This is a genomic window from Enterobacter sp. UNJFSC 003 (assembly GCF_036903355.1).
Lineage (GTDB): Bacteria > Pseudomonadota > Gammaproteobacteria > Enterobacterales > Enterobacteriaceae > Enterobacter.
In genome coordinates, this window is the sequence record NZ_JBAKHK010000014.1 from 57,672 (window position 1) to 102,440 (window position 44,769).

48 protein-coding genes, 1 other RNA gene and 1 other annotated feature (1 of these 50 cut by a window edge) are annotated in these 44,769 nt (G+C 45.6%); of the genes, 24 read left to right on the forward strand and 25 right to left on the reverse strand.

Annotated elements, in window-relative coordinates; translation table 11 throughout:
* From V5P19_RS20790 to V5P19_RS20820, 7 genes are all read left to right on the forward strand, one after another.
* Nucleotides 1-572: the 3' portion of a DUF6387 family protein gene (locus V5P19_RS20790; RefSeq protein WP_029884399.1), read on the forward strand. 280 nt of this gene lie to the left of the window's left edge; 572 of the gene's 852 nt are visible here — the last part of the coding sequence; its start codon lies off the left edge, out of view; it ends in the stop codon at nucleotides 570-572.
* Nucleotides 573-672: 100 nt separating this feature from the next.
* Nucleotides 673-879, forward strand: a complete 207-nt coding sequence (locus tag V5P19_RS20795) for an AlpA family transcriptional regulator (protein WP_063268343.1) — start codon at nucleotides 673-675, stop codon at nucleotides 877-879.
* Nucleotides 880-1,207: 328 nt separating this feature from the next.
* Nucleotides 1,208-2,413, forward strand: a complete 1,206-nt coding sequence (locus V5P19_RS20800; RefSeq protein ID WP_080213940.1) for a site-specific integrase — start codon at nucleotides 1,208-1,210, stop codon at nucleotides 2,411-2,413.
* Nucleotide 2,414: 1 nt separating this feature from the next.
* Nucleotides 2,415-3,728, forward strand: coding sequence for a site-specific integrase (locus V5P19_RS20805; RefSeq protein ID WP_334407087.1), 1,314 nt, complete (start codon nucleotides 2,415-2,417; stop codon nucleotides 3,726-3,728).
* On the forward strand, nucleotides 3,725-5,356 hold the full coding sequence (locus tag V5P19_RS20810) for a DNA-binding protein (RefSeq protein ID WP_188133595.1): 1,632 nt from the start codon (nucleotides 3,725-3,727) through the stop codon (nucleotides 5,354-5,356). Before V5P19_RS20805 ends, V5P19_RS20810 begins: the two co-directional genes overlap by 4 nt.
* The gene (locus tag V5P19_RS20815) at nucleotides 5,357-5,761 is read left to right on the forward strand and encodes a hypothetical protein (protein WP_080213943.1); all 405 of its coding nucleotides are present in this window, start codon (nucleotides 5,357-5,359) and stop codon (nucleotides 5,759-5,761) included.
* A gap of 96 nt (nucleotides 5,762-5,857) precedes the next feature.
* Entirely contained in the window at nucleotides 5,858-6,271 is a 414-nt protein-coding gene (locus tag V5P19_RS20820) for a hypothetical protein (protein ID WP_099784655.1), read from the forward strand.
* 57 nt (nucleotides 6,272-6,328) lie between these two features.
* Here the strand turns inward: V5P19_RS20820 and V5P19_RS20825 are convergent, their stop codons facing one another.
* The 6 genes from V5P19_RS20825 to V5P19_RS20850 all read right to left on the reverse strand — a co-directional run bounded on the left by V5P19_RS20825 (nucleotide 6,329) and on the right by V5P19_RS20850 (nucleotide 11,700).
* Complete coding sequence (locus tag V5P19_RS20825) at nucleotides 6,329-6,982, reverse strand: hypothetical protein (RefSeq protein ID WP_080213945.1); 654 nt, start codon at nucleotides 6,980-6,982, stop codon at nucleotides 6,329-6,331.
* Between the two features lie 312 nt (nucleotides 6,983-7,294).
* Nucleotides 7,295-8,629, reverse strand: coding sequence for a relaxase/mobilization nuclease domain-containing protein (locus V5P19_RS20830; RefSeq protein WP_099784659.1), 1,335 nt, complete (start codon nucleotides 8,627-8,629; stop codon nucleotides 7,295-7,297).
* Entirely contained in the window at nucleotides 8,629-9,042 is a 414-nt protein-coding gene (locus V5P19_RS20835) for a hypothetical protein (protein ID WP_063268351.1), read from the reverse strand. Before V5P19_RS20835 ends, V5P19_RS20830 begins: the two co-directional genes overlap by 1 nt.
* A gap of 185 nt (nucleotides 9,043-9,227) precedes the next feature.
* Nucleotides 9,228-9,770, reverse strand: a complete 543-nt coding sequence (locus tag V5P19_RS20840) for a hypothetical protein (RefSeq protein WP_143557095.1) — start codon at nucleotides 9,768-9,770, stop codon at nucleotides 9,228-9,230.
* A 112-nt stretch (nucleotides 9,771-9,882) separates the two neighbouring features.
* Nucleotides 9,883-10,173 carry a hypothetical protein gene (locus V5P19_RS20845; protein ID WP_141128349.1) on the reverse strand — a complete coding sequence of 97 codons (291 nt, stop codon included), beginning with the start codon at nucleotides 10,171-10,173 and terminating at the stop codon, nucleotides 9,883-9,885.
* Between the two features lie 27 nt (nucleotides 10,174-10,200).
* Complete coding sequence (locus V5P19_RS20850) at nucleotides 10,201-11,700, reverse strand: SIR2 family protein (RefSeq protein WP_099803157.1); 1,500 nt, start codon at nucleotides 11,698-11,700, stop codon at nucleotides 10,201-10,203.
* A 192-nt stretch (nucleotides 11,701-11,892) separates the two neighbouring features.
* Here V5P19_RS20850 and V5P19_RS20855 point away from each other — a divergent pair, with 192 nt between their 5' ends.
* Entirely contained in the window at nucleotides 11,893-12,369 is a 477-nt protein-coding gene (locus V5P19_RS20855; protein WP_048990929.1) for a hypothetical protein, read from the forward strand.
* 54 nt (nucleotides 12,370-12,423) lie between these two features.
* On the opposite strand, the gene V5P19_RS20860 is transcribed toward V5P19_RS20855, so the two are convergent.
* The 6 genes from V5P19_RS20860 to smpB all read right to left on the reverse strand — a co-directional run bounded on the left by V5P19_RS20860 (nucleotide 12,424) and on the right by smpB (nucleotide 18,430).
* Nucleotides 12,424-14,244, reverse strand: a complete 1,821-nt coding sequence (locus V5P19_RS20860) for a DUF3732 domain-containing protein (RefSeq protein WP_080213949.1) — start codon at nucleotides 14,242-14,244, stop codon at nucleotides 12,424-12,426.
* Entirely contained in the window at nucleotides 14,244-14,690 is a 447-nt protein-coding gene (locus V5P19_RS20865) for a three component ABC system middle component (RefSeq protein ID WP_063268354.1), read from the reverse strand. Before V5P19_RS20865 ends, V5P19_RS20860 begins: the two co-directional genes overlap by 1 nt.
* Nucleotides 14,687-15,850, reverse strand: coding sequence for a hypothetical protein (locus V5P19_RS20870; RefSeq protein WP_334407112.1), 1,164 nt, complete (start codon nucleotides 15,848-15,850; stop codon nucleotides 14,687-14,689). The genes V5P19_RS20865 and V5P19_RS20870 overlap by 4 nt, the downstream gene beginning before the upstream one ends.
* Before the next feature lie 249 nt (nucleotides 15,851-16,099).
* Nucleotides 16,100-17,329 (reverse strand): integrase domain-containing protein, encoded by a 1,230-nt coding sequence (locus V5P19_RS20875; protein ID WP_063268356.1) that lies wholly within the window; start codon nucleotides 17,327-17,329, stop codon nucleotides 16,100-16,102.
* A gap of 166 nt (nucleotides 17,330-17,495) precedes the next feature.
* Nucleotides 17,496-17,858, reverse strand: a transfer-messenger RNA (tmRNA) gene (gene ssrA / locus V5P19_RS20880).
* 89 nt (nucleotides 17,859-17,947) lie between these two features.
* A complete protein-coding gene (smpB, locus tag V5P19_RS20885; RefSeq protein WP_334407115.1) occupies nucleotides 17,948-18,430 on the reverse strand; it encodes an SsrA-binding protein SmpB in 483 nt (160 codons plus the stop codon).
* Between the two features lie 156 nt (nucleotides 18,431-18,586).
* On the opposite strand from smpB, the gene V5P19_RS20890 reads away from it, so the two are divergent.
* The gene (locus V5P19_RS20890) at nucleotides 18,587-19,024 is read left to right on the forward strand and encodes a type II toxin-antitoxin system RatA family toxin (RefSeq protein WP_334407117.1); all 438 of its coding nucleotides are present in this window, start codon (nucleotides 18,587-18,589) and stop codon (nucleotides 19,022-19,024) included.
* Nucleotides 19,014-19,301 (forward strand): RnfH family protein, encoded by a 288-nt coding sequence (locus V5P19_RS20895; RefSeq protein WP_334407119.1) that lies wholly within the window; start codon nucleotides 19,014-19,016, stop codon nucleotides 19,299-19,301. Before V5P19_RS20890 ends, V5P19_RS20895 begins: the two co-directional genes overlap by 11 nt.
* An 87-nt stretch (nucleotides 19,302-19,388) precedes the next feature.
* On the opposite strand, the gene bamE is transcribed toward V5P19_RS20895, so the two are convergent.
* The 3 genes from bamE to nadK all read right to left on the reverse strand — a co-directional run bounded on the left by bamE (nucleotide 19,389) and on the right by nadK (nucleotide 22,491).
* Nucleotides 19,389-19,727 (reverse strand): outer membrane protein assembly factor BamE, encoded by a 339-nt coding sequence (gene bamE / locus V5P19_RS20900; RefSeq protein ID WP_014884883.1) that lies wholly within the window; start codon nucleotides 19,725-19,727, stop codon nucleotides 19,389-19,391.
* A 138-nt stretch (nucleotides 19,728-19,865) separates the two neighbouring features.
* On the reverse strand, nucleotides 19,866-21,527 hold the full coding sequence (gene recN, locus V5P19_RS20905; protein ID WP_334407122.1) for a DNA repair protein RecN: 1,662 nt from the start codon (nucleotides 21,525-21,527) through the stop codon (nucleotides 19,866-19,868).
* An 85-nt stretch (nucleotides 21,528-21,612) separates the two neighbouring features.
* Complete coding sequence (gene nadK / locus V5P19_RS20910; RefSeq protein ID WP_334407124.1) at nucleotides 21,613-22,491, reverse strand: NAD(+) kinase; 879 nt, start codon at nucleotides 22,489-22,491, stop codon at nucleotides 21,613-21,615.
* 122 nt (nucleotides 22,492-22,613) lie between these two features.
* Here nadK and grpE point away from each other — a divergent pair, with 122 nt between their 5' ends.
* Nucleotides 22,614-23,207 carry a nucleotide exchange factor GrpE gene (gene grpE, locus V5P19_RS20915; RefSeq protein ID WP_334407126.1) on the forward strand — a complete coding sequence of 198 codons (594 nt, stop codon included), beginning with the start codon at nucleotides 22,614-22,616 and terminating at the stop codon, nucleotides 23,205-23,207.
* A 50-nt stretch (nucleotides 23,208-23,257) separates the two neighbouring features.
* On the opposite strand, the gene V5P19_RS20920 is transcribed toward grpE, so the two are convergent.
* Both V5P19_RS20920 and V5P19_RS20925 read right to left on the reverse strand, forming a co-directional pair.
* Nucleotides 23,258-24,544: an HlyC/CorC family transporter gene (locus tag V5P19_RS20920; protein WP_334407171.1), complete on the reverse strand. Its 1,287-nt coding sequence runs from the start codon at nucleotides 24,542-24,544 to the stop codon at nucleotides 23,258-23,260.
* An 18-nt stretch (nucleotides 24,545-24,562) separates the two neighbouring features.
* Complete coding sequence (locus V5P19_RS20925) at nucleotides 24,563-25,354, reverse strand: inner membrane protein YpjD (RefSeq protein ID WP_045906908.1); 792 nt, start codon at nucleotides 25,352-25,354, stop codon at nucleotides 24,563-24,565.
* A 166-nt stretch (nucleotides 25,355-25,520) separates the two neighbouring features.
* Here V5P19_RS20925 and ffh point away from each other — a divergent pair, with 166 nt between their 5' ends.
* The 7 genes from ffh (at nucleotide 25,521) to V5P19_RS20960 (ending at nucleotide 30,958) form a co-directional block, all read left to right on the forward strand.
* Entirely contained in the window at nucleotides 25,521-26,882 is a 1,362-nt protein-coding gene (ffh, locus tag V5P19_RS20930; RefSeq protein ID WP_131635737.1) for a signal recognition particle protein, read from the forward strand.
* 137 nt (nucleotides 26,883-27,019) lie between these two features.
* Entirely contained in the window at nucleotides 27,020-27,268 is a 249-nt protein-coding gene (gene rpsP / locus V5P19_RS20935; protein ID WP_022649067.1) for a 30S ribosomal protein S16, read from the forward strand.
* Between the two features lie 15 nt (nucleotides 27,269-27,283).
* On the forward strand, nucleotides 27,284-27,823 hold the full coding sequence (rimM, locus tag V5P19_RS20940) for a ribosome maturation factor RimM (RefSeq protein ID WP_119938480.1): 540 nt from the start codon (nucleotides 27,284-27,286) through the stop codon (nucleotides 27,821-27,823).
* 31 nt (nucleotides 27,824-27,854) lie between these two features.
* A complete protein-coding gene (trmD, locus tag V5P19_RS20945; protein WP_315686517.1) occupies nucleotides 27,855-28,622 on the forward strand; it encodes a tRNA (guanosine(37)-N1)-methyltransferase TrmD in 768 nt (255 codons plus the stop codon).
* Nucleotides 28,623-28,665: 43 nt separating this feature from the next.
* Entirely contained in the window at nucleotides 28,666-29,013 is a 348-nt protein-coding gene (gene rplS, locus V5P19_RS20950) for a 50S ribosomal protein L19 (RefSeq protein ID WP_006178051.1), read from the forward strand.
* 130 nt (nucleotides 29,014-29,143) lie between these two features.
* A complete protein-coding gene (locus tag V5P19_RS20955) occupies nucleotides 29,144-29,548 on the forward strand; it encodes a DUF2946 domain-containing protein (protein WP_334407137.1) in 405 nt (134 codons plus the stop codon).
* A 39-nt stretch (nucleotides 29,549-29,587) separates the two neighbouring features.
* Entirely contained in the window at nucleotides 29,588-30,958 is a 1,371-nt protein-coding gene (locus V5P19_RS20960) for a PepSY-associated TM helix domain-containing protein (protein ID WP_334407139.1), read from the forward strand.
* Between the two features lie 3 nt (nucleotides 30,959-30,961).
* On the opposite strand, the gene V5P19_RS20965 is transcribed toward V5P19_RS20960, so the two are convergent.
* The 4 genes from V5P19_RS20965 to V5P19_RS20980 all read right to left on the reverse strand — a co-directional run bounded on the left by V5P19_RS20965 (nucleotide 30,962) and on the right by V5P19_RS20980 (nucleotide 33,734).
* Complete coding sequence (locus V5P19_RS20965) at nucleotides 30,962-31,447, reverse strand: OmpA family protein (protein WP_334407141.1); 486 nt, start codon at nucleotides 31,445-31,447, stop codon at nucleotides 30,962-30,964.
* 13 nt (nucleotides 31,448-31,460) lie between these two features.
* On the reverse strand, nucleotides 31,461-32,681 hold the full coding sequence (dgcN, locus tag V5P19_RS20970; RefSeq protein WP_334407143.1) for a diguanylate cyclase DgcN: 1,221 nt from the start codon (nucleotides 32,679-32,681) through the stop codon (nucleotides 31,461-31,463).
* The gene (locus V5P19_RS20975; protein WP_334407145.1) at nucleotides 32,674-33,204 is read right to left on the reverse strand and encodes a YfiR family protein; all 531 of its coding nucleotides are present in this window, start codon (nucleotides 33,202-33,204) and stop codon (nucleotides 32,674-32,676) included. The genes dgcN and V5P19_RS20975 overlap by 8 nt, the downstream gene beginning before the upstream one ends.
* A 155-nt stretch (nucleotides 33,205-33,359) precedes the next feature.
* Nucleotides 33,360-33,734 carry a DUF2799 domain-containing protein gene (locus tag V5P19_RS20980; RefSeq protein ID WP_334407147.1) on the reverse strand — a complete coding sequence of 125 codons (375 nt, stop codon included), beginning with the start codon at nucleotides 33,732-33,734 and terminating at the stop codon, nucleotides 33,360-33,362.
* Between the two features lie 213 nt (nucleotides 33,735-33,947).
* On the opposite strand from V5P19_RS20980, the gene aroF reads away from it, so the two are divergent.
* The 3 genes from aroF to V5P19_RS20995 are packed head-to-tail and all read left to right on the forward strand — an operon-like array spanning nucleotide 33,948 to nucleotide 37,083.
* Complete coding sequence (gene aroF / locus V5P19_RS20985) at nucleotides 33,948-35,018, forward strand: 3-deoxy-7-phosphoheptulonate synthase AroF (protein WP_334407149.1); 1,071 nt, start codon at nucleotides 33,948-33,950, stop codon at nucleotides 35,016-35,018.
* Between the two features lie 10 nt (nucleotides 35,019-35,028).
* Nucleotides 35,029-36,150, forward strand: a complete 1,122-nt coding sequence (tyrA, locus tag V5P19_RS20990; RefSeq protein ID WP_334407151.1) for a bifunctional chorismate mutase/prephenate dehydrogenase — start codon at nucleotides 35,029-35,031, stop codon at nucleotides 36,148-36,150.
* A gap of 60 nt (nucleotides 36,151-36,210) precedes the next feature.
* Complete coding sequence (locus V5P19_RS20995) at nucleotides 36,211-37,083, forward strand: SMP-30/gluconolactonase/LRE family protein (RefSeq protein WP_334407153.1); 873 nt, start codon at nucleotides 36,211-36,213, stop codon at nucleotides 37,081-37,083.
* Here V5P19_RS20995 and pheA read toward each other — a convergent pair.
* From pheA to bamD, 4 genes are all read right to left on the reverse strand, one after another.
* On the reverse strand, nucleotides 37,080-38,240 hold the full coding sequence (gene pheA / locus V5P19_RS21000) for a bifunctional chorismate mutase/prephenate dehydratase (protein WP_334407155.1): 1,161 nt from the start codon (nucleotides 38,238-38,240) through the stop codon (nucleotides 37,080-37,082). The two genes, V5P19_RS20995 and pheA, sit on opposite strands and share 4 nt — an antisense overlap.
* Before the next feature lie 29 nt (nucleotides 38,241-38,269).
* Nucleotides 38,270-38,395, reverse strand: a sequence feature (Phe leader region).
* On the reverse strand, nucleotides 38,347-38,394 hold the full coding sequence (gene pheL, locus V5P19_RS21005) for a pheA operon leader peptide PheL (RefSeq protein WP_102000890.1): 48 nt from the start codon (nucleotides 38,392-38,394) through the stop codon (nucleotides 38,347-38,349). Its footprint overlaps the feature before it by 48 nt.
* A 103-nt stretch (nucleotides 38,396-38,498) precedes the next feature.
* Entirely contained in the window at nucleotides 38,499-38,840 is a 342-nt protein-coding gene (gene raiA, locus V5P19_RS21010; protein WP_334407157.1) for a ribosome-associated translation inhibitor RaiA, read from the reverse strand.
* A gap of 268 nt (nucleotides 38,841-39,108) precedes the next feature.
* Nucleotides 39,109-39,846 (reverse strand): outer membrane protein assembly factor BamD, encoded by a 738-nt coding sequence (gene bamD, locus V5P19_RS21015; protein ID WP_334407159.1) that lies wholly within the window; start codon nucleotides 39,844-39,846, stop codon nucleotides 39,109-39,111.
* A 131-nt stretch (nucleotides 39,847-39,977) separates the two neighbouring features.
* Between bamD and rluD the strand changes: the two genes are divergently transcribed.
* The 3 genes from rluD to clpB all read left to right on the forward strand — a co-directional run bounded on the left by rluD (nucleotide 39,978) and on the right by clpB (nucleotide 44,389).
* The gene (rluD, locus tag V5P19_RS21020) at nucleotides 39,978-40,958 is read left to right on the forward strand and encodes a 23S rRNA pseudouridine(1911/1915/1917) synthase RluD (protein WP_334407161.1); all 981 of its coding nucleotides are present in this window, start codon (nucleotides 39,978-39,980) and stop codon (nucleotides 40,956-40,958) included.
* Complete coding sequence (gene yfiH, locus V5P19_RS21025; RefSeq protein WP_334407163.1) at nucleotides 40,955-41,686, forward strand: purine nucleoside phosphorylase YfiH; 732 nt, start codon at nucleotides 40,955-40,957, stop codon at nucleotides 41,684-41,686. The genes rluD and yfiH overlap by 4 nt, the downstream gene beginning before the upstream one ends.
* Before the next feature lie 129 nt (nucleotides 41,687-41,815).
* Nucleotides 41,816-44,389, forward strand: a complete 2,574-nt coding sequence (gene clpB, locus V5P19_RS21030; RefSeq protein WP_334407165.1) for an ATP-dependent chaperone ClpB — start codon at nucleotides 41,816-41,818, stop codon at nucleotides 44,387-44,389.
* Nucleotides 44,390-44,769 lie beyond the last annotated feature (380 nt).

The window sequence follows — 44,769 nt, forward strand, 5'->3', positions numbered from 1 at the left end:
CAACTGAAAGACTGGCGCAACTCAGTATTGTGGGACTACGAAATTCACTTTTCTTCTGGGAGGGAGGGGATGAGTACTCGGTTAACCGTGAATTCCTCGAAAGCCCTGTATCAGAGTCCCTACCTCGCCTGTTCAGAGATACTGTCATGGTCGAAATCGACTTGGCGAATGGAACTGACGAGGAAATAGCTGAATCCCTGAAAGCCGCACTACCTCAGTGGCGTAAGGTCAGAGGCATTGAGGCTGACACTACTGACTCGATCCGCTTTGGTTATGGAACGATTAAGAAAATCATCAACTACAGACTCATTCCCATGATCGACATCCTTGTATGGTCAACGCTGCACAATGTTCGGATATCAGAAGACCGTCTTTCACGCCTCCTTTACACAGACGATGATGATGAAGAACAGACCCGCCTTAATCACCAAATTCGGGACACAGACAGACCCCTTGCTCTGAAGGCCGCGAGTATACCTTTCATCCGACAGTTTCATCTGTTCATCAACAAAAACAGCCATCTCAAAAACATCAGAGTTTCAGACGTGATGAAAATCGCTGATTCTGACTAAGGCCAACCTCCATTAGCTCTGGAATTCCCAGCTTCGGTCTCTTTCCCGCTGATTCATTCGTATAGTCGTTTCCATCAAAATGAAAGAAGAGGAAACGACTATGAATCAGCACAACACCCGTCTTATTCGCCTCCCTGAAGTTCTCAATCGAACCGGTTATGGTAAAGCCTGGATCTATCATCTAATCAGCAAAGGATGTTTCCCATCACCAGTAAAAATTGGATCTCGTGCAGTTGCTTTCGTTGAAAGTGAAGTGGAAGAGTGGATTCAATTAACTATCGAAAATTCAAGAAAGCATGTCTCCTGAAATAAAATTACAGCCTTCTTATTTTTTGAAGATTAATGCTCAAATTAGTAAAGTTTATATCTTAACAAAACCTATATTTAACGTAATTCTTTACGTTTTTTCAGGCAGAGCTTACGCCATAGGTATTCAAAGGTGGTTTCTTAATATCGGGTATGGATACTATCTACTAGCCGTACCTGTTTCTTTCACGTGAAAGAAATTTTTTTAAATATTTAAATTCATTATAAATAAAGCCATATATAACAAAAAAATTTGCAAAATTTAAATTGATAAAATAAAGATAAGCCGTAGTGATTACTAAATGTAAAGTTTTCGGAGGGTTATTATAATGTCATATCAAATAAAAAAATTTGTGATGAGCAATGGCGAACGAGGATGTTTGGTTCTCGATAAAGAAACACAGTTGCCTGTTTATTATCAAAATCTCTATCTTACAACCAATGTCAGGAATAGAAGTGCGACCGCATCAACGATGGAGATAGTTGCAACAAACTTACTAATACTAAGCAATTTCCTCAAAAGCAGGAAAATAAATATAATTGATAGGATTGAAATTAAGGAGTTCCTAAGTGTAGCAGAAGTGGATGACCTGATCCGTTATGCAAGGCAGAGATTTGATAAGCAAAAGATTACAAATGTAAGATTAATAAAAGGGTATCAGATTGCAAGAAGAACTTTCGGTTATAGAATTCATGTTTTTTCGAGCTATCTTAATTGGCTGTGCGGTTTACTTCATTCTATTAAGGGAATTCATGCTAGATATGAAGTCGAGAGTTTCATAGAAAGTATTAGAGCACATCTCCCGCTAAATAAATCTCTTAGCATGAATGACAGAAAAGATAAATCACTGAGCAAAGAAGAGATAAAAAAACTGTTTGAGTTATTAGAAATTGAAGGAAGCCAAAATCCTTTTCAGAAGGATGTTCAAGTGAGAAACAGACTCATTTTTACCTTACTATTGAATTGTGGTTTAAGAGCAGGAGAGCTATTAAATCTAAAAGTTAATGATTTAAATCCTAGGGATTACACACTAAGTATTTTCAGAAGACATGATTGCATTGAAGATCGAAGGCTGAATCAACCTTTAGTCAAAACTGGTGAAAGGGAAATTCCCTTGTCGGACGAGTTAGCATTGGAGATTTTGGATTACATAAATAACTATAGAAATAAATACACCAAAAAGAAGAAGCATGACTTCCTGTTTGTTACACACAGTTCATGTAAAACAGTTGGAGAACCTTTATCTGTTTCAGCATATGAAAAGATAATTTCGACTATTAAAAAATCAAGCCCGGAATTAAAGAATTTATCAGGTCATAAATTGAGACACTCCTGGAACTATTTCTATTCAAGTGAAATTGATGATTCGAATTTAGATATCAGCCGAAAATCAGGTTTGAGGTGCTATCTCATGGGGTGGTCAAAAGATTCAAAGATGTCAGAAAATTATAACTTCAAACACATATCAATGAAAGAAAAGGAAGTTATTGGAAGAGTTTATGACTCTTTGAGGAAAATAACTAAAGGGGAATGAAATGAAAACAAGCACTTTAAAAAAAGAGAATGTAGTTTTTGCAATGATGAAGGGGTATAGGTTCAGGATTTCAGATAATAAATGGCAATTAGATATAAATAATTGTGTTTGCCCACATAAGGTTGCCGATAAAATGCCAGGGTCGATGCGTGTTGGTTATCTTAATACCTTGGCATATTTTTCGTCTGAATATAGTGCAGGCTACATAAAGAATATAAATCACATCTTTAGCCAATGGCTAAGATTGATGGATCTTGAAATGATTAATTCCAAAGCGGTTTATCAATTTAATGTTAGCTTAGACCCTGAGAAAAACTATAAGCTAAATTCAATAAAGAACTTTCTTAGTAAATGGAAAAAACTCGGTTATGAAGGAGTAGATAACTCAGCTCTAAGAATGCTGGAAAAAATAACCATTAAACCTAATTTAACAGGGGAAGCCGTTAAACGAAGAGATCCGAATAGTGGACCACTAACGGAAGAAGAGCTGAAAATCATACTTGAAAGTATCAGGAAATTGTTGAAAGAAGATAAAATCCCTCTGTTTATGTATTGCTACGTTATTCTATTAGCAACAACGGGAAGGAGGCCATCACAGCTAACTTCGTTGAAAGCGAAAGATCTCATCAGAACGGAAGAGGGTTGTTTTCTAAATATACCGAAAGTAAAACAAAGGAAGAACTTCAGAAGTGAGTTCAGCATGATGAGAATCGACGATAGCCTGTATGAGGAACTTATAACCTTGATTGATCTGAACAAGAAACATATCGAAGATAGGGTCAAGAGGAAAATTAGTCATTTAAAAAATGAATTACCTATACTCATGGACATTAAACAATATGTATTAATTGATACTGGACAAAGTTTAGATACCATCATGACAACTGATTTTTTACATATGAAGAATTCTTTTATCTCAAACAGACTAAATAATTTGACTACTAAATTCAACATTGGGTCATCAAGTAATAACGGCCCTATACGGATTAATGCAAGACGATTTAGGTATACCCTGGGAACTCGTTTAGCAAAGGAAGGTGCATCAGTTGAAGTAATAGCTAAAGCATTAGACCATAAATCTATAAACTCATCAGGGATATACGTAAAAAATTGTCCAGACAATGTTCATGATATAGACAAGATGCTCAATCCTTTTTTTGAACCGCTATCAAAGATATTTCTTGGAGAAGAACAGTCAAAAAACAAGAAGCTCTTTACTGAATATATTTTAAATTCGTTCGGATTTTTTAATGATAAAAATGATCAAATTGAATGTTTCACTTGTAAAAACTTTAGAGCCTGGAGTTCCCAATGACCAATATCATACTATTCGAGCCAGCCAATGCTAATAATCCGAGTTTAAATGTTGATGAATTTATTGAATTTTGTAAGAGTAATATTTTCAACTCGAAGTTAGCGATTTCATGGAAAAGCAATGTATGGAAGAGATATTATAGATTCAATAAATTTGACATGAACAACAATCGAAATAGCAAAGATAGATTAGATGGTAGTTTCATTGATTTCGCTAAAGCTTATATGTTTCATATTCACTCGTTTAACAGGTCAAAGTCAAACCAAAATACTTTGTCAATGTTGAAAATCATTGAGTTTGTTTTATTGAAATTATACGGAGAAGCTAATATTATTAAGTGCAATAATATCATATTTGATGAATGTGCAAGGTTAGCATCTGCCAAATATTCAAAAGTACAAGCAGTTGGAATTGGTAAAGAACTTGAGAAACTATGTTTATTCTTAACAGGAAACAGAATGACGACTTCATCATACTTTTTCTGGGTAAATCCGTTAAGACATAAAATAACTCAGAGCTGGAAAGGTTATGAACCTTCACTCGAAGGACACTCAAAACTACCAGACATAAAATCTGTAATAGCTATTGCTGAGATTTTCTCTAAAGATGAAAGCCAATTGTCTACGAGGGACATTTTCACTACTTCTGTTCTTACACTACTCATGTGTGCTCCAGGAAGAATTTCAGAAATTTTAAGTCTTCCAGCAGATTGTGAGATTACTGAAAAAGATGACAAAGGCATTGAACGATATGGTTTAAGATTTTTTTCCGCAAAGGGTTATGCTGGGGATATTAAATGGATTCCTACAGTAATGGTCCCTATAGCTCAAAAGGCGATAGCTCGATTAAAAAAACTGTCCAACCATGCAAGGTTTGCCTCAAGAACAATGGAAGGCCAAGGCACTGAGTCATCCAAGTATGCACTCATTACCACAAAGCCTCAGAATTTTCCTTGGTATGATGAAGAAAAAAGAATTAAATATTCAAATGCTTTATGTCTTTTATTTGATAGGCAACTGTGTCAGAAGACAAGAAAAGATTTTACATCTTTTTTCAGACCCACGGCTGAGTTTTTTAGAATGGATATTAATGCTGTTGCAAGTATTAAAGGCACAACAAACCTGTTCAAAAGACACGGCTATATCAATGAGGATGGTATTCCCTATTCTATTAGAACTCATCAATTAAGGCATCTATTGAATACTTTTTCTCAAATTAATGGCATGGATGAGTTTAGTATCGCTCGATGGTCTGGAAGAAAGTTGGTCTCACAAAATGTTTCCTATGATCACCGATCACACTTACAAATGACTAAGCTCATAAGAGAAAAAACGACAATCGAGGCAAGTAATAGCCATAGGAAAAAAGAAATAGCTATCATGGACATAACTGATTTCGATTCATTGAATGATGGAGCTGTGCTCGTTACTAAGTATGGTTACTGCAAGCACTCATATGCTTTTGACGTATGCGGTTATTATCCAATACAAGACTCTGGAAAGGATGATGATCGACTATTGGTAATTCATAATAAAATTATTGAAAAAACGTATCATGATAAAAATGATGGGAATCTCAATGCTGAAAAATGGTATGAGTTTCAAACTAAAATTATAAAAGGAGAATAAATGGCTAAACATATTACTGGTTATGATGAAAAACGCATAACAAATGTTATAAATAACTGGAATAAAGATGAGAAGCTAACCTGGGATGCTTTATGCGACAAGTTAGTAAAGATTATTGGTAAGAGACCTTCAAGACAATCTCTAAGTAGCCATGTCAAGGTTTCGGATTGTTTTAATTCTAAAAAGAAGATTCTCAAGTTTGGTATTAAAGAAACATGTTCTATTAAGCCTGCTAATTTAGAAATCGCTTGTCAGAGAATAAAGAGGCTCGAAACTGAAAACGAAGCTTTGATAGCATTAAATAACAGATATTTAGAGCAGTTCAAGATATGGCTTTATAATTCTCATTTGAAGCAAATAACAGTTGAAGAGCTTAATAGACCCTTACCTGTAAAAGATATTTAAATATAATTTGATAGATTTTAACTATTGACATGATTAATAATTCTGATATTTCTTTAATTGTCTGGATGACAAAAATAAATTGCAAGGATGCATATTATGGAAAAAATAAAGATCAATATCATGGAAAGATATCTTCTTCTACTTGATCGATTCGTTGATAAACTAACGCAATCAGGCTTCGCAGAAAGAGAAACAATCGAGCAGTCCTATCTTTTTTGTGCTGGTTTTTACATTAAATACCAGTCCGAAATTGAAAGGTTAACGTTCTCAAACAGGGAAGTTGTATTAAACTTTTTGCTTCTTTCTTATTATTGCTATATCAATAAAATTGAAAATGACATGATCGATAAAGAACGAATGAAAAGTATATGTTCTTCATTGATTGATTTCATCATTAATAATGGCAGCAGAACTGAAAAAATCTATATGCATGAGAAAAAGAAATATAGTGCTAATATTCTAAAAAAAGAGTTATCCATCAAAGAGAAGAAAAGAAAATATGGACTGTGATTATTTAATAAGCCCGCAGTAGGAATCTACGGGCTAACTCTTTGTTGCTGATAATTTTTATCTTTTTACTAAATCGATAAGATTTCTGAGTTTATGATCAAATCTCTCGCTTCTTCTTTTAATCCATTTGATACAAACGAAGCTTCCGATCCTTGAGAAGAAATATGTGAGCCACATATACTTGTGCTCATCCCACACATATCCATCTTTGAATCCCACAAGCAATGAGCAAAATGCAATGAAAGAAGCCAAACAAAGCAAAGTGAAGAGAATATAAAACCACTTCGGAACTGGCATTACTCTGAAGAAAGATGCTGTCGAAGCATTATGAAATAGCATTGTCAGAAAAGCTGGAATAATGACGGTTTTCCTGTTTAAGTTTACTTTATATTCGCCTGTGTTTGAATTAATAATGAGCGCATCGGCATATACGACACAGGAGTTATCGTTGCTATACTTTCGAAGCTCGTATAGACGAATCCTGTGTGAGTTCCTTACCGCGATACCATAGGCTGAAATCTGCTTTTCATCACCATCATTTGTTTTTACCAAGATTTGAGCATTTGTTGGGTTGGAACTGATGACAGTCGCAGAGAAAATTTCCGCAAACTCGAAAGTTTCACCAAACAGTTCGAATTCATTAGTAATGATTTCTTGTTGCTGGCGCTCAGACAGACTAATGTTGTGGTGTTTCGTAGTGGAGATACTCATACAAGTTCCTATGTGTTCTGAATGAAGTCATATTCGTTTTATGGAGAAATCAAGGAATACACACGAGATGGTATCTGCCATTTCAAAACCTTCTTCTCATTGAAATAAAAAATAGACTAGTTAAATCAGTCTATTAGATGAATATTTGTAAATTGACATTTTGACTGAGTTTGCAGCAAAGGCAAATCACTTGTACCGATCGATTTAAAAACTTTGATAGTTTATGGCTATCGTGTTTGTTTTATCGATCGGTGCTATCGATCAATTTATTGGGCTGCACTTATCAAGAAGGCTTGCCACCGTGAGCCATGCTCACATTGAGTGTGTTGCTTTACGACGAAATGAAGGCGTCTCAATATAGTTTTTTGGTCTTGAGGGAAACGTCTCAACTACCTTAACGCAGGTGATAGTCTTGTGCTTTACTGGGGGTTTCAAAAATGGGATTTTTAGCTTTTTCAATATTCTCATAAAGATATCGAGATAGGGGATGGTTTCCAACCATCTGAAACCAGTCTGCACCATAGGCAGGGACTGATTGTTGCGAGCTTCTTTTACCGCTTCGGTTGCATACACTTCTTTAGTACCTCCACAAGCTTCTGAGAGAAGTGCTGCGGCAGCCTCTTCTGTTGCAATAGAACCAGATATTATTTCCACTCTCAGTAAACCTTGAGGGCTTTCGTCAGCTTCGTGTAAACACTCTTCGCCCAGACCAGTACTGTTAACGGGGATAATCACTTCGATGGCTTTATTCACGTCTTCTGTTATGGTTTCTGTAGGGATGACTATTTCAGAATCTTCATTGACAGATGCTTTCAGTTCGAACAGAAAAGCATTATCGCGTTCAGCTTGGTAATCGATCTTGTTTTGTAATTCAGCCCAAGAATACCCTTTTCCTAATTGAGATGCTTTGAACACAATCCCCTGGTATTCGAATGAGAAGCCGTTCATGCGGCCAGTAGAAGCGATGTTCGGGATTGCTCTGATGTTTTGTGCCACAAGCTGATGCACAAACTCAGTGGTTGATGGTTTATTGGCAAGGAATACTTCAAGAGCGTTCTGGATGATGGTTTTAGGGCATAACTCACCAATCCTTTCCTCCATCATCGCTTCATTACGTGATTTTTTGTGTTTTGGTTCAGGGGAGGGCGATGCCGGAGGTGCCTTAGCTTCCGGCCCTTTGGTTCTTGTCAGTGAATAGTCGAGTTCAAGCTGCTGGATGATGCGGGTGCTGATGAGATTTTCATTTTTTCCAAGGTAGAGCTTCCCCGAACTGAGTTCGATGCGACTGGCGATGATATGGATGTGCTGACCAGCCTTATCGTCATGAAGGACATAGCATCTTAGATGCGTCTCAGAGAAGCCCATTCGGGACATATAATCATCTGCTATTTCAGCCCACTGAGCATCAGTCAATGCCTCGTTTTTAGGCAAACGAAGCGAGTTGTGCCAAACAGCCTTTTGCACGTCAGGACGAAGCTGTTTGGTGCTATCAAATTCAGCGATCAGATCTTTAGCGGCATTGCCAACTATCGTTACATTTCCACCGATCACGATAGGGTCATTTTTATGATGAGAACCGGGCTTTAACGTATAGAGGACTACACCAGCAAAACTCTTTCCTCTGCGGATTTTTTGCATCCCTTTCATTATTTATCACTGACAGATCGATTTGCTGACAGAAGGGCATCTCTTAGTGCTTTTATTCTTTTTTGCACCGTATAAATTTCAGTGATAGTAAAAGGACTATCGTGTGATTTAGTGTTGAGATGCTGAACAAGGTAGTTCAGATCCTGAGATGCTTTGGCAAGGTCTTTCCAGACAGTTAGATTTATTTCTGGAATTTTGGGAGGGAGACGATTCAATGCTGACATACGTATCCAAACAGCACGGTTGAGATCCTCTCGTAGGCTATCAACGTAAGACAACTCGGCATCATTTAATCTGATACTAATACAATGAGAACGTGTCTGCTGAGAGGGTAATTCAGCAGAAGCGAAATTTTCATAGCTACAGATTCTGAATGGCTTGATATTATTAAAAGTATGATTTCTATCATTCATATGAACTCCTTTCATATTGTAAAGTAAAATAAGCATGTCCGTTATGCTTATTTTACTTATATGATAGATGCTGAAAATGTCAATGTATGCAGTTGATTTTGCTTTTAATTTTTTCAACCAAAGGGCGAAAAAACAAGGAGCAACTCAAAGTATCACCGAAGGAGATGCTGAGAGTTAGCCCTTGCTTATAGCTTGGTTCTTGTGGCTTGTTCAATTAACATGTTTTTCAATAATTGAAATTGTTTTTCTTCTAATTTTTTTGATTTAAATATTCGGTCGATCTCCGGTTTTGATTCACCATTTAAAATCATGCTTGATAATTTTATATTGAAGTCTAAAAATTGAGACCTTGAAAACAAACATTGATTAATCAAACCGTTATGTGGACATGGCTTGTTTGTTTCTCTAATTTTATTTAATAAAGAAATTGTCTTTTTGAATTCTTCTGGATGATTCTTTATCATAAGTGAGTAATATTTGTAATTCGTGTTAAATTGACGAGTGTATAATCTTTTGAATTCTTCTTGCGTATATTTTTCATTTATATTTTTCTCATCAATAAAAATATTCTTATCTTTATGTAAAGTAAGATATTCATAAGCAATCTGTGAATATTGAGAACCAAGCATTTCTTGCACGTCATCACTTGCATTATTTGATTCATTAGCAAAACTATTTGTTGAGAAAGCTATGCTTGTCAGAAGAAAAAGTAATTGAGTTATTTTCATGGTGTGAACCTCTGTAATTATTATTAATGTGATAAATAACTACAATGTTTTAACCATGTTGTCAATTTTAGTAAAAGGCCTGCTTATGAACAAGAAGGCCTTTTACTTCTCTTTATTTATGGATGTTATTATATTCTGTGTCAACATTCGAACAGTCAAAACCTGGTTGCGCAGCAGCAGGTATTGTATCTAATAGAGATACTACCCTTTCTGCTGTCTTTCTATTTATATGATATATAGCAACTAATTTATCAATTAATTGGTTGCTTGAAATATTTAAGTTTTCTTGCTTTTCGGAGCAGGCATGGAACAACGGCGCATGATCAATTGGAGAAACAATCTTTGGTGGTTCTGCGTAGACAGCTAAAGGTAATAATAAAAATATTGAAAAGAGTTTATTCATTTTTTCCTCGAATGTTTTAATTGAAATTTAAATGTCATAATGTTTATAATCGTACAAGCATAATAATCGTCTATATACTGTGCTATTTTTATCTTCGAAAGATAATAAATAACTCTTAATATCCTCAGATTGTATTCTATCTTGATAATAACTATGAAAGATGCAGTCATCTTTTTTTGAGATAGGTAATGCCCTATCATCAATAATTTCTGAAATAGTATTGTGAATATTGCTGCAATTGTTTGCAGTTGTCCGCTCAAAATGATCAGCAAGTTTCCTTCTTTGTTGTTCCTTATAAATTTCTACATTATCAAGTTCAGGGCAGATTTCACTGAATGCAAAGATTGGAAAGAACTGGGAACTTTGTATTTTCTGTTTATTTAACAATATAATTAATTGCTTATTTGCTTCCTCAACAATCTTGAAATAATCTTGCATCATCTCAGGCTTGGTTTGGAACTCATACTTGACTCGTTTATGAGATCCTACGGCTAAAACCATTTGTCCATTTTTTAACTGGTCTAAATCTTCTGTGATTTTTACTTCTATATCCCCACCACTTCTTATTTCATTCCAGACTTTTTGAACTTTTCTAATATCCATTGCTGAAACTGGTAAGATTAAATCTGACAAGCTTTCATATATAGAAGCGTAATCATCAGTCTTTATTTTATTTATTCTTATTGTGGTAGCATTTCCTATATATATATCGTGTTCAGATATGGTATTAGATCGTGAATCTTTTTCATATTCGACAAGTAAAAAATTACTTCTTATTTTATTAGCTATATCTGAGTTAGTAGGCACATAGGAAAAAATAGTCTTTAAAATTTGCTGTATATTTCTATCGCTTATGCTATAACCAATAAAGATAACCGGATTATGAATGAATAATGAGAGTAATTGTGCTCTAATTAGTTCATATTTGTTATCGAAATAGTCATAATCTTCTTCTGTAATCGTTAGTTCGGAAGGGGCAGAGACACAACCATGTATTTTATATACAGAACCATAAGGATTACTTAAAAGTATGCTATTACCTATTAGGGGTTCGAATTCAAAAAATTGTTCAATCAAAGTGTCATAATTAGTAGTAATAATTGAACCAATATTTTTTCTCATTTTTATCAGTTCAGCTATTTCGTCATTTTTTTCTTCTTTAACTAAAGTGGTTGATAATATTTTAGTTATATATATTTTAAATCTACTTAAATTAACACCTTTATCCATTTCAGTATAGAAAATATCATTTATTTCTTTGAATTTACCATTTCTGTCATTAGATAAAGTTTCGTTAAATAATCTTTCTATATTGCTTGCAATTTTTTCATATTTATACTCACCATTTATTTGACATTTTGATTTAATGTCAAGATAAGATTCTTTATCACCGGTAAGCTCAAAGCAGATATGAGATAGGAGACCATTCCAATCAAAGGAATTTGACAGATATCTCAAACTGAATCCAGTTCCAATGAACAGTACTGGATGATTTCGATAGTTCCCGATAAACTCTCTTATATCCATAATTTAAGTTAACTCTTTGTTTATAAAGGGAAAGTAGATGTTTTAGCAATCATAATAATATTATCGTTTGATTATCTAGCACTGTCCAGCTTTCTTGGGCAAAAAGTGCTTTTTTCTCATTGATTTTGCTTAGTAATACGATAAGGAATATACTTCGAGAGAAATTAATTTTGAGTATGATAGGAGTTATCTATGTCGATCATAATGGATATTATCTCTGTTATTGGTTCTGGTGTTTCGATATCTGGTATTACCCTGAAGGATTTAATCAAGAAAAACCCTAATAAAGTTGAAATTGAACGTTATATAAAATTTCTTGAACCAAAGAAAGTCTTAACGGCTCCTCTTGATGAGGAAATTATTTATGCAGTTATAAAAAGCCTGGAAGAAATAAAGAAAGAGACGGAAAATGTTAGGCTGAAATGCAATGATGAGTCGGTTTCATTAGTTTTATTAAATTTGGTTTTGACTATGAGTGAAGAACTTATGAGTCTTCATAAGATTTCTAATTCCGCTGATGCTAATGTGAAGATGTATAAAAATCTGCAAAAGATAAGAATAAAATTTGCTCAAGCACTTGCTATGTTATGCAGCGCATATGATATTGATATAACACGTTCAGAACTTTCAAAATTTATCCTGGATGTTGGTTATAAACCTCGTAGCTGATAAGCTGTGGCACTATGTATGCAATCATAGTGCCCTCATAATCTCTGTACGATTTTATTTGAAATGAATTAAACCATAATTGCCTCTTAATTCATTATCAACAAGAGTAAAGTTCGTCATTTCTCTGTCAAGCCAATAAGACTCTTCAATATGCTCTAACAGTATTATTTGGAAACCACCATGAGACCGCATTTTCTCAACAAAAGAATTAATTTCATTTAGGGCTGCATCAAGGCTTGCAAAGTCATCAGTTTTTTTACCAGCAGTACTAAAATATGGAGTGCTGGGCTGGTCAATTACTAAGAATCGTGGAACCCACGGTACGTTTCTATCTCTTACCAATTCGTGAAGTGCAAGGAAATAAGCTACATGTACATACATATAGTTAGAAGCACTTCCAATATCTATCATTTTTTCAACTTGATTTTTATTTATCAGATCAAGTGTTTTTTTTGCCTTGTTAAATATAGGAGTTGCATCCTCAAATCCTTTTAAAGGCATCCGTGTGAATATTTCCTTTATTTTTCCGTTCAGTAAACTCAATGTATATTCTTTAAAGGCATTATTATCTGTTATCTTGCTTTCTAACTCATCAATTTTCGTAGTTATCTTTTCTATAGTATCAGTGTAATCATATTTAGGGAGAACAACTATCCGTTTAATTTCAGAACTGAGTTCGCCCATGAACCGATAAAGTTCGATTGGTGTAATCTTTTCATCACTAACAGTTGTAAGTTTTTTACTCAAGGATGATATTTTAAGTTCTAACTCTTTTCTCTTAGCATTTGTTTTTGATATGAGTGAGTTTTGTCCTTTTTCGGCTATAGCCTTTTTTATCTCTGAGCTTTGGTTCAATAAGGATTTAATGATTGAATAGATGTTTTTTGTATATAATATTTCGCTATAATTATCATCTAAATATTTGGCTATTAAAAGAGAGTCTTGGTTGTCTTTTAAAAACTTCTTATATTCAGTGTTTGTTTCTATATATTCATTAATATCTGTCAGTTCTTTTTTTAAGAGAAAAAGTTCTTTTTCAATTTTTGTTCTTTCATTAATTGCTGGGATTTCGTTTATATCCTTGTAATTAACTATCGCTTTCAAATTTTCAAGTTTATCACTTACAGTTGGTTCATTCTTACGGTTTTCACTTATTAAACCAAAATAACACGCCCTGTCGTATAGTGATTCTATTTCACTTTCGAAATTGAAATAAGAGTCTTTGCTAGCCGACTGTTTATATTCGATACGAGCAAGATTCCTTTGTAATTCTTCTAACCGCGTTCTCATTATCATAGTTTCGGCGTTTTCACTGCCAAGAGCCATGTCAAAGGTTCGGTCAATACGCTCTCTTGTCTTTAAATCAGAGATTTTTGAATAAAGATGTTCTGAAGAGGTTAGTGTTGTTTGATCTATAAAGCAATGCGGGATAAAATATCTATAGGATACTTTTGACCCTTGTTGTATGAATCTACCACCATAAGGGATTTTTAGAGAACTATTAATACCAAACTCATAATTCAGATGTTCCTTTAAAACATCTTTTTTGATATTGTTAATAGGGATTTGTGGAATGTCTCCATTTTTGTCAAAGTAAACTAGATCATCTTCTTCAAAGTGTGTCGCTTTTCTACAAATAGTGAAATATTTACCGTTTATACTTAATCTAATCCCATACCAATTTACAAAATTATCGACATTTGTTTTTGATATGCCATCAGATGATGAGGATAAAAGGCAATAATCAATGATAGCCAGTATTGAGGATTTCCCTTTGCCAGAATCACCTGTTATTACATTTACCTTATTTTCCTTAAGTTCTAAATTCCTCAAGGTTGAATCAATTTGCCATATTAAAATATTAGTAATCTGCATTATAATCTAACTCCACAAATGTCATATATATTGTGTGGTTCTTCTAATAATAAACGTGCAACATTTATCGATGCTGCCTGTATTTTTACGGCTCTTTTGCCAATAAACGGGATCGCATTATCTAATATTAACTTTTTTTTAAATGCTAATTTACCGTGTTGTAATTCAGCTATTCCATTTTCAAGGCACAATGAAACACAATTAACTGAGGATGGAAGGAAATTATAGAATCTTTTATTTATGGATACTATTATTTCGGGCTTGGTTAATAGTAGATCTTGAAAAGATAGTGTATTGGTTCTCTTGTGGGCAAGGTAATCTAAGCTTTTTTTATGAAATATAATTGGTAAAATTAGCATTGCATTGCTTATTTCAATATTTGATGCTATTGATAACACCTCTTGCAAAGAGAATATACCCAAAAGCTCATTGTTATATATTTTCATTTATAGACTGACTCCCAGTTTTGAAGCCATCCTATTTTGGGCTTATCTGAAAGGAGCAAGAACGTTCCTGTAGTCATAGATTTAGGTAATTGATTTTTATCCAACACAATATTACAGTTTCCTGTCAATTCAGTATAGACAGAGAAGGCTTTATTGAGATGATCTTCATTTATTTCTGTAAAACGGCTTCGTATATACGTTGCTGAATGACGTGATTGCCATTCATCAAACGCTTTTTGATATATTAGTCTTTCTTCTTGAGTTGTTAAATCTCCAGAGCTTTGCAATTTTTGAATGAAAGCTTCTGTTTTGGCCATTTCATTTATATATTTTACGATTGAATCGCTATTTAAATCCAAATCTTTGAGTTGTTTGTAAGAGATCTTTGACTCAACGTTAGTTGGGTATGCAGATTCAAAATCGTAGTATTGGTCGAAATTATTTATACAATTTCTTGAAATTTGAATAATCCTATCTATTCCCAAATTATTTCGAAAATCATCATAACTTATATTTATTTTGGTATGGTTTTTAACCAAATCATATTTATGTTTAAAAAAAGCACCTGAAATATAATTAAAAGCATCATCTATTTTATCATCAGGGATTGCTAATGTTTTTAGTAATGTTTTTATTTGGCGGATGATCCCATCTTCGCTATGTTGAAAACTTATACTATTAAATAAACGTTTAGAAGAATTGCTTTCGAGTGAGTTTATGATAGAAATATACTTATAGAGGTCATCTGACTTATTTTTATGATCTTGTTCTATCTTTTCTATTTCATCTTTTATTTTTTCAATGTCCTTAGTGTCGTTAGTCAAAAGTTGCACGATACCAGGCTCTAAGGTAAGACCTTTGTTAGTGTAAAAAATAAGGCTAATGCTTTTGTCGCCTATGGTCTTAATCGCCTCTGACCAATTATATAATGTTTTCCATAAGTCTATGTCTTTATTAGTTATATTAGACTTGTTAATTGAATGTTTAACTTGGATAAAGGTTTTATGACCCTCGATGCTCTCAAGATGGAGATCGTCATAAACTTCAATCCCAATGTGTTCTTCTGGTTTAAGCTCTAAGGCATGTTTTAAAGCAACGTAATCTTGATAGGTAAAACCTATTGAATTTTTGTCAGCATTAGTTTTTTCAAAGAAATCCATATGGTAGTCCACTAAGGAAACAAGCAATGAAAGCATAAAAAAACATCAGTATCATTTTTTCACCATAGCAAACACTAAAAACATATGGAAGCACACGTATCAAAGTTTAGTTATATAACCTTATGTTTTTATACTGGTTTTATGTACATATGCGCTTTTAATTCGAGAGAATGTTTTAGCTACGGGGCATTCGTCAGCATATGGGCATTTCAGGCTATCCCTATCCTTCTTGCTAATCCCCTGTATCAGTCAAGCAGCGATAGCTTTAGCTCTTTGAGTTTGAACGTAATCACTCCACCATTGCATCAAACTCTGTCGCTCTATCAGATATTCTGCACGATTGTATGCTGCGATAATTTCATCTTTTTTTGAGTGGGCAAGCGCTGCCTCAAGAACTTCGGCTCTGAACTTACCAGACTCCTCTGCCGCTGTTCTTGCAATAGAACGCATACCGTGAGCTACAAGCTCGCCTCCGAACCCCATTCGGATGATAGCTGCGTTGGCTGTTTGTTCATGCATATGATTAAGAGGCGCTTTAATGCTGGGGAAAACCCATTCTCTATGCCCACTTATTGATTTCATTAATTCAAGGATGCGCAAAGCTTCTTTACTCAAAGGAACTTTGTGTGGCTTTTTCATTTTCATAAAATCAGCAGGAATGTTCCAAATGCTGTTAGTTGTATCAATATCAGACCACCTTGCGCGAACAGCTTCACCCGGACGAACCCATGTCAACAATTGCCATTCAATTAGCATACGTGTTTCCAACCGGATTGACGCATTCGTCAAAGATTCCATAAACCTTGGCAATTCGCTTGGTGGAAGGGCAGGCATATTTTGCTTTTTTGGTTTACTGAATCTTTGACCAAGGTTGTCAGCCGGGTTGAACTCAATAAGTTCTTCAGTGGCTGCCCACCGGAAGATTTCATTCAGACGAGAAATGATACGGCGTAGAGTTTCCAATACGCCTCGTTGCTCAATCGGATCAAGGTGTTGTTTTAAGAGCTTAGGTCGGATCTCATTGATAGGGACATTACCCAGACCAGGAAAGACATTTCTCTCTAAGCTGCGCCAGATGTCTGCTGCATGGTCTTGTGAGATACCTGATGTCTTTACCTTCTCATCTAACCATTTCCGCGCTACAGCTTGGAGAGTGTGCTCAGTAGCACTCTTTAATGCCTTCGCCTTATCGTTGTTATGGATTTGGGGATCAACACCATTTGCCAGAAAGGAGAGATATTCATCACGTAAGGCTCTGGCTCTTGCAAGGGTAAGGTGAGGATATGTCCCAAGGCTCATTTTGGTTCTTTTCTTGCTCACTGGTACTGCATACCTGAAATACCAATTTTTCTTGCCTCCTTTCGCCAAAGGAGCGATTCGTAGAATCAAACCATCACCGTCAAACAAGTTGATTTCTTTATCGGCTGGCTTGGTGCTTTTGATTTCAGTGTCAGTGAGCTTCTTAGCAATTTTTGCCATTTTGGGACCCTCGGTTTTTGGACCCTTCTTAGTGGGTCCCATTCAGGGTGCCATAACTCGTAGTTCTCAGCAATTCTCACTGGACGACAATAGACGTAAAAAAGCCCGCAGAGCTTGTGCTGTGCGGGCTTAGTAGACTTCATTGTACTTCGAACAACTAATAAAGTGGTGGAGCTGGCGGGAGTTGAACCCGCGTCCGAAATTTCTACATCCTCGGTACTACATGCTTAGTTTGTCTTTACATTCGCACGCCAGCTGCGGACAGACACGCCACTAACGAACTAGCCTGATTAGTTTTAGCACTTCAACCCCAGGCAGGGCATCCGCGCGATCTCTTTTGGGTTTGACCTCTCTTGATCCCCGTCTTAAGAGCGGAAGCTAGGGAGAGAGGGCTCTTAGCAGGTTATTAAGCTGCTAAAGCGTAGTTTTCGTCGTTTGCGACTATTTTTTTGCGGCTTTTTACGAGGCAAACCGCCCCTCGGCATGCACCTTGGGTTTCGCAAATCCCGTCGAATCCAGAATCAGCCCCAATAGTGTTGAACTGAGTATACCAGATTTCACTTCCTGGATACCAGCCCGAAACGCTAACTTATTGAATAGTACAATAAGCGCGCAGAATCAACGTCCTGCGTTTTTCATGATACGTGCTTTGTCGAGCTGCCACTCGCGCTCTTTAAGATCGGTACGCTTGTCGTGCTGTTTCTTACCTTTCGCGACGCCGATTTTCACTTTGCACCAGGCATTTTTCCAGTACATAGAGAGCGCAACGACGGTAAAACCTTCGCGGTTGATGCGTCCGTAAAGCGATTCCAGCTCACGCTTATTCAGCAGCAGCTTACGGGTGCGCGTTGGGTCGCAAACGTAATGCGAAGAGGCAAAGGTCAGCGGCGTAAAGTTAGCGCCGAACAGGAAAGCTTCGCCATCTTTCAGGATCACATAGCTATCGCCGATGTTTGCTTTCCCAGCGCGCAGCGATTTTACTTCCCAGCCCTGCAAGGCAAGGCCAGCTTCGAATTCTTCTTCAATGAAATACTCGTGGCGAGCACGCTTGTTTTGCGCAATGGTCGCCGAGCCTGGTTTATGTGCTTTTTTCTTCGTCATAAGTGTCGTAAAGCCGTCGGTAATCTGATTTCAAAAAGTCACCTCATTGCGTCCCGTGAGGTCTAACGCGCTATATTAGCACGAGATGAGGCTTAGCGTTTTTTTAACAGGTGATAAATGTTATTATTTGTCGGTTGTGTGACCATGGAAAATGCTATGCCTCAGATTAGCCGTACCGCGCTCGTCCCCTACAGCGTGGAACAAATGTATCAGTTAGTGAACGACGTTAAGTCTTATCCGCAATTTATTCCGGGATGCACCGGGAGTAGGGTGCTGGAGTCTGGCCCGACGCAGATGACGGCGGCGGTGGATGTCTCCAAGGCGGGGATCAGCAAGACGTTCACCACCCGCAATACGCTGACCGATAATCAGAGTATTTTGATGCATCTGGTGGATGGTCCGTTTAAAACCCTGATGGGCGGCTGGAAGTTTACGCCGCTGAGTGCTGACGCCTGCCGCATTGAATTCCATCTGGACTTTGAGTTTACCAATAAGCTGATTGAGCTGGCGTTTGGCCGCATCTTTAAAGAGCTGGCCTCAAATATGGTTCAGGCCTTCACGACCCGCGCCAAAGAGGTTTACAGTGTCGCATAAGATTGCCGTGGAGGTGGTCTATGCGCTGCCGGAGAAACAATATCTGCAGCGTGTTACCCTGGAAGAAGGGGCGACCGTTGAGGAGGCGATCCGTGCTTCTGGCTTACTCGACCTGCGCAGTGATATCGACCTGGCGAAGAATAAAGTCGGTATTTACAGCCGCCCGGTGAAGCTGGCGGATGTGCTGAAGGACGGCGACAGGGTGGAGATTTACCGGCCCCTAATTGCCGACCCGAAAGAGTTGCGCCGTCAGCGTGCGGAGAAATCGGGGAAATAATTATCCCCTCATCCCAACTGGGCGAGGGAATAAAAGAACAACAAAAAAGGTGCTCACTGAGCACCTTTTTGCATTTCAGACCGCGGATTACTTGGTCAGGGCTGGCTTGTTGTCGATGTTGGTCAGCACACCGGCGCTACTGAAGGTCAGCGTCAGGGTCTGCTGGGTCACGTCTTCATGACCTGGCTGCTGACGGAATACATAGAACCAGGTGTTTGTGCCGAACGGATCGGACATCATCGGGGTTCCCAGTGCATAAGCGACCTGCTGTTGTGTCATCCCCACACGGATTTTAGACACATCGTTAGGGGTTAGGTAGTTCCCCTGGTTGATGTCAGGACGGTAAACCACTTTCTCCAGAGTGGAACAGCCTGCGGTCAACATCAGAAGAACCGCTGCGGCAGCGGTCAGCATTTTACAACGCATAGTGATTTGATTCCTTTTCGGGCCCGAGCAGAACGCGGCTCATATGTTATATGCCGATGATAATAGACCTTGCCCCACTTTGAAACCGGTCTGGCGGCGTTTTTGTTGTTCTGTATGACCCTGAGATCCCGAAAAAGTTTATGCCGCCAGCAGTTCTTTCGCGTTCGCGAGCGTATTGCGGGTGACCTCGCTGCCGCCAAGCAAGCGTGCCAGCTCCTGCAAACGGGAACGTTTATCCAGCGGCTTCATGTGCGTTTCCGTCATTTCGCCGTCGGTTTCTTTACTGACGATGAAGTGATGATGACCGCAGCCAGCGACCTGCGGCAGGTGGGTAACGCACATCACCTGCGTTGATTCGCCCAGCTGGCGCAACAGTTTACCCACTACCGCAGCGGTCGGGCCGCTGATACCCACGTCCACTTCATCGAAAATCAGCGCCGGCGTTTCCATTTTACGGGCAGTAATCACCTGAATCGCCAGGGCAATACGCGACAGCTCACCGCCTGAGGCCACTTTAGAGATAGCCTGTAACGGCTGACCCGGGTTAGTGGTCACGCGGAATTCGATGCGGTCTGCACCTTCCGCCGTCAGGTGATTCTCTTCAAAGCGGACATCAATGGTGAACACGCCGTGCGGCATCGCCAGTGCGCGCATGCTGTCGGTGATGTGCTGACTTAATTCCACAGCATAGTGCTGACGGATATCGTGCAGTTGCTTCGCCGTTTCCAGCGCCTGCTGATGATGCATATTGACCGCCAGGGATAAGGTTTCCAGAGAGTCAGCCTGATCGTCGAGCTGCTGTTGTTCATCAAGCAGAGACTGATAGAACGCTGGCAGCTCTTCCGGCGTGACGTGATGCTTACGTGCCAGTGAGATCTGACGGGAGATGCGTTGCTCCAGTTCGAACAGGCGGTTCGGGTCGAGTTCCAGACGTTCACAGTAGTGGCGCAGCTCATCACCGGCTTCGGAGATTTGAATGGCAGCCTCTTCCAGCATGTCCAGCACGCCAGAAAGTTTACTGTCCATGCCTGCCAGCTCGGTCACTAACTGACGCACGTTATACAGCTGGCTTTGCAGGTTAATATCTTCACCATCAGCCAGCATGTTCAGCGCATTCTGGCTGGTCGACAGCAGATGGCCGCTGTTGGCCAGACGCTTGTACTCTTCGTCGATTTGCTCAAATTCACCCGCCTGCGGGTTGAATTCGTTTAGCTCTTTCAATTGGTACTCCAGCAGTTCAGCCCGCGCCGCGCGCTCGTGACTTTGCTGCTGGTGCTGTGCCAGTTCACGGCAGCTTTGATGCCACTGGCTGTAGTGCTCCGCCATCAACTGAGTAAGTGCATACTCACCCGCATAGCCATCGAGCAGGGCTTTCTGCTGCTCCGCTTTAATCAGTTGCTGGTGCGCGTGTTGGCCGTGGATCTGAATGAGGAGCTGGCCGAGTTCGCGAAGCTGTGAAAGGGGAACCGCCGTGCCGTTGATGAAGCCGCGAGAGCGGCCGTCGCTGCTAATGACGCGGCGAAGTAAACACTCACGCCCATCTTCAAGCTGGTTTGCTTCCAGCCAGCGCAGGGCGGCTGGCGTGTCTTTCAGGGAAAAGCGGGCGCAGAGATCTGCACGGGTGGCGCCTGTGCGCACCATATCTCCCTCTGCTCGACCGCCAAGGCACAAGCCGAGGGCATCTATGGCAATGGATTTACCTGCACCGGTTTCGCCGGTGATGGCTGTCATGCCGCTGTGAAAGTCGATTTCGAGCTCACGAACAATGGCAAAGTTGCTGATGGTCAGTTGTGCCAGCATAATTGTTTTCCTGTATGAAAAACCATGACTGTGTTTTCATACAGTATAAACTGGTTTTTTATACAGTAAAGCGCTGGATGAAAAATCAGAACAATTTTTTTGACCAGCCAAGCTTAGAGCTTAATGTATTGAAATAACTGTAATCTTTTGGGTGAATGAGATTCAGGTGGTAATCACAACGACGAATGAGCACATCTTCGCCTTCCTGAATCGGCAGGGCGATCTGGCTGTCACAGCTGATCTCCAGGTCGTTGCGGCGGTGTGAAAAGCGCAGGCGTATTGTGCTGCTGCTGTTAATGACCAGCGGACGAGCGGACAGCGTGTGCGGGAACATCGGCACCAGGGTGATGGCATCCAGCGATGGCGTCAGTATCGGTCCCCCCGCAGACAGCGAGTAGGCGGTCGAGCCTGTCGGTGTTGAGATAATGAGCCCGTCTGAACGCTGCGAGAAAGCAAAAATCTCGTCGATATAGACTTCAAACTCAATCATGTGCGCCACTTTACCGGGGTGGAGAACCACTTCGTTAATGGCGGTGCTGATGCGCTTAGGGCAGTCCTGCTGGCACACCTGAGCTTCCAGTAAAAAGCGTTTTTCGCTGATGTAGTGGCCTTCGAGCACGTCAGCCAGTTGCTGTTGCGCGTTGTCCGGGTCGAGATCGGTCAGAAAACCAAGGTTGCCACGGTTAATGCCGATAACCTTAATATCATAACGCGCCAGGGTACGTGCTGCCCCAAGCATATTGCCATCGCCGCCAACCACAACGGCGAGATCCGCCTGTTGGCCAATTTCCGCCAGCGTGCCGGTCTTGACGCCCTTAAGCTGCAGCTCCTGGGCGATCTGCTGTTCGACCATGACTTCATAGCCTTTGCCAGACAGCCAGCGATACAACATTTCATGTGTCGTCAATGCGGTAGGATGACGTGGATGCCCTACGATGCCAATACACCTGAAATGATTATTCATTTTCTGGAGGTCCTTGTGCCTGATGAATGATGACAATCTGTCTTGTTCCCTTGAATCCCGGAAACTGATCCCCATAATAAGCGAAGTTAGCGAGATGAATGCAGAAAAACGCGGAGAAATTCATGAGTAGTAAAGAACAGAAAACGCCTGAGGGGCAAGCCCCTGAAGAAATTATCACGGAACAGCACGATAACGTTGAGGCCGTAGAGTCAGACGCGTCTGCTGATCAGGTGGACCCGCGCGATGAAAAAATTGCCAATCTGGAAGCTCAGCTGGTAGAAGCGCAAAATCGCGAACGCGATGGCGTGCTGCGCATCAAAGCGGAAATGGAAAACCTGCGTCGCCGTACTGAACTGGACGTTGAAAAGGCGCATAAATTTGCGCTGGAGAAATTCGTCAACGAACTGCTGCCGGTGATTGATAGCCTGGATCGCGCACTGGAAGTGGCTGATAAAGCTAACCCGGACAACGCGGCAATGATTGAAGGTATCGAACTGACGCTGAAATCCATGCTGGACGTCGTGGGTAAATTTGGCGTGGAAGTGATTGCCGATACCAACGTACCGCTGGATCCTAACGTTCATCAGGCAATCGCCATGGTGGAATCAGAAGACGTTGAAGCCGGTAAAGTGCTGGGCGTGATGCAGAAAGGTTATACCCTGAACGGCCGTACTATTCGTGCCGCAATGGTGACCGTGGCGAAAGCAAAAGCGTAATTTGCCATTCGTAGTGCCGGGTGGTGGCTTCGCCTCACCCGGCCTATAAGCTACTCAGCGATACTTTCGCGTAAGGGTTTCACGGGCAGGACTTTCACCTGCTTAATCATATTGTCCTGCACGTCCAGGATATCAATATCGTATTGCTCAATACGTACCCGCGTACCCGCCGCAGGGATCTCTTCCAGCGCTTCCAAAATCATTCCGTTGATGGTGCGAGCCTCGTCTTCCGGCAGATGCCAGTTGAACGCTTTGTTGAGCTCACGAATATTCGCGCTACCGTCGATCAGCACCGAGCCGTCGTTTTGCGGCGTGACTTCTTCTGCAAGGGAAGGGGACATCGACGTTGTGAAGTCTCCGACAATTTCTTCCAGAATATCCTCCACCGTCACCAGTCCCTGAATATCACCGTACTCGTCCACCACCAGACCGACTTTCTTCTTATTACGCTGGAACTTCACCAGTTGTGTACTGAGCGGTGTGCCTTCCGGCACGTAGTAAATTTCGTCGGAAGCGCGCAGCAGAACCTCTTTGGTGAACTCTTTTTTCTCGGTCATCAGACGATAGGCTTCCCGCACGCGCAGCATGCTGATGGCATCATCCAGCGAGTCGCGATAAAGCACGATGCGCCCGTGCGGGGAGTGCGTCAGCTGGCGGACGATGGCTTTCCAGTCGTCATTGATGTCGATCCCGACGATTTCATTGCGCGGCACCATGATGTCGTCCACGCTGACCTTTTCCAGATCCAGTACAGACAGCAGCATGTCCTGGTTGCGGCGGGAGATCTGCGTGCGTGATTCATGCACAATCGTGCGCAGCTCCTCTTTACTGAGCGCGCTGCTGATGGTGACGTCTGCTTTAATGCCGACCATGCGCATCAGCAGGCGGGTAACCATGTTCAGCAGCCATACCAGCGGCATCATCAGGATCAGCAGCGGCGCCAGCAGGAAGCTACTGGGATAGGCGACCTTTTCCGGATAGAGCGCAGCGACGGTTTTTGGCAGCACCTCGGCAAACACCAGTACTACAAACGTCAGCACGCCGGTGGCAATTGCCACGCCGGCGTTGCCGTATAGCCGCATCCCGACGATGGTGCCCAGCGCGGAGGCGAGAATATTGACGAGGTTATTGCCAATAAGCACCAGGCTAATCAGTCGATCCGGTTTGCGGAGCAGTTTTTCAACGCGGCGCGCGGCACGGTTACCCTGCTTCGCACGATGACGCAACCGGTAGCGGTTCAGCGTCATCATGCCGGTTTCCGAGCCAGAGAAATAGGCGGAGATGACCACCATGACGATCAGCGTAACGATCAGCGTGGTGGTTGAGATGTGTTCCAGGGGGAACTCCTTTGTTACTTAGCCAGCAAATTGCTGTATGAAGCGGCTGCCGAAATAGGCAAGGGTGAGAATGCCCGCACCCGCGACGTTGAACCAGACCACGCGACGACCGCGCCAGCCTTCATGATAATGGCCCCATAGCAGGACAATATAGACAAACCACGCGATGATGGAGAGCACTGCTTTGTCGATATTCTCTACGCTGAACAGGTTTTTCATATAGAACAGGCCAGTACAGAGCGTTAATGTCAGCAGTACCACGCCGACCTGGGTGATATGGAACATCTTACGCTCAATGACCATCAGGGGCGGCATTTCATGGTTAAACGCCAGCTTTTTGTTTTTCAACTGGTAGTCAATCCAGGCGAGCTGCATGGCGTAGAGTGCGGCAATGATCAGCGTCGCGTAAGAGAACAGCGACAGGCCAATATGCACCAGCATCCCCGGGGTGGCTTCGAGATGGGTAATAAACTCATTGGGCATGAACGTCGCCAGCGCCAGATTGATCAGCGCGAACGCGTAGACAATCGGCAGCAGCAGCCAGCCCCGATTTTTGGATGCCACAATGGTCATCACCGTACAGATCATCAGGCTGACCAACGAACCGACGTTCAGCACGCTCAGGTTTTGCACGCTACCGTCGCCAGGAATGATGCGCGACTCCAGCGCAAAAGCATGGCTTATCAGTGCGATCACCGCTGAAAGAATAGCCATGCGCCGCCAGCCGCTGTTTTTTTGCAGCAGGCCAGGAATGATCAGCGCGAGGCTGATTGAATAGGCAACAAGGGCGATCAGTGCGAAAACAGGCATATAGGCATCGACAGTTGTCTTAATAAGAAAGAGAAGCAGTATAACGTTACGTGACGCCTGCTCCAACCGTTGCATAACAACAAAGGCGCCTTCATGTTATACTCCGGCAAAATTCTGTGTATGTGTCGCTACGGCGACCCAACGTTTCTACCTCAGGCGAGAGACAATGTTTGATAATTTAACCGATCGTTTGTCGCGCACGCTGCGCAACATCAGCGGCCGCGGACGCCTTACTGAAGAAAATGTTAAAGAAACGCTGCGCGAAGTCCGCATGGCGCTGCTCGAAGCCGACGTGGCGCTGCCCGTCGTGCGTGATTTTATCAGCCGCGTAAAAGAGAAAGCGGTTGGTCATGAAGTGAACAAAAGCCTGACCCCGGGTCAGGAGTTCGTTAAAATCGTTCGTAACGAACTGGTTGCGGCGATGGGCGAAGAGAACCAGGTGCTTAACCTGGCCGCGCAGCCACCGGCTGTTGTGCTGATGGCGGGCCTGCAGGGTGCGGGTAAAACCACCAGCGTCGGTAAGCTGGGTAAATTCCTGCGCGAGAAGCACAAGAAAAAAGTGCTGGTGGTTTCTGCCGACGTCTATCGCCCGGCGGCGATTAAACAGCTGGAAACCCTGGCGGAACAGGTTGGCGTAGATTTCTTCCCGTCTGACGTGGCTCAGAAGCCTGTCGACATCGTTAACGCGGCGCTGAAAGAAGCGAAGCTGAAATTCTACGACGTGCTGCTGGTGGATACTGCCGGTCGTCTGCACGTTGACGAAGCGATGATGGACGAGATCAAGCAGGTACATGCTTCTATCAACCCGGTAGAGACCCTGTTTGTTGTCGATGCCATGACCGGTCAGGATGCGGCGAACACCGCGAAAGCGTTCAACGAAGCCCTGCCGTTAACCGGTGTGGTGCTGACCAAAGTGGACGGTGACGCCCGCGGCGGTGCGGCGCTTTCTATTCGTCATATCACCGGTAAGCCGATTAAATTCCTCGGCGTAGGCGAGAAGACCGAAGCGCTGGAGCCTTTCCACCCGGATCGTATTGCCTCCCGTATTCTCGGTATGGGCGATGTGCTGTCGCTGATCGAAGATATCGAGAGCAAAGTTGACCGCGCGCAGGCCGAGAAGCTGGCCAGCAAGCTGAAAAAAGGCGACGGTTTCGATCTGACCGACTTCCTTGAGCAGCTGCGTCAGATGAAAAACATGGGCGGCATGGCGAGCCTGATGGGCAAACTGCCGGGCATGGGCCAGATCCCTGACAACGTTAAATCGCAAATGGATGACAAAGTGCTGGTGCGTATGGAAGCGATCATCAACTCGATGACGCTGAAGGAACGTGCGAAGCCAGAAATCATCAAAGGTTCCCGTAAACGCCGTATCGCTGCCGGTTGTGGCATGCAGGTACAGGACGTGAACCGCCTTCTCAAACAGTTCGACGACATGCAGCGCATGATGAAGAAAATGAAGAAAGGCGGCATGGCGAAGATGATGCGCGGCATGAAAGGCATGATGCCGCCAGGATTCCCTGGCCGATAAACCGTGTTTAATGCTCAGTATCCAAGATGCTGATTGCATTTTCCCCAGAAATCAGTAAAATTTTCGGGCTTTTAATATGACACCCGGGCTCCGTTCCTCGATGGGGCCCGGTTGTTTTATTCACACAAGAGGATGTTATGGTTACTATTCGTTTAGCTCGTCACGGCGCTAAAAAGCGTCCGTTCTATCAGGTTGTTGTTACTGACAGCCGTAATGCACGCAACGGTCGCTTCATCGAGCGCGTTGGTTTCTTCAACCCACTGGCCTCTGGCGCAGAAGAAGAAACTCGTCTGGATCTGGATCGTATCGCTCACTGGGTTGGCCAGGGCGCTACTGTTTCCGATCGCGTTGCTACGCTGATCAAAGCAGCAAACAAAGCAGCTTAATCTGTCACGGTGGTCATGATGAGCAATAAAGCACCTGTTGAACCGATCGTATTGGGAAAAATGGGTTCTTGCTACGGGATCCGTGGTTGGCTCAGAGTGTTTTCCTCCACTGAAGACGCTGAAAGCATTTTTAATTATCAGCCCTGGTTTATCCAGAAGGCCGGTAAGTGGGAAGAGGTCGAGCTGGAAAGCTGGCGTCACCACAATCAGGATATCGTCATCAAGCTGAAAGGCGTTGACGATCGCGATGCCGCGAATGCGCTGACGAATTGTGAAATTGTCGTGGATTCGTCGCAGTTGCCACAGCTGGAAGCGGGTGACTACTACTGGAAAGACCTTATGGGTTGCCAGGTGGTCACTACCGACGGCTACAGCCTGGGGAAAGTCATCGATATGATGGAAACCGGGTCAAATGACGTTCTCGTCATTAAGGCAAACCTGAAAGATGCATTTGGCATCAAGGAGCGGTTGGTTCCGTTCCTCGATGGACAGGTTATCAAGAATGTCGATCTCACTACTCAAACTATTGAAGTAGATTGGGATCCTGGTTTTTAAATTCTCCGGATAAACGGTAAAAGACGGCGCTATGTGGATTGGCATAATTAGCCTGTTTCCTGAAATGTTCCGCGCGATTACCGATTACGGGGTAACTGGCCGGGCAGTAAAAAATGGCCTGCTGAGCATCCAGAGCTGGAGTCCTCGTGACTTTGCTCATGACCGGCACCGTACCGTGGACGAACGTCCTTACGGCGGCGGGCCGGGGATGTTAATGATGGTGCAACCTTTACGGGACGCCATTCACACAGCAAAAGCCGCGGCAGGTGAAGGCGCAAAGGTGATTTATCTGTCACCTCAGGGACGCAAGCTTGATCAAGCGGGCGTGAGCGAACTGGCGACGAATCAAAAGCTGATTCTGGTCTGTGGTCGCTACGAAGGGATAGATGAGCGCGTAATTCAAACCGAGATTGACGAAGAATGGTCTATCGGCGATTACGTTCTCAGCGGTGGTGAGTTACCAGCGATGACGCTGATTGACTCCGTCTCCCGGTTCATTCCGGGTGTACTGGGCCATGAAGCTTCGGCAACAGAAGATTCTTTTGCCGATGGATTGCTGGACTGTCCACACTATACTCGTCCTGAAGTGTTAGAAGGGATGGAAGTACCGGCAGTGTTACTGTCTGGAAACCATGCCGAGATACGTCGCTGGCGTTTGAAGCAGTCGCTGGGCCGAACCTGGCTTAGAAGACCTGAACTTCTGGAAAACCTGGCTCTGACTGAAGAGCAAGCAAAGTTGCTGGCCGAGTTCAAAACTGAACACGCGCACCAGCAGCATGAACATGATGGGAATGCGTAATACGCTCCCGAATATCAGTTTACCCAGGATAAGAGATTAAATTATGAGCAACATCATTAAACAAATTGAACAAGAGCAGATGAAGCAGGACGTACCTTCCTTCCGTCCAGGTGACACCGTGGAAGTGAAAGTATGGGTTGTTGAAGGTTCCAAAAAACGTCTGCAGGCATTCGAGGGCGTGGTTATCGCTATTCGTAACCGCGGTCTGCACTCTGCATTCACTGTTCGTAAAATTTCCAACGGCGAAGGCGTTGAGCGTGTCTTCCAGACTCACTCTCCGGTAGTTGACAGCATTGCTGTTAAACGTCGTGGTGCTGTACGTAAAGCTAAACTGTACTACCTGCGTGAGCGTACTGGTAAGTCTGCTCGTATTAAAGAGCGTCTGAACTAAGATTCGCTTAAGCAACATCCTGTTAAAAAGGGCTGGCCGAAGGCTGGCCCTTTTTTTATCTCTTTAACTCCCCACGTTAACCCTTTCATCATAAATCATTTACAATACTTGCCTCTTTACTGGAGGGTAAGTGGATAACGTCCTGCATCAGCATAAACGGAAACGCACAGCGGCATTGACCGCGCTGTTTGCGATCCTGCTGATCGTGGTAGCGCCGCTTATCTCCGTCTCGCTGCAAAAAGATCCCATGAGTGGCATGACGGGGATGCATCATGACATGAGCATGATGTCGATGGATGAACACCACGGTGATATGCCACACTCCATGCCGGTCGATCATGCAGAAGCCTGCGGCTACTGCGTACTGTTAGCCCATGTGCCGGGCGTGATGCTGGCGTTGACCGTGCTGCTCTGCGTGGTGCTGCAAAGGCTGCGTTTTAAGCCACCGCGGCAGGCGGTCAGCCACTGGCACTTTTTCCCCTGGCTCTATCCTGATACGCGTGCGCCGCCACGCTGGTCTGCTTTTTCCCTTTAAAAACAAAATCGATAACTTTTTGCCTTAAAAAGGAAAAGTATGACTACCTGTACTCCGCGCGCGGCATGGGGAAACCTGCTGCGTCGACTCCATTTCTATGTCGGGCTGTTTATCGGTCCGTTTATCTTCTTTGCTGCGCTGACCGGGACGCTATACGTGGCGACCCCGCAGCTGGAAAATGCACTCTACCGGGATGCGCTGCACTCAGATACGGTAGGTGAACGCCAGCCGCTGGCAGAACAAATAGCCAAGGCGGAAACGATCGTTGGCTCAAATCTGCGTTTACATGCCGTTCGGCCGGGGCTGGAAGAGGGGAATACTACTCGCGTGATGTTTGCCGACCCGACGCTCGGGCCATCGGAGCACCGGGCTATTTTCATTGATCCGGTGAATCTGGGCGTGCGTGGTGATATGACGGTATATGGCACCAGCGGGATTTTGCCGCTGCGCCAGAAAATCGATTATTTACACAATTCGCTCATGATGGGCGATGTCGGACGGCTCTATAGCGAACTGGCTGCATCCTGGATGTGGGTGTCTGCGCTGGGCGGGATCGCCCTGTGGTTTTATACCCGACCGAAGCGCCGGATTAACAATCGCTTCCAGAATCGGCGACGCCTGCATGTCATCCTGGGCTGGACGCTGCTGGGTGGGATGTTGCTGTTCTCCGCGACCGGGCTGACATGGTCACAGTGGGCGGGGGGGAATGTGGATAAGCTGCGTGCAGACGTGAACTGGCTGACTCCACAGGTGAACACAAAACTTTCCGGTATACCGGAGATCGTGGATGAGCACGCCGAACATCATGGTCATCATGGCGAAATGTTGATGCCCGAAATGGCGATGGATCTGTCGCTGTTTGATGGTGTGTTAAGCGCAGCGCGTAAGGCGGGCATTGATGCCAACAAGCTTGAGATCCGGCCGGCGAAAAGGGCGGACCAGGCCTGGACCGTGACGGAAATCGATCGCAGTTGGCCGACGCAGGTCGATGCCGTTGCGGTAGATCCTCACTCTCTGCAGGTACTGGATAGAACCCGCTTTGACGATTTTCCGTTAATGGCCAAACTTACCCGCTGGGGCGTCGATTTCCATATGGGGATCTTATTCGGCATAGCGAATCAACTCCTACTCATCGCATTTGGTATTGGCCTGTGCGTACTGATTATTTGGGGGTACAGAATGTGGTGGATGCGTCGTCCGACTCAGTCAGCGGCGAGTCCGGCGCAAACGTTGTGTCAGAGTTGGCTGGCCTTGTCGCACTCGGCGAGGGGGAGCACCGTGGTGGCTAGCGTGCTGCTGGGGCTGGCATTGCCGGTGATGGGCGTGAGCCTGGTGGTCTTCATCGTGATTGACTGGTTGCGCTGGCGAGCGGCAACAAGCGTGTCGCTCGCCGAATCATCTGCGAAATAAATCCTACGGCGTGCTGACGACCACCGCCACCCGGCGGTTTTCAGCGCGCCCCTGGGCTGTACCGTTGCTGGAGACGGGATATTTTTTACCTAAACCCTGCGTAGTAAAGTTACTGCGCGGGACATTCGCACCTTTCGCCCAGGCATCGGCCACGACATTTGCGCGTTTCAGCGACAGCGCTTCGTTGTAGCGCTCTTCCCCGTAGTTATCCGTATGACCGTCCATCCGTGCGTGATTCAACCCGGTTGCAGCCAGGCGCGATGCCATGGTCTGGATCTGTTTTTCACTCTCCGGGCGGAGTCTGGCATCGTTTTTATCAAACAGGATCTTGTCCGACAGCCCCAGAGACCAGTTGCCATTCAGTTCGTTAAAGCCATAGGACTTCATTGCCGCGATTTGCTCAGGACTGAATTTGCCTTTTGGTGGCGTCTGACAGCCAGCCAGGGCCAAGGAGGCCAATAACAACGGCGCGAGGTATCGCTTCAACATATCGTCTTCCTTTTTAGGATATTGTTTTTGTACGCTGGTTTTTGACCTGGTACATTTTGCTGTCTGCTTGCTCAAGCAACGCTTCCACGGAAGCATTTTCCCACGCCAGAGCAAAGCCAATACTTAATGACAGTGATGCTGTGTGCCCGTTATGCAGAGCAAACGGGCGGATAAAGTGCTGCGACAGTGCAGCACAAATGTGTTGAACCTCATGCTCTGAATGGACGCCATACAGCACCATGGCGAATTCGTCGCCGCCAAGACGATATGACTGATGACGTTTATCACCAAACTCGACCATCCTGCTGGCGACTTCAATCAGCACGCTATCGCCTGCCGCATGACCCCATGTGTCGTTGATAAGCTTGAAATTATCGCCATCGAGGAAAAGCAGGGCTGAGTTTGTTTTTGCGGAAGTATCGTTCATGAGCGCCGCGATGTTGTTACGAAATGCTGCGCGGTTCGCAAGGCCGGTCAGCGGATCGTGCATGGCAGTACGCATCAGCTGGGCATTCTTCGCCTGCAGCTTAAGCTGCCACTCTTCCATTTCATCCAGCAGGCTGTTGAAGTCTTCACCAAACTGATGAAATTCTTCGATGCGGCCTTCCTTGACCCGCCGGGAGAAATTACGGTTGGTGCGTACGTCATGGACGACGTCGGTAATGTTCTGCATCTCTGTGACCATACCATCATGAAGGGAGCGGGTAATGGTAAGCGCGACGGCAGAAGCAAAGAGAATACAGCCCGTGAGAACAGCAAAAGACATCCAGATAAAATGACCGATCAGGCTGTCACGCGCGGTAAGACGAATTTCACCGATGGCATTGCCGTTGTGCATTATCGGCTGCGCAATGGGGACTGGAAATAGCCAGTTACTGACTAAGGCACCAAGCGTGTCGGTATTTTCTTTGGGATCCCATGTCCACCAGGCAAACCGTTCGTTATGGAGGTTGAGAACCTCAGCCGTAGCGAATTGCCCCTGCTTGCCAAGGGTGGCAAGCGTTTCATTAGCTGCCAGCGAATCATTGAAAACCAAAGAGGCTTCAAGACTGTGGCTCATGGTTGCCCCGGTTAATTCGAGATTTTTTTGTGCGTATTGCTTTAATGTCACCACGGAAGCAAAACACAGCAACAGCCATATAAACGTCATTGTAATGATGACGCTAATCATGCTGATACGCCGCAACGTTCTTTTAAACGTTGGGCGTGGTGTTAAAGTGAAATCCTTATTCATGCTTCTTATTCCGTGCAAGCATTAATACATCCGGATTGACCCTTACGCCACTGCGAGAAAGTGCATCCAGATTGACGGAAAACCTGACCCGGTCGTTATCTATTATTAAACAAAATGCGCTGCCAATAACACATTCGGGGTTCTGCTCTGAGATTAATAGCAACGCTCTGCCCTGATGCTGACTTATTATATCAAGTTGTTTCGCAGGGGATTCTGTCCCGAAATAAAGCGCATCGCACATTGCCGCCAGTGCTTCCCGATCGTTATGCACAATGGCTGGAGTATAAGGTAACTCGCTATCTACACTGCTGAGTGTTTGCACATAGTGAGATGAAGCAAAAATACAGAGTGTGGGCTGTCCGGAAAGTGACGGCCATCGTGTGTAACTCACAATACCAGAAACAATCGACCGCACTGCTTTATCGGTTTCTGCTAGCGGACTTGCAGCCGTTGAGCCAGCGACAAGAGACAGGACGAGCACCAGAGTGAGTCGGAAAAAAGAGATCAAGAATGAATTTCTCACCAGAATCTGCCATACCGCTCTGGAAATAGATGTCCTTAAGAGTTGTGGGCAGAATACCATTGTTTATCAAAGCCGTCATTATGTCAGGAATGCAACTGGGTTGACTTAGGTTAAATCTTACAGTTGTATTTATTTTTTGAAGGATAAAGATAAAATCAATTAAGTCTGCTGGCCTTCATGCTCTCATCTGAACCCCGTTCCCACGCCGCGCGCAATTTATCTGCATTTTCGGTAGCATTGCAGCTCGCTGGAAATGATTTTCCTGCTAATCCCCATGCATGAATAAAATCTTCTACACACACTTTCTTCTGTCCTTCAGCGTAGCCGCGGAGATATTCACTACGATCCACATTTGGGTCGTTGTAATTATCGGCCAGTGCCGAATTATCTTTAACGGGAATACCATTCATGGCGTCTTCTTTTCCTGCGCCAAACCAGTCAGGGCTTGTCCAGCCCGGATGGAAGGTGTAAGGGTTAATCTGACAGCCAGATAAATACAGTGACAACAGCGCAATCGCGAAAGAACGCATAGCCAGTCTCCTTTTTCTTCAGCATAGCCTGGCATAAGAAAATGCGACTGTAATTTTATATTTACGGTTTAACCGCGATTATTTTGCAATAAAATGGCTTGTGTAAATTAAAGTGTACGGATTTTGGATTGAAATCTTTACTTGTTGTGGTATCGTTGTTTCACCTCTTAGAGGAAATCAACTATCGCAAACGAGCAAGACAGGATCACCATCATGCAAAAAGACGCGCTGAACAACGTACATATCACTGACGAACTGGTTTTGATTACCCCGGATCAACTGAAAGCGGAGTTCCCGCTGAGCGTTGCGCAGGAGGCTCAAATTGAGCACTCTCGCCAAACCATCTCCGACATCATCGCGGGCCGTGACCCGCGCCTGCTGGTGGTATGTGGTCCTTGCTCGATTCACGATCCTGAAACCGCCATTGAGTACGCTCGTCGATTTAAAACATTAGCGGAGGAGGTCAGCGATAGCCTCTATCTGGTGATGCGCGTCTATTTTGAAAAGCCACGTACCACCGTTGGCTGGAAAGGGTTGATTAACGATCCGCACATGGATGGCTCGTTTGATGTAGAAGCAGGCCTGAAGATTGCGCGTCGCCTGCTGGTGGAGCTGGTTAGCATGGGGCTGCCGCTGGCAACCGAGGCTCTGGATCCGAACAGCCCGCAGTACCTGGGCGATCTGTTTAGCTGGTCTGCGATTGGTGCACGCACCACCGAATCACAAACTCACCGTGAGATGGCGTCAGGTCTGTCTATGCCGGTTGGCTTCAAAAACGGTACCGACGGTAGCCTCGCCACGGCGATTAACGCGATGCGCGCCGCAGCAATGCCGCACCGTTTCGTGGGGATTAACCAGGCGGGCCAGGTTTGCCTGCTACAAACCCAGGGCAACCCGGATGGTCATGTGATCCTGCGTGGCGGTAAAGCGCCGAACTACAGCCCAGCAGATGTTGCGCAGTGCGAAAAAGAGATGGAACAGGCGGGACTGCGCCCGGCTCTGATGGTAGATTGCAGCCATGGTAACTCAAATAAAGATTACCGCCGTCAGCCCGCAGTGGCGGAATCTGTGGTTGCACAGATAAAAGACGGAAACCGTTCCATTATCGGTCTGATGATTGAGAGCAACATTCATGAAGGTAATCAATCATCAGAACAACCACGCAGCGCGATGAAGCACGGTGTATCGGTAACAGACGCCTGCATCAGCTGGGAAACCACCGATGCGCTGCTGCGTGAGATTCATAAAGATTTACGTGGCCAGCTGACGACGCGTCTGGCTTAAGAGGTTAGTTATGGTTGCTGAATTGACCGCACTGCGCGATCAAATTGATGAAGTGGATAAGGCGCTGCTGGATCTGCTGGCACGCCGTATGGCGCTGGTTGCCGAAGTTGGTGAGGTTAAAAGCAAGTACGGCCTGCCTATTTATGTTCCGGAACGCGAAGCCTCAATGTTGGCATCCCGTCGTAAAGAAGCGCAGGTGCTGGGCGTTTCGCCCGATTTGATAGAAGACGTTCTGCGTCGCGTGATGCGGGAATCTTATTCCAGCGAGAACGACAAAGGCTTCAAAACCCTTTGTCCGTCGCTGCGCCCGGTAGTTATTGTGGGCGGCGGCGGGCAAATGGGGCGTCTCTTTGAGAAAATGCTGACGCTTTCTGGCTATCAGGTACGCATCCTGGAAAAAGATGACTGGGCACATGCGCCAGACATCATGAAAGATGCGGGCATGGTGATCGTCAGCGTACCTATCCACGTCACGGAGCAGATTATTGGAAAGCTTCCTGCTCTGCCGGAAGATTGTATTCTGGTGGATCTGGCATCCGTAAAAAATGGCCCGTTGCAGGCGATGCTGGCAGCCCATACCGGCCCGGTGCTGGGGTTACACCCGATGTTTGGCCCGGACAGCGGCAGCCTGGCTAAGCAAGTTGTGGTTTACTGTGATGGGCGTCAGCCGGACGCGTACCAATGGTTCCTGGAACAGATTCAGGTATGGGGCGCGCGTTTGCACCGCATCAGCGCGGTTGAACACGATCAGAACATGGCGTTCATTCAGGCGTTGCGCCACTTTGCGACCTTTGCATATGGCCTGCATCTGGCGGAAGAAAATGTCCAGCTCGAACAATTGCTGGCACTTTCTTCGCCGATCTACCGCCTGGAGCTGGCAATGGTAGGGCGTTTATTTGCGCAGGATCCGCAGCTTTACGCCGACATTATTATGTCATCCGAGAATAACCTCGCGCTCATCAAACGCTACTATCAGCGGTTTGGTGAAGCCATTACTCTGCTGGAGCACGGTGATAAACAGGCGTTTATCGATAGCTTCCGCAAAGTCGAGCACTGGTTCGGCGATTACGCGACCCGTTTTCAGAGTGAGAGCCGCACGCTGTTGCGTCAGGCAAATGACAGTCGCCAGTAATGCGATGATGTATATACTAAAAGCCAGCATTGCTGGCTTTTTTCATTTTGGGGAACTGTTATGGCTGAACCACAGCTGCTGTTGAATTACACCGGGCATTTGCCGGAATGCCCGACCTGGAGCGCTGAAGAGAACGCGCTCTACTGGGCGGACATTCTGGAAGGCGAAATCCACCGTTACCATCTGCCCAGCGCACAACACTCGGTACTCTCCTTCCACGAAGAGGTGGGCTGTTTCGCGCTGCGTGAGCACGGTGGTTTTATCGTCGCGATGCGTCATGGCATCTGGCTTACCGATAAGCACGGTTTGCTTCGACGCAAGGTGTGTGATAACCCGTCTAATCCGCAGCTTGCGCGTTTCAACGATGGGGGAACCGATTCCCTGGGCCGCTTCTATGCTGGCACCTTCTGGGGGCCTGGGGATTACAATGGCGCCCTGCTGATGCGCATCGACAATGACCTGACGCCTCACGTCATCCAGTGCGATATCCACGGGCATAACGGTTTAGCCTTTAGCCCGGATCGGCAGTGGATGTTTACCTCTGACACGCCTAACGGTGTCATTTACCGTACACCGCTTGATGAACAGGGCGAACCCGGAAAACGCGAGGTATTTCGCCAATTCAAAGACGGCGAGGGGATACCTGACGGCGCCGCAATGGATGTGGAAGGCTGTTACTGGAGTGCTCTGTTTGATGGCTGGCGCATTGCGCGGTTCTCACCTCAAGGGGAACAGCTGGAGGAGTATCGCCTGCCGGTTCGTTGCCCGACGATGGTTTGTTTTGGCGGCGATGATATGAAGACGCTGTTTATCACCACCACGCGAGAAAATATGGACGCGGAGGAGGTAGCGGCATACCCGCTTTCCGGCGCCATCTTCACCCTGCCCGTGAGCGTGGCAGGGATGAAGAAAAGCCGTTTTATCGAGCGTTAGATCGGATCGACAGGCACGACGTTCTCGCTCGGATAGCAGCCCAGCACTTTCATTGAGCGGGTGATTTTACCGAGCTCACGCAGGGCCTTCTGCATGGAAGCAGACTCCAGGTTGGCCTGGATATCGAGGTAGAACATCTCTTCCCACGGGTTGCCGTGAATGGGGCGGGATTCCAGCCGGGTCATGATCAGGTTGTGGTTACGCAGCACCAGCAGTGCCTCAACCAGCGCGCCAGCCTGTTGGCCGGTGGCCATCAGCAGGGTCGTTTTAGCCGGCACCTGGTCTGAAACATCTATGGCCTTGCGAGCCAACACCACGAAACGGGTGATGTTTTGCGTCTGGTTAGCCAGGTTACGTTCCAGTACCTGTAAGCTATACAGCGCGCCGCCCGCTTCGCTGCCGAGTGCGGCAACGGTTGGGGAATTTGCCTGTGCCACTTTCTCCATCGCGGCGGAGGTGCTCTCGGTGTACTCAATTTTCCAGTTTGGATAACGGTTCAGGAACTGACTGCACTGCTGGAAAGGTTGCGGGTGGCTGTAGACCGTCACGATCTTGTTCAAATCGGTTGAGCCTGAGACCAGCACGCAGTGATCGATAGGGATCGTCAACTCGCCAACCAGCGACAGGCTAGTGTGCTGCAGCAGATCGTACACGTCGTTGATGGCACCAGAGCTGGTGTTTTCAATCGGTACAACGGCATAATCAGCCTGGCCGGTCTCCACCTGATTAAAAATATCCGCAAATTTTGCGCAGCCGCTCTCAATGAACTCTTCGAAATGACGGGCAGCGTACTGGCGCGCCGCCAGGTGGGAATATGAGCCTTTAGGACCAAGAAACGCGATGCGGGCAGAGTGCGGGTTGGTTTTATTCAGATGTTGCTGCAGCAGTGCTTGTTGGGTCAGGACGGAGTCTTCGATGATGAGTTGGAACAGACGAGTGATGTAATGGGCATCAAGGTGATGTGCCTTACCCAGCTGAATCAGACGTTCCAGCAGATCGCGCTCACGGTCAATGTCACGTACCGGACGATGGGAATCCAGCTTGGCTTTACCCACTTCAACGGCAAGCGTGCGGCGTTCTGCCAGCAGTGCCAGTAATTTTTCATCCAGCGCGCTGATTTTTACTCGCAGATCCAGTAACGGGTTTTCCGGTGTCATAGTGTTGTCTGTCTCGTTTATTGTTATCAATAAAAAAGGCCTCCCGGTTTGGGAGGCCTTATTGTTCGTCTTCGCATTCTTTATCACACGACGAAACGCCTCCCATTCAGGGGAAGGTAAAAAAGAATGCGAAGAAAAACGGCGTCGGTTTCATGAAGTCATCCTGTGATTGTTATGGTTAAAGTACCCGTACTGTTTTCATTCTGTCAATAAAAAACGCGCCCGAGGGCGCGTTGGCGGTACACTCAATTTAAAGGATTACTCATCTTCAACTTCTTCCGCGAAGCTGGCGTCTTTCACCGATGTTGCGGCGCGACGGGCTTCACCTTTGTGTTGCACTTTATTGAGCTGCCGTTCCAGCTTGTTGATCAAATCGTTAATGGCGGTGTACATATCTTCATGTTTTGCGCTGGCGACCAGATGGCCGTTTGGAGTATTGATAGTTGCATCAGCGGTGAAACCCTGCGGCTCCTTAGACAGAATGATATGCGGGTTAATCAAATGAGTTTGCCATTTATCCAGTTTGGCGAGACGGTCTGCGACGTGCTGGCGGATTGCCGGAGTAATTTCCATTTGTTTACTGGTAATGTTCATTGTCATAAATTTTACCTCTTGTCTTTCCGTCTTGGTGATTCCAGCATACCCGACCTAATGTCAAAATGTGTGATTTAGATCACGTTATTTTGTCGGTTTTTGTCAGGGAATCTTTTTTGTGAGGCAGGGCAGGAAGAGGCGATATTTACCTTGTCGTCGTCTATAATTAGGGTCATAGTTGATAGGATGTATTAAAGCTAAACCGCTTCAGCCAATGACAACATTGAATAAAAAACGGCAGCCCTTGGGCTGCCGTTTTGCATATTGAGATCTATCAGGTGTTGCTGCTGTTTGCGGCGATGATTTTCGCCACCTTTTCAGCCTGCGTTGTCATCTGCATCTGACGATACGCATTTTCCATCAGCTTAAGGCCATCGCGCGTTGCCTGAGTATCCGGGTAATCGCGCAGCATACCTTCTACACGGTTAACCACGGCAACCCATGCGCCACGGCGCGTATAGTATTCAGCAACCGAGTATTCATATTTCGCCAGACGATCTTTCAGGAACACCAGACGTTTGGTGGCATCGGTCACGTACTGACTGTTCGGATAACCGCGAACCAGCTTCGAGAAGTCGTTAAAGGCATCACGCGCGTGTTGCGGGTCACGGTCGGAACGATCCACCCCGAAGAAGCCCTGCAGGGCACTGTCATCCAGCGCCATGTTGGTCAAACCACGCATATACATCACGTAATCGATGTTAGGATGAGTCGGGTTCAGACGCATGAAGCGATCGATCGCTGCCTGAGCCAGCGGCAGATCGGCATTTTTGTAGTAGGCGTAAATGAGATCTAACTGTACCTGCTGAGAATACGGGCCAAATGGATAGCGATTATCCAACGCTTCCAGTTGCGTTATCGCCTGTTTCCAGTTACCGTCCTGCAACTTTTGTTGTGCGGTCGCATAGATTTCATTCGGCGGATTGTCAGGGACCTGTTCATTTGAACCGGAGCAGCCCACCAAAGCCAGGCTCAACGTGGCCGCTGCCACCAGATATTTCATGCGCGTCATGACGTTTTGACTTTCCTCAAATGTTTGTCCGGGAGAAACTCTGTTCCTGCTCCCGATTAAGACCAGCTACAATAGCACACTATATTAAACGGCAAAGCCGTAAAACCCAACGTTAAACGAAGAAGCAGTTTATGGCACAACGAGTAGAACTCACCGCAACAGTCTCCGAAAATCAGCTCGGTCAACGCTTAGATCAGGCTTTGGCCGAATTGTTCCCTGATTATTCGCGTTCACGTATAAAAGAATGGATTCTTGACCAGCGCGTGCTGGTTAATGGCAAACTCTGGGACAAACCTAAAGAGAAAGTGTTAGGTGGGGAAGCTGTCGCCATCAATGCTGAAATCGATGAGGAAATCCGATTCGAGCCGCAGGATATTCCCCTTAACATCGTCTATGAAGATGATGACATCCTGGTGATCAACAAGCCGCGTGATTTTGTCGTTCACCCAGGTGCGGGGAATCCTGATGGTACTGTTCTTAACGCACTTCTCCATTATTATCCGCCAATTGCTGACGTACCGCGTGCCGGTATTGTGCACCGTCTGGATAAAGACACGACCGGTTTGATGGTTGTGGCTAAGACCGTTCCTGCTCAGACTCGTCTGGTGGAATCGCTGCAGCTGCGCGAAATCACCCGCGAATATGAAGCGGTAGCCATTGGTCATATGACATCGGGTGGTACGGTTGAAGAACCGATTAGCCGTCACCCGACGAAGCGTACACATATGTCGGTGCATCCGATGGGTAAACCGGCGGTAACGCATTACCGCATCATGGAGCATTTCCGCATTCATACGCGCTTACGTCTGCGTCTGGAAACCGGGCGTACTCACCAGATCCGCGTTCATATGGCGCACATTACCCATCCGCTGGTGGGCGATCAGGTGTACGGGGGGCGTCCTCGTCCGCCAAAAGGGGCGTCGGATGACTTCATCAGCGTACTGCGCAAATTTGATCGTCAGGCACTGCACGCCATCATGCTGCGCCTTTACCACCCAATCACCGGTATTCAGATGGAGTGGCATGCTCCGCTCCCGCAGGATATGGTGGAACTTATAGAAGCCCTGCGTGCTGACTTTGAAGAACATAAGGACCAAGTGAACTGGTTATGACCAAGCTGATTGTCCCGGAGTGGCCACTGCCTGAACGCGTGGCTGCCTGTAGTTCGACCCGTATCGGCGGTGTGAGCCAGGGCGCGTGGGAGTCGTTAAACCTCGGCGCGCATTGTGGCGACAACCTGGAACACGTGGAAGAAAACCGCAAGCGGCTGTTTGCTGCGGGTAATTTACCATCGAAACCGATCTGGCTGGAACAGGTGCACGGTAACGATGTGCTGAAGCTAACGGGAGAACCCTATGCTTCAAAACGTGCCGATGGCTCTTACAGCAATACTCCAGGGACAGTGTGTGCGGTGATGACAGCCGATTGTTTGCCCGTGTTGTTCTGCAACCAGGCAGGAACAGAAGTGGCTGCCGCCCATGCGGGCTGGCGTGGTCTGTGTGAAGGCGTGCTGGAAGAGACCGTCGCTTGCTTCAATGACTCCCCTGCCAATATTATGGCCTGGCTTGGCCCGGCGATTGGTCCTGATGCGTTTGAGGTGGGGGCAGAGGTCCGCGAAGCCTTTATGGCTAAAGATCCGCAAGCCGTGAAGGCTTTTGTTAGTGCGGATGAGAAGTATCTGGCCGATATGTACCAGCTTGCCCGCCAGCGGCTGAATAATGTTGGCGTGACGCATATCTTCGGCGGCGATCGCTGTACCTTCACCGAAGAGGGTGATTTTTTCTCTTATCGCCGGGACAAAACAACAGGCCGTATGGCAAGTTTCATTTGGCTGATATAACCTAAAGAATCAAGACGATCTGGCACGTGCCGTTTTCTTTTCACATAATTCGGGTCATTAACCTTGAATAATTGAGGGATGACCTCATTTAATCTCCAGTAGCAAAATTGACCTGTTATGGGAGGAGTTATGCGTCTGGATCGTCTTACTAATAAATTCCAGCTTGCTCTCGCCGATGCCCAGTCTCTCGCACTGGGGCACGACAACCAATTCATCGAACCTCTTCATTTAATGAGCGCCTTGCTGAATCAGGAAGGGGGTTCGGTATGTCCGTTATTAACGTCTGCCGGCATTAATGCTGGCCAGCTACGCACAGCCATCGATCAGGCACTGAGCCGTTTACCGCAGGTGGAAGGTACCGGCGGTGACGTACAGCCGTCCCAGGATCTGGTGCGCGTTCTGAACCTTTGCGACAAGCTGGCGCAAAAACGTGGGGACAACTTTATTTCGTCGGAGCTGTTTGTTCTGGCGGCGCTTGAATCACGCGGTACCTTGACCGACCTGCTGAAAACTGCCGGCGCAACCACCGCCAATGTGACTCAGGCGATTGAGAAAATGCGTGGAGGTGAAAGCGTGAACGATCAGGGAGCCGAAGACCAACGTCAGGCTTTGAAGAAATTTACGGTCGATCTGACCGAGCGTGCTGAGCAGGGCAAACTTGACCCGGTGATCGGCCGTGACGAAGAAATTCGTCGTACTATCCAGGTCTTGCAGCGTCGTACCAAAAACAACCCTGTACTGATTGGTGAACCTGGTGTGGGCAAGACCGCTATCGTTGAAGGGTTGGCACAGCGCATCGTAAACGGTGAAGTCCCGGAGGGGCTGAAAGGTCGTCGCGTACTGGCTCTGGATATGGGCGCGCTGGTGGCCGGGGCGAAATACCGCGGTGAGTTTGAAGAACGTCTGAAAGGTGTGCTTAACGATCTGGCGAAACAGGAAGGCAACGTCATTCTGTTTATCGACGAACTGCATACCATGGTGGGGGCCGGTAAAGGTGATGGCGCGATGGATGCCGGGAACATGCTTAAACCTGCACTGGCCCGTGGTGAACTTCACTGCGTGGGGGCGACAACGCTGGATGAGTATCGTCAGTACATAGAAAAAGATGCTGCTCTTGAGCGTCGTTTCCAGAAAGTGTTTGTTGCTGAGCCAAGCGTTGAAGATACCATTGCGATACTCCGCGGCTTGAAAGAACGTTATGAACTGCACCACCATGTGCAGATAACCGACCCGGCTATCGTTGCGGCAGCCACGCTTTCGCATCGTTATATTGCCGATCGTCAGTTGCCGGATAAAGCCATCGACCTGATTGACGAAGCGGCATCGAGTATTCGTATGCAGATTGACTCGAAACCGGAAGAACTGGATAGGCTCGATCGCCGCATAATTCAGCTCAAGCTGGAACAACAGGCATTGAAGAAAGAGTCTGATGAAGCCAGTAAAAAACGACTGGATATGCTTAACGAAGAGTTGGACGATAAAGAGCGCCAATACTCTGCGTTAGAAGAAGAGTGGAAAGCAGAGAAAGCGTCACTTTCTGGTACACAGACAATCAAAGCGGAACTGGAACAGGCAAAAATTGCCATTGAGCAGGCGCGTCGCGTCGGCGATTTGGCGCGAATGTCTGAGTTGCAGTACGGCAAGATCCCAGAGTTGGAAAAACAGCTTGAGATCGCGACGCAGTCAGAAGGTAAAACGATGCGTCTGTTACGTAATAAAGTGACGGATGCAGAGATTGCTGAGGTGCTGGCCCGCTGGACGGGTATTCCGGTGGCGCGCATGCTGGAAGGCGAGCGCGAAAAACTGTTGCGTATGGAGCAGGATCTGCACAACCGTGTTATTGGTCAGAATGAGGCGGTTGAAGCTGTCTCCAATGCTATTCGCCGTAGCCGTGCTGGATTATCCGATCCGAATCGTCCGATTGGTTCTTTCCTGTTCCTGGGGCCGACCGGTGTTGGTAAAACCGAACTGTGTAAAGCGCTGGCCAACTTTATGTTCGACAGCGATGACGCCATGGTACGTATCGATATGTCCGAGTTTATGGAGAAACATTCCGTCTCTCGTCTGGTCGGTGCGCCTCCGGGATATGTCGGTTATGAAGAAGGTGGTTACCTGACGGAAGCGGTTCGTCGTCGTCCTTATTCCGTCATCCTATTGGATGAAGTGGAAAAAGCGCATCCGGATGTGTTCAATATTCTGCTACAGGTCCTGGATGATGGCCGACTGACAGATGGGCAGGGGAGAACGGTCGACTTCCGTAATACGGTAGTGATCATGACGTCGAACCTGGGTTCTGATTTGATTCAGGAACGTTTCGGTGAACTGGACTATAGCCATATGAAAGATCTGGTTCTCGGCGTTGTCAGCCAGAACTTCCGTCCGGAGTTCATTAACCGTATTGATGAAGTGGTGGTGTTCCATCCTCTGGGTGAGAAACACATTGCATCAATTGCTCAGATTCAGTTGCAGCGTCTGTATAAACGTCTGGAAGAGCGTGGATATGAAATTCACATCTCAGATGATGCGCTGAAGCTGCTGAGCGAGAATGGTTACGATCCTGTGTACGGGGCGCGTCCATTGAAACGTGCTATCCAGCAGCAAATCGAAAACCCGCTGGCCCAGCAGATCCTCTCCGGGGAGCTGATTCCGGGCAAAGTGATACGCCTGGAAGTGAACGACGATCGCATTGTGGCAGTGCAGTAAGTCACGAAACACAAAAACGGGCCGCTCGCGGCTCGTTTTTGTTTAAAGACCAGGCGAAAATGGAGTTTTGGGATGCGGTTTGCCTGGAAAATGAGCAGTTAGTAAATTATTTTCACTTTATCCTTGCAGCTACAAAGTTATCCCCTATAATGCGCCTCCACTGACACGGAGCAACGGCTTACAGGCCGCCGGGTTAGCGGGGTTCAGAGATGAACACCAACAGAGAAAAGCAAATTAAAAGCTTGACTCTGAGGCGGGGAAGTGTAATATGCACACCCCGCGCCGCTGAGAAAAAGCGAAGCGGCACTGCTCTTTAACAATTTATCAGACAATCTGTGTGGGCACTCAAAGTGACATGGATTCTTAATGTCTTCGGACAA

Excerpts from the sequence above, each read along its gene's own strand:
- V5P19_RS20795 (WP_063268343.1), top strand. The coding sequence starts at position 673 with ATGAATCAGCACAACACCCGTCTTATTCGCCTCCCTGAAGTTCTCAAT.
- V5P19_RS20800 (WP_080213940.1), top strand. The coding sequence starts at position 1,208 with ATGTCATATCAAATAAAAAAATTTGTGATGAGCAATGGCGAACGAGGA.
- V5P19_RS20805 (WP_334407087.1), top strand. The coding sequence starts at position 2,415 with ATGAAAACAAGCACTTTAAAAAAAGAGAATGTAGTTTTTGCAATGATG.
- V5P19_RS20810 (WP_188133595.1), top strand. The coding sequence starts at position 3,725 with ATGACCAATATCATACTATTCGAGCCAGCCAATGCTAATAATCCGAGT.
- V5P19_RS20815 (WP_080213943.1), top strand. The coding sequence starts at position 5,357 with ATGGCTAAACATATTACTGGTTATGATGAAAAACGCATAACAAATGTT.
- V5P19_RS20820 (WP_099784655.1), top strand. The coding sequence starts at position 5,858 with ATGGAAAAAATAAAGATCAATATCATGGAAAGATATCTTCTTCTACTT.
- V5P19_RS20825 (WP_080213945.1), bottom strand. The coding sequence starts at position 6,982 with ATGAGTATCTCCACTACGAAACACCACAACATTAGTCTGTCTGAGCGC.
- V5P19_RS20830 (WP_099784659.1), bottom strand. The coding sequence starts at position 8,629 with ATGAAAGGGATGCAAAAAATCCGCAGAGGAAAGAGTTTTGCTGGTGTA.
- V5P19_RS20835 (WP_063268351.1), bottom strand. The coding sequence starts at position 9,042 with ATGAATGATAGAAATCATACTTTTAATAATATCAAGCCATTCAGAATC.
- V5P19_RS20840 (WP_143557095.1), bottom strand. The coding sequence starts at position 9,770 with ATGAAAATAACTCAATTACTTTTTCTTCTGACAAGCATAGCTTTCTCA.
- V5P19_RS20845 (WP_141128349.1), bottom strand. The coding sequence starts at position 10,173 with ATGAATAAACTCTTTTCAATATTTTTATTATTACCTTTAGCTGTCTAC.
- V5P19_RS20850 (WP_099803157.1), bottom strand. The coding sequence starts at position 11,700 with ATGGATATAAGAGAGTTTATCGGGAACTATCGAAATCATCCAGTACTG.
- V5P19_RS20855 (WP_048990929.1), top strand. The coding sequence starts at position 11,893 with ATGTCGATCATAATGGATATTATCTCTGTTATTGGTTCTGGTGTTTCG.
- V5P19_RS20860 (WP_080213949.1), bottom strand. The coding sequence starts at position 14,244 with ATGCAGATTACTAATATTTTAATATGGCAAATTGATTCAACCTTGAGG.
- V5P19_RS20865 (WP_063268354.1), bottom strand. The coding sequence starts at position 14,690 with ATGAAAATATATAACAATGAGCTTTTGGGTATATTCTCTTTGCAAGAG.
- V5P19_RS20870 (WP_334407112.1), bottom strand. The coding sequence starts at position 15,850 with ATGGATTTCTTTGAAAAAACTAATGCTGACAAAAATTCAATAGGTTTT.
- V5P19_RS20875 (WP_063268356.1), bottom strand. The coding sequence starts at position 17,329 with ATGGCAAAAATTGCTAAGAAGCTCACTGACACTGAAATCAAAAGCACC.
- smpB (WP_334407115.1), bottom strand. The coding sequence starts at position 18,430 with ATGACGAAGAAAAAAGCACATAAACCAGGCTCGGCGACCATTGCGCAA.
- V5P19_RS20890 (WP_334407117.1), top strand. The coding sequence starts at position 18,587 with ATGCCTCAGATTAGCCGTACCGCGCTCGTCCCCTACAGCGTGGAACAA.
- bamE (WP_014884883.1), bottom strand. The coding sequence starts at position 19,727 with ATGCGTTGTAAAATGCTGACCGCTGCCGCAGCGGTTCTTCTGATGTTG.
- recN (WP_334407122.1), bottom strand. The coding sequence starts at position 21,527 with ATGCTGGCACAACTGACCATCAGCAACTTTGCCATTGTTCGTGAGCTC.
- nadK (WP_334407124.1), bottom strand. The coding sequence starts at position 22,491 with ATGAATAATCATTTCAGGTGTATTGGCATCGTAGGGCATCCACGTCAT.
- grpE (WP_334407126.1), top strand. The coding sequence starts at position 22,614 with ATGAGTAGTAAAGAACAGAAAACGCCTGAGGGGCAAGCCCCTGAAGAA.
- V5P19_RS20925 (WP_045906908.1), bottom strand. The coding sequence starts at position 25,354 with ATGCCTGTTTTCGCACTGATCGCCCTTGTTGCCTATTCAATCAGCCTC.
- ffh (WP_131635737.1), top strand. The coding sequence starts at position 25,521 with ATGTTTGATAATTTAACCGATCGTTTGTCGCGCACGCTGCGCAACATC.
- rpsP (WP_022649067.1), top strand. The coding sequence starts at position 27,020 with ATGGTTACTATTCGTTTAGCTCGTCACGGCGCTAAAAAGCGTCCGTTC.
- rimM (WP_119938480.1), top strand. The coding sequence starts at position 27,284 with ATGATGAGCAATAAAGCACCTGTTGAACCGATCGTATTGGGAAAAATG.
- trmD (WP_315686517.1), top strand. The coding sequence starts at position 27,855 with ATGTGGATTGGCATAATTAGCCTGTTTCCTGAAATGTTCCGCGCGATT.
- rplS (WP_006178051.1), top strand. The coding sequence starts at position 28,666 with ATGAGCAACATCATTAAACAAATTGAACAAGAGCAGATGAAGCAGGAC.
- V5P19_RS20960 (WP_334407139.1), top strand. The coding sequence starts at position 29,588 with ATGACTACCTGTACTCCGCGCGCGGCATGGGGAAACCTGCTGCGTCGA.
- V5P19_RS20965 (WP_334407141.1), bottom strand. The coding sequence starts at position 31,447 with ATGTTGAAGCGATACCTCGCGCCGTTGTTATTGGCCTCCTTGGCCCTG.
- dgcN (WP_334407143.1), bottom strand. The coding sequence starts at position 32,681 with ATGAATAAGGATTTCACTTTAACACCACGCCCAACGTTTAAAAGAACG.
- V5P19_RS20980 (WP_334407147.1), bottom strand. The coding sequence starts at position 33,734 with ATGCGTTCTTTCGCGATTGCGCTGTTGTCACTGTATTTATCTGGCTGT.
- aroF (WP_334407149.1), top strand. The coding sequence starts at position 33,948 with ATGCAAAAAGACGCGCTGAACAACGTACATATCACTGACGAACTGGTT.
- tyrA (WP_334407151.1), top strand. The coding sequence starts at position 35,029 with ATGGTTGCTGAATTGACCGCACTGCGCGATCAAATTGATGAAGTGGAT.
- V5P19_RS20995 (WP_334407153.1), top strand. The coding sequence starts at position 36,211 with ATGGCTGAACCACAGCTGCTGTTGAATTACACCGGGCATTTGCCGGAA.
- pheA (WP_334407155.1), bottom strand. The coding sequence starts at position 38,240 with ATGACACCGGAAAACCCGTTACTGGATCTGCGAGTAAAAATCAGCGCG.
- raiA (WP_334407157.1), bottom strand. The coding sequence starts at position 38,840 with ATGACAATGAACATTACCAGTAAACAAATGGAAATTACTCCGGCAATC.
- bamD (WP_334407159.1), bottom strand. The coding sequence starts at position 39,846 with ATGACGCGCATGAAATATCTGGTGGCAGCGGCCACGTTGAGCCTGGCT.
- rluD (WP_334407161.1), top strand. The coding sequence starts at position 39,978 with ATGGCACAACGAGTAGAACTCACCGCAACAGTCTCCGAAAATCAGCTC.
- yfiH (WP_334407163.1), top strand. The coding sequence starts at position 40,955 with ATGACCAAGCTGATTGTCCCGGAGTGGCCACTGCCTGAACGCGTGGCT.
- clpB (WP_334407165.1), top strand. The coding sequence starts at position 41,816 with ATGCGTCTGGATCGTCTTACTAATAAATTCCAGCTTGCTCTCGCCGAT.